This window comes from Streptomyces sp. NPDC005070, assembly GCF_053600395.1.
In genome coordinates this window covers 1-56,909 of sequence record NZ_JBSFZS010000027.1, presented here as the reverse complement: position 1 = coordinate 56,909, position 56,909 = coordinate 1, and the positions used below count along the sequence as shown (strand labels likewise).

At 71.4% G+C, this 56,909-nt stretch carries 48 protein-coding genes (1 of these 48 running past the window's edge); 24 read left to right on the top strand and 24 right to left on the bottom strand.

All coding sequences use genetic code 11. The annotated features are described in order from the left end of the window. On the bottom strand, positions 1 to 450 hold the start of the coding sequence (locus ACWEBX_RS12290; protein WP_451884795.1) for an MFS transporter. It extends 1,293 nt beyond the left edge of the window; 450 of the gene's 1,743 nt are visible here — the first part of the coding sequence; it begins with the start codon at positions 448 to 450; its stop codon lies beyond the left edge, outside the window. A gap of 178 nt (positions 451 to 628) precedes the next feature. Here ACWEBX_RS12290 and ACWEBX_RS12285 point away from each other — a divergent pair, with 178 nt between their 5' ends. Continuing rightward, complete coding sequence (locus ACWEBX_RS12285) at positions 629 to 1,246, top strand: TetR/AcrR family transcriptional regulator (protein WP_355769452.1); 618 nt, start codon at positions 629 to 631, stop codon at positions 1,244 to 1,246. 155 nt (positions 1,247 to 1,401) lie between these two features. Here ACWEBX_RS12285 and ACWEBX_RS12280 read toward each other — a convergent pair whose 3' ends face one another. Beyond that, positions 1,402 to 2,820: a cation:dicarboxylate symporter family transporter gene (locus tag ACWEBX_RS12280; RefSeq protein WP_451884811.1), complete on the bottom strand. Its 1,419-nt coding sequence runs from the start codon at positions 2,818 to 2,820 to the stop codon at positions 1,402 to 1,404. 356 nt (positions 2,821 to 3,176) lie between these two features. On the opposite strand from ACWEBX_RS12280, the gene ACWEBX_RS12275 reads away from it, so the two are divergent. The 3 genes from ACWEBX_RS12275 (at position 3,177) to ACWEBX_RS12265 (ending at position 6,467) form a co-directional block, all read left to right on the top strand. After that, positions 3,177 to 4,910, top strand: a complete 1,734-nt coding sequence (locus ACWEBX_RS12275) for an ATP-binding protein (RefSeq protein ID WP_451884794.1) — start codon at positions 3,177 to 3,179, stop codon at positions 4,908 to 4,910. Beyond that, positions 4,907 to 5,584, top strand: coding sequence for a response regulator (locus ACWEBX_RS12270; RefSeq protein ID WP_451884793.1), 678 nt, complete (start codon positions 4,907 to 4,909; stop codon positions 5,582 to 5,584). The genes ACWEBX_RS12275 and ACWEBX_RS12270 overlap by 4 nt, the downstream gene beginning before the upstream one ends. A 169-nt stretch (positions 5,585 to 5,753) precedes the next feature. Next, positions 5,754 to 6,467, top strand: coding sequence for a helix-turn-helix domain-containing protein (locus ACWEBX_RS12265; RefSeq protein WP_451884792.1), 714 nt, complete (start codon positions 5,754 to 5,756; stop codon positions 6,465 to 6,467). A 130-nt stretch (positions 6,468 to 6,597) separates the two neighbouring features. On the opposite strand, the gene ACWEBX_RS12260 is transcribed toward ACWEBX_RS12265, so the two are convergent. Then, on the bottom strand, positions 6,598 to 7,623 hold the full coding sequence (locus tag ACWEBX_RS12260; RefSeq protein WP_451884791.1) for an ATP-dependent 6-phosphofructokinase: 1,026 nt from the start codon (positions 7,621 to 7,623) through the stop codon (positions 6,598 to 6,600). A gap of 250 nt (positions 7,624 to 7,873) precedes the next feature. On the opposite strand from ACWEBX_RS12260, the gene pta reads away from it, so the two are divergent. From pta to pyk, 3 genes are all read left to right on the top strand, one after another. Beyond that, positions 7,874 to 9,964 carry a phosphate acetyltransferase gene (pta, locus tag ACWEBX_RS12255; protein ID WP_451884790.1) on the top strand — a complete coding sequence of 697 codons (2,091 nt, stop codon included), beginning with the start codon at positions 7,874 to 7,876 and terminating at the stop codon, positions 9,962 to 9,964. A 26-nt stretch (positions 9,965 to 9,990) separates the two neighbouring features. After that, entirely contained in the window at positions 9,991 to 11,223 is a 1,233-nt protein-coding gene (locus ACWEBX_RS12250; RefSeq protein ID WP_451884810.1) for an acetate kinase, read from the top strand. A 96-nt stretch (positions 11,224 to 11,319) separates the two neighbouring features. Beyond that, positions 11,320 to 12,750, top strand: a complete 1,431-nt coding sequence (pyk, locus tag ACWEBX_RS12245; protein WP_451884789.1) for a pyruvate kinase — start codon at positions 11,320 to 11,322, stop codon at positions 12,748 to 12,750. 89 nt (positions 12,751 to 12,839) lie between these two features. Here pyk and ACWEBX_RS12240 read toward each other — a convergent pair whose 3' ends face one another. From ACWEBX_RS12240 to ACWEBX_RS12225, 4 genes are all read right to left on the bottom strand, one after another. Beyond that, positions 12,840 to 14,147, bottom strand: coding sequence for a hypothetical protein (locus ACWEBX_RS12240; protein ID WP_451884788.1), 1,308 nt, complete (start codon positions 14,145 to 14,147; stop codon positions 12,840 to 12,842). Beyond that, positions 14,137 to 14,718, bottom strand: a complete 582-nt coding sequence (locus ACWEBX_RS12235) for a DUF6114 domain-containing protein (RefSeq protein ID WP_451884787.1) — start codon at positions 14,716 to 14,718, stop codon at positions 14,137 to 14,139. Before ACWEBX_RS12235 ends, ACWEBX_RS12240 begins: the two co-directional genes overlap by 11 nt. A gap of 121 nt (positions 14,719 to 14,839) precedes the next feature. Next, the gene (locus ACWEBX_RS12230) at positions 14,840 to 15,475 is read right to left on the bottom strand and encodes a DUF6230 family protein (RefSeq protein ID WP_451884809.1); all 636 of its coding nucleotides are present in this window, start codon (positions 15,473 to 15,475) and stop codon (positions 14,840 to 14,842) included. A gap of 618 nt (positions 15,476 to 16,093) precedes the next feature. Beyond that, a complete protein-coding gene (locus ACWEBX_RS12225; protein ID WP_451884786.1) occupies positions 16,094 to 17,068 on the bottom strand; it encodes a tetratricopeptide repeat protein in 975 nt (324 codons plus the stop codon). Positions 17,069 to 17,313: 245 nt separating this feature from the next. Between ACWEBX_RS12225 and ACWEBX_RS12220 the strand changes: the two genes are divergently transcribed. Further along, complete coding sequence (locus ACWEBX_RS12220; RefSeq protein WP_451884785.1) at positions 17,314 to 17,976, top strand: TetR/AcrR family transcriptional regulator; 663 nt, start codon at positions 17,314 to 17,316, stop codon at positions 17,974 to 17,976. Positions 17,977 to 18,548: 572 nt separating this feature from the next. Here the strand turns inward: ACWEBX_RS12220 and ACWEBX_RS12215 are convergent. The 4 genes from ACWEBX_RS12215 to ACWEBX_RS12200 form a co-directional block, all read right to left on the bottom strand. Next, entirely contained in the window at positions 18,549 to 20,249 is a 1,701-nt protein-coding gene (locus ACWEBX_RS12215; RefSeq protein WP_451884784.1) for an acyl-CoA mutase large subunit family protein, read from the bottom strand. Between the two features lie 74 nt (positions 20,250 to 20,323). After that, positions 20,324 to 20,662 (bottom strand): DUF3817 domain-containing protein, encoded by a 339-nt coding sequence (locus ACWEBX_RS12210; protein ID WP_451884783.1) that lies wholly within the window; start codon positions 20,660 to 20,662, stop codon positions 20,324 to 20,326. Between the two features lie 146 nt (positions 20,663 to 20,808). After that, entirely contained in the window at positions 20,809 to 21,318 is a 510-nt protein-coding gene (locus ACWEBX_RS12205) for a MarR family winged helix-turn-helix transcriptional regulator (protein WP_451884782.1), read from the bottom strand. A gap of 156 nt (positions 21,319 to 21,474) precedes the next feature. Next, positions 21,475 to 22,815: an MFS transporter gene (locus tag ACWEBX_RS12200; RefSeq protein ID WP_451884808.1), complete on the bottom strand. Its 1,341-nt coding sequence runs from the start codon at positions 22,813 to 22,815 to the stop codon at positions 21,475 to 21,477. Positions 22,816 to 22,953: 138 nt separating this feature from the next. Here ACWEBX_RS12200 and ACWEBX_RS12195 point away from each other — a divergent pair, with 138 nt between their 5' ends. After that, on the top strand, positions 22,954 to 23,937 hold the full coding sequence (locus ACWEBX_RS12195) for a DUF5937 family protein (protein ID WP_451884781.1): 984 nt from the start codon (positions 22,954 to 22,956) through the stop codon (positions 23,935 to 23,937). A 122-nt stretch (positions 23,938 to 24,059) separates the two neighbouring features. After that, positions 24,060 to 25,058 (top strand): glycoside hydrolase family 6 protein, encoded by a 999-nt coding sequence (locus tag ACWEBX_RS12190; protein ID WP_451884780.1) that lies wholly within the window; start codon positions 24,060 to 24,062, stop codon positions 25,056 to 25,058. A gap of 33 nt (positions 25,059 to 25,091) precedes the next feature. Here the strand turns inward: ACWEBX_RS12190 and ACWEBX_RS12185 are convergent, their stop codons facing one another. The 4 genes from ACWEBX_RS12185 to ACWEBX_RS12170 form a co-directional block, all read right to left on the bottom strand. Then, positions 25,092 to 27,047 carry a galactose oxidase-like domain-containing protein gene (locus tag ACWEBX_RS12185; protein ID WP_451884779.1) on the bottom strand — a complete coding sequence of 652 codons (1,956 nt, stop codon included), beginning with the start codon at positions 27,045 to 27,047 and terminating at the stop codon, positions 25,092 to 25,094. A 3-nt stretch (positions 27,048 to 27,050) separates the two neighbouring features. Next, the gene (locus tag ACWEBX_RS12180; protein ID WP_451884778.1) at positions 27,051 to 28,826 is read right to left on the bottom strand and encodes a glycosyltransferase family 2 protein; all 1,776 of its coding nucleotides are present in this window, start codon (positions 28,824 to 28,826) and stop codon (positions 27,051 to 27,053) included. Positions 28,827 to 29,056: 230 nt separating this feature from the next. Continuing rightward, positions 29,057 to 29,350, bottom strand: coding sequence for an MTH1187 family thiamine-binding protein (locus tag ACWEBX_RS12175; protein WP_389457623.1), 294 nt, complete (start codon positions 29,348 to 29,350; stop codon positions 29,057 to 29,059). Next, a complete protein-coding gene (locus ACWEBX_RS12170; RefSeq protein ID WP_451884777.1) occupies positions 29,347 to 29,691 on the bottom strand; it encodes a DUF3817 domain-containing protein in 345 nt (114 codons plus the stop codon). The genes ACWEBX_RS12175 and ACWEBX_RS12170 overlap by 4 nt, the downstream gene beginning before the upstream one ends. A gap of 391 nt (positions 29,692 to 30,082) precedes the next feature. Between ACWEBX_RS12170 and ACWEBX_RS12165 the strand changes: the two genes are divergently transcribed. The 4 genes from ACWEBX_RS12165 to ACWEBX_RS12150 all read left to right on the top strand — a co-directional run bounded on the left by ACWEBX_RS12165 (position 30,083) and on the right by ACWEBX_RS12150 (position 32,745). Continuing rightward, positions 30,083 to 30,715: an AIM24 family protein gene (locus ACWEBX_RS12165; protein ID WP_355760553.1), complete on the top strand. Its 633-nt coding sequence runs from the start codon at positions 30,083 to 30,085 to the stop codon at positions 30,713 to 30,715. Between the two features lies 1 nt (position 30,716). Further along, positions 30,717 to 31,367, top strand: a complete 651-nt coding sequence (locus tag ACWEBX_RS12160; protein WP_451884776.1) for an AIM24 family protein — start codon at positions 30,717 to 30,719, stop codon at positions 31,365 to 31,367. Further along, a complete protein-coding gene (locus ACWEBX_RS12155; protein ID WP_451884775.1) occupies positions 31,364 to 32,164 on the top strand; it encodes an AIM24 family protein in 801 nt (266 codons plus the stop codon). The genes ACWEBX_RS12160 and ACWEBX_RS12155 overlap by 4 nt, the downstream gene beginning before the upstream one ends. A 104-nt stretch (positions 32,165 to 32,268) precedes the next feature. Next, positions 32,269 to 32,745, top strand: coding sequence for a MarR family winged helix-turn-helix transcriptional regulator (locus tag ACWEBX_RS12150; RefSeq protein ID WP_355760395.1), 477 nt, complete (start codon positions 32,269 to 32,271; stop codon positions 32,743 to 32,745). Positions 32,746 to 32,786: 41 nt separating this feature from the next. Here the strand turns inward: ACWEBX_RS12150 and ACWEBX_RS12145 are convergent, their stop codons facing one another. The 3 genes from ACWEBX_RS12145 to ACWEBX_RS12135 all read right to left on the bottom strand — a co-directional run bounded on the left by ACWEBX_RS12145 (position 32,787) and on the right by ACWEBX_RS12135 (position 36,826). Next, positions 32,787 to 34,076, bottom strand: a complete 1,290-nt coding sequence (locus ACWEBX_RS12145; protein ID WP_451884774.1) for an MFS transporter — start codon at positions 34,074 to 34,076, stop codon at positions 32,787 to 32,789. 550 nt (positions 34,077 to 34,626) lie between these two features. After that, positions 34,627 to 35,583: a methylmalonyl Co-A mutase-associated GTPase MeaB gene (meaB, locus tag ACWEBX_RS12140; protein WP_355760557.1), complete on the bottom strand. Its 957-nt coding sequence runs from the start codon at positions 35,581 to 35,583 to the stop codon at positions 34,627 to 34,629. A 40-nt stretch (positions 35,584 to 35,623) separates the two neighbouring features. Further along, on the bottom strand, positions 35,624 to 36,826 hold the full coding sequence (locus ACWEBX_RS12135) for an acetyl-CoA C-acetyltransferase (protein WP_451884773.1): 1,203 nt from the start codon (positions 36,824 to 36,826) through the stop codon (positions 35,624 to 35,626). A 148-nt stretch (positions 36,827 to 36,974) separates the two neighbouring features. Here ACWEBX_RS12135 and mce point away from each other — a divergent pair, with 148 nt between their 5' ends. The 5 genes from mce (at position 36,975) to ACWEBX_RS12110 (ending at position 44,599) form a co-directional block, all read left to right on the top strand. Further along, a complete protein-coding gene (gene mce, locus ACWEBX_RS12130; RefSeq protein ID WP_382787320.1) occupies positions 36,975 to 37,415 on the top strand; it encodes a methylmalonyl-CoA epimerase in 441 nt (146 codons plus the stop codon). 243 nt (positions 37,416 to 37,658) lie between these two features. Then, the gene (gene scy / locus ACWEBX_RS12125) at positions 37,659 to 41,501 is read left to right on the top strand and encodes a polarized growth protein Scy (protein WP_451884772.1); all 3,843 of its coding nucleotides are present in this window, start codon (positions 37,659 to 37,661) and stop codon (positions 41,499 to 41,501) included. Positions 41,502 to 41,806: 305 nt separating this feature from the next. Next, entirely contained in the window at positions 41,807 to 42,742 is a 936-nt protein-coding gene (locus ACWEBX_RS12120) for a coiled-coil domain-containing protein (protein ID WP_355760410.1), read from the top strand. Positions 42,743 to 42,839: 97 nt separating this feature from the next. Then, positions 42,840 to 43,829 carry an ABC transporter ATP-binding protein gene (locus ACWEBX_RS12115; protein WP_451884771.1) on the top strand — a complete coding sequence of 330 codons (990 nt, stop codon included), beginning with the start codon at positions 42,840 to 42,842 and terminating at the stop codon, positions 43,827 to 43,829. Between the two features lie 2 nt (positions 43,830 to 43,831). After that, entirely contained in the window at positions 43,832 to 44,599 is a 768-nt protein-coding gene (locus ACWEBX_RS12110) for an ABC transporter permease (protein ID WP_451884770.1), read from the top strand. A gap of 103 nt (positions 44,600 to 44,702) precedes the next feature. On the opposite strand, the gene ACWEBX_RS12105 is transcribed toward ACWEBX_RS12110, so the two are convergent. Further along, positions 44,703 to 45,710, bottom strand: a complete 1,008-nt coding sequence (locus ACWEBX_RS12105) for a hypothetical protein (protein WP_451884769.1) — start codon at positions 45,708 to 45,710, stop codon at positions 44,703 to 44,705. A 173-nt stretch (positions 45,711 to 45,883) separates the two neighbouring features. Between ACWEBX_RS12105 and ACWEBX_RS12100 the strand changes: the two genes are divergently transcribed. From ACWEBX_RS12100 to ACWEBX_RS12090, 3 genes are all read left to right on the top strand, one after another. Then, positions 45,884 to 46,807 carry a hypothetical protein gene (locus tag ACWEBX_RS12100; RefSeq protein WP_451884768.1) on the top strand — a complete coding sequence of 308 codons (924 nt, stop codon included), beginning with the start codon at positions 45,884 to 45,886 and terminating at the stop codon, positions 46,805 to 46,807. A gap of 228 nt (positions 46,808 to 47,035) precedes the next feature. Beyond that, on the top strand, positions 47,036 to 48,322 hold the full coding sequence (locus ACWEBX_RS12095; RefSeq protein ID WP_451884767.1) for an ABC transporter ATP-binding protein: 1,287 nt from the start codon (positions 47,036 to 47,038) through the stop codon (positions 48,320 to 48,322). Continuing rightward, the gene (locus ACWEBX_RS12090; protein WP_451884766.1) at positions 48,319 to 49,164 is read left to right on the top strand and encodes an ABC transporter permease subunit; all 846 of its coding nucleotides are present in this window, start codon (positions 48,319 to 48,321) and stop codon (positions 49,162 to 49,164) included. The genes ACWEBX_RS12095 and ACWEBX_RS12090 overlap by 4 nt, the downstream gene beginning before the upstream one ends. Before the next feature lie 46 nt (positions 49,165 to 49,210). Here ACWEBX_RS12090 and ACWEBX_RS12085 read toward each other — a convergent pair whose 3' ends face one another. Further along, positions 49,211 to 49,543: an ATP/GTP-binding protein gene (locus ACWEBX_RS12085; RefSeq protein ID WP_355760430.1), complete on the bottom strand. Its 333-nt coding sequence runs from the start codon at positions 49,541 to 49,543 to the stop codon at positions 49,211 to 49,213. Between the two features lie 243 nt (positions 49,544 to 49,786). On the opposite strand from ACWEBX_RS12085, the gene ACWEBX_RS12080 reads away from it, so the two are divergent. Further along, entirely contained in the window at positions 49,787 to 50,815 is a 1,029-nt protein-coding gene (locus ACWEBX_RS12080) for an LLM class flavin-dependent oxidoreductase (protein ID WP_451884765.1), read from the top strand. A gap of 105 nt (positions 50,816 to 50,920) precedes the next feature. Here the strand turns inward: ACWEBX_RS12080 and ACWEBX_RS12075 are convergent, their stop codons facing one another. Then, positions 50,921 to 51,313, bottom strand: a complete 393-nt coding sequence (locus tag ACWEBX_RS12075; protein WP_103550954.1) for an SCO5389 family protein — start codon at positions 51,311 to 51,313, stop codon at positions 50,921 to 50,923. A 364-nt stretch (positions 51,314 to 51,677) separates the two neighbouring features. Here ACWEBX_RS12075 and nucS point away from each other — a divergent pair, with 364 nt between their 5' ends. After that, a complete protein-coding gene (nucS, locus tag ACWEBX_RS12070; protein ID WP_451884764.1) occupies positions 51,678 to 52,349 on the top strand; it encodes an endonuclease NucS in 672 nt (223 codons plus the stop codon). Between the two features lie 100 nt (positions 52,350 to 52,449). Here the strand turns inward: nucS and ACWEBX_RS12065 are convergent, their stop codons facing one another. From ACWEBX_RS12065 to ACWEBX_RS12055, 3 genes are all read right to left on the bottom strand, one after another. Then, positions 52,450 to 54,918, bottom strand: a complete 2,469-nt coding sequence (locus ACWEBX_RS12065; RefSeq protein WP_451884763.1) for an ATP-binding protein — start codon at positions 54,916 to 54,918, stop codon at positions 52,450 to 52,452. Positions 54,919 to 55,186: 268 nt separating this feature from the next. Continuing rightward, positions 55,187 to 55,510, bottom strand: a complete 324-nt coding sequence (locus ACWEBX_RS12060; RefSeq protein ID WP_355760442.1) for an STAS domain-containing protein — start codon at positions 55,508 to 55,510, stop codon at positions 55,187 to 55,189. A 216-nt stretch (positions 55,511 to 55,726) separates the two neighbouring features. Next, entirely contained in the window at positions 55,727 to 56,575 is an 849-nt protein-coding gene (locus ACWEBX_RS12055) for a 3-hydroxyacyl-CoA dehydrogenase family protein (protein ID WP_361683328.1), read from the bottom strand. Between the last annotated feature and the right edge of the window lie 334 nt (positions 56,576 to 56,909).

The following is a 56,909-nucleotide window of genomic DNA, read 5'->3' as shown; positions in this document are numbered from 1 at the left end:
CCACAGGACGATCGCCTTGGCCCGCTCGGCGCGCGGGAAGGTCGCGGCGAGGAGGGAGAGCGTGGCGGGCATGATCAGCGCGGCGCCGACCCCCATGACGGCACGGGCCGCGATGACCCCGGTGGAACTGCCGACGAGCGAGCCGGCGATCGCACCGCCGCCGAAGACGACGAGCCCGAGGACGAGCGCGCCACGACGGCTGTACTTGTCCCCGATCGCGCCGAGCAGCAGCATCAGGGCGGCGTACGGGACGGTGTAGCCGTCGATGACCCACTGCAGGTCGGCGCTGGACAGGCCGAGGTCCTGGGTCATGTCGGGAGCCGCGACCGTGAGGGCGGTGTTCGCCATCACGATGATCAGCAGGCTCAGGCAGAGCACCAGCAGCGCCCACCACCGCCTGGCGTAGGGCCGGTCCATCCCCTCGACCGGTTCGTTCATGACGAGACGCATGGCTACGGTCGCCCTTCCTTCGTCGACGGACACGGAGATCGTCCGTGCCAGAACTTGCACAGTGGAGTGCAACTGCACAACAGTGTGCAAGATACGAGATTGCACAGCGCTGTGCAAATGAAGGAGGTCGAGCCCTGTGATCACAGGACAGGCGGCCGCCCGGCGACGGGCGGGCAGAATGACAGCCATGACCACGGGTAACCCGAGCCGCGCCGATGTGAACCGCCGCCGCATCCTGGACGTCGCGCTCGCCGAACTGCTGCGTGACCCCGACGCGTCCATGGACCAGATCGCGCGGGCGGCGGGAGTCGTACGGCGTACGGTCTACGGGCATTTCCCGAGCCGCGAGGCGCTGGTCGGCACCCTCACCGACGAGGCCGTGGCGGCCGTCGCGGCGGCGCACGCGGCGGGCCGCGAAGGAGTCGCGGACCCGGCCGAGTCGCTGGCCCGCTCGACGCTGGCCGTCTGGGAGATCGCCGACCGGTACCGGCTGCTGGTCGCCCTCGCTCAGCGCAGCGTCACCATGCAGGGCATCCGCGAGCGTCTGACGCCGGTCCGCGAGGCCTGCGCGGAGATTCTCCGGCGCGGCCTGGAGCAGGGCGTGTTCGCCTCGCCGCTGCCTCCGTACGCGCTGGCGTACGTGCACGAGCAGACCCTGTTCGCCCTCATGGAGGCGGTGAACGACGGCCTCCTGGCAGCGGAGGAGGCGGGCGGCTCCGCCACGGTCACCATGCTGACCGCGGCGGGCGTACCCGCCTCGCGCGCCACCGAACTCGTGGCGAAGCTGAGCGGCTGAGCCCCCGGAGGTGGTCAGGGACCCCCGGGGGCCCGGCCGTTCCCAGCCCCGCGCCGGGCGGCCGGGCCCGTGGGGGGATGCCCGGCCGCCCGGCATCCCGGGGCCTGTCGGACGGGGAGTGCCGGACAGGCCCCGGGAGCCTTCCGGGCCACGACCTAGGCCGTGGCCGGCTCCTTCTCGCCGCCCTGCTCCGGCACGTCCGCGTGGACGTCGGCGGCGGCGCCGGAGTCGTCCAGCAGGGTGCTCTCGTCGAAGGGAAGCCGTCCGGCGAGGACCTGGGACACCCGCTCCCTGTCGATCTCCTTCGTCCAGGTTCCGATCAGGACCGTGGCCACGGCGTTGCCGGCGAAGTTCGTCAGCGCGCGGGCCTCGCTCATGAAACGGTCGATGCCGACGATGAGGCCGACGCCGTCCACCAGGGCGGGCTTGTGCGACTGGAGGCCGCCGGCCAGCGTGGCCAGGCCCGCCCCGCTGACGCCCGCCGCGCCCTTGGAGGCGACGAGGAGGAAGAGCAGGAGCGGGATCTGCTCCCCGACCGACATCGGCGTCCCCATCGCGTCGGCGATGTAGAGCGAGGCCATGGTCATGTAGATCATCGTGCCGTCGAGGTTGAAGGAGTAGCCGGTCGGGACGGTGATGCCGACCACCGATTTGCCGACGCCCAGGTGCTCCATCTTCGCGATGAGCCGCGGCAGGGCGGACTCGGAGGACGAGGTGGACAGGATCAGCAGGAACTCCCGGCCCAGATACCTCAGGAACGTCAGGATGTTCAGACCCGTCACCACGCGCAGCAGCGTCCCGAGCACGATGAAGACGAACAGGAAGCAGGTGACGTAGAAGCCGAGCATCAGCACGGCGAGACTCTTGAGCGCGTCCAGGCCCGCGGAACCGGTGACGGCGGCGATGGCGCCGAAGGCGCCGAGCGGGGCGGCCCACATGACCATGGCGAGGATGCGGAACACGAGCCGCTGGATGTGCTCCACCCCGCGCAGGACCGGCTGCCCGGCCGCCCCCATGGCCTGGAGGGCGAATCCGGTGAGCAGCGCGACGAGCAGGGTCTGCAGGACCTGGCCCTCGGTGAACGCCGAGACCATCGTGGTCGGGATGATCGAGAGCACGAAGTCGACCGGCGGCAGCGCCTCCGCCGACACCTGGCCCTGTCCCGCCTCCTTGACCGCGTCGGTCATCGCCAGGCTGCTGCCCGGCTCCAGGATGTTGCCGACGACCAGGCCGATGGCGAGCGCGACCAGCGACATGACCAGGAAGTAGCCGAGCGCGATGCCGCCGACGGCGCCGACCTTGGCGGCCTTGCGGACCGAGCCGATGCCCAGCACGATCGTGCAGAAGATGATCGGGGAGATCATCATCTTGATCAGGTTCACGAAGCCCGTACCGATGGGCTTGAGCTCGACGGCGAAGTCGGGGGCGATCAGGCCCACCGCGATCCCGAGGATCACGGCTCCGATCACGGCGATGTAGAGATAGTGCGTGCGGTCCCGTCTGGCGGCGGGTGCGGCAGGTGCGGTCTGCGGCGTGCTGGCCACGGCTGCCCTCCTTGACGACGTCGTCGGCATCATCCGGCGTGCGGCTCACGTCCGGCGGAAACCCGGCGTGCGGCTCACGTCCGGGGGATCCGGGAGGCGGGGCTCCCGGGGGATGAGGGGACTATCTCCCGGCGTGTGAGGCCGGTCACCCTTCCGTTCATTGAGTTCACGCGCCCGCCCGGAATCGGCCTACCCGACCGTCTCCGGGCACCCACGAACGCCCGCCTGAATCGGCCCACCCGACCGCCTCCGGGCACCCACGAAGCCGTCCTGCCCGACCGTCCGGACCGTCCGGACCGTCCCGACCGGCCCCCGGCGCCCCGCGAAGCCCCCCGGCCGCGGCTGTTCCGAATAGCACCCCCGCCGGGCGAGGCACACTGAACGGCATGCGTCTCCCCCGTGTCCCCCGACCGCGCAGCCTGGCCGGCCAGCTCTTCGCCATGCAGGCCGTGCTCATCGCGGTCCTCGTCGCCGGGTACGCGCTGTTCACCTACGTCAGCGACCGCGGCCAGGCCGAGGAGGCCGCGGGCCGCCAGGCGATGGCGGTCGCGCGGTCGGTCGCGGACGCCCCGTCCGTCCACGCGGCCATCGGCACGGCGGACCCCACCGCGCGGCTTCAGCCGTACTCCCTGCGCGTCCAGCGGGACACCGGCGTCGACTTCGTGACCATCATGGATCCGCGCGGCATCCGCTGGACGCACCCCGAGAAGAAGCAGATAGGCAAGCACTTCCTCGGGCACATCGCCCCGGCGCTCGCGGGCGGTTCCTTCACGGAGACGTACACGGGCAGCCTCGGCCCCTCCGTGCGCGCCGTCACCCCGATCCGGGACGGCGGACGGACCATCGGCCTGGTCAGCGCGGGCATCAAGGTCGAGGCGATCACCGAGCGCGTCCAGGACCAGGTGACGGCCCTGATCGGGGTCGCGGCGGGCGCGCTGCTACTGGGCGCCGTCGGCACGTACGTCATCAACGCCCGGCTGCGACGCTCCACCCACGGCATGAACGCGGCCGAGCTGAGCCGGATGCACGACTACCACCAGGCCGCGCTGCACGCCGTACGCGAGGGGCTGCTGATGCTGGACGGGCAGTTCCGGGTGGCGCTGATGAACGACGGCGGGCGGGAACTGCTCGGCGTCACGGACGACGTGGTCGGCCGCTCACCGGCCGACCTCGGGCTGCCCGCGGCGCTGACGGGCGCGCTGCTGTCGGCGGAGCCCCGCGTGGACGAGGTCCACCTGACGGACACACGCGTGCTGGTCGTGAACACCTCCCCGGTGTCCGGCGGCGAACGCCGCGGCACGGTGGTCACCCTGCGCGACGTGACCGAACTCCAGTCGCTGACGGGCGAGCTGGACTCGGAGCGCGGCTTCACCCAGGCGCTGCGCTCGCAGGCGCACGAGGCGGCGAACCGGCTGCACACGGTGGTCTCCCTCATCGAACTGGGCCGCGCCGAGGAGGCCGTCGAGTTCGCCACGGCCGAGCTGGAGCTGGCCCAGGCGCTCACCGACGAGGTGGTCTCCGCGGTCAGCGAACCCGTTCTCGCCGCGCTGCTGCTGGGCAAGGCGGCGCAGGCGAACGAGCGCGGGGTGGAGCTCGTGGTCTCCGAGGACAGCGGCATCGACGACGGACTGCTCCCGGCCTCGCTCACCCCGCGCGACCTGGTCACCGTGCTCGGCAACCTGATCGACAACGCGATGGACGCGGCGCAGGGGACGGTGGGCGCCCGTGTCACGGTGACGGCGTTCACCGAGGAGTCGGCCCTGGTACTGCGGGTCGCCGACACCGGCTCCGGGGTGGACCCCGCCCACACCGAGCGGGTCTTCCAGCACGGCTGGTCCACGAAGCCCTCGGGCCCCGGCGGCCGCGGTCTCGGCCTGGCCCTCGCCCGCCAGACGGTGAACCGGCACGCGGGCACGCTCGCGCTGCACGAAGGAGCCGACGGCGGAGCGGAGTTCGAGGTACGCCTGCCGCTCCCGGCCCCTGCCTCCGACGGAACCCCGGCCCCAGACCCGGCCCGGACCGCAGACCCGAACCCGGGCTCCACCCCGGACGCCGGAGCGGGTCCGGGTGTCCCGGCCGCCAGATCGTCCACGCCCGTTCTGCCGGGAGGCGTCTCATGACCGAGCCGATCCGTGTGCTCGTCGTCGAGGACGATCCGGTGGCCGCCGACGCGCACGTCCTGTACGTGGGCCGGGTGCCCGGATTCACGGCGGTGGGCAAGGTCCACACGGGTGCGCAGGCGCGCCGCGCGCTGGAGCGTACGCCCGTGGACCTGCTGCTGCTCGACCTGCACCTGCCGGACACGCACGGCCTCCAGCTCGCCCGGTCACTGCGGGCCGCCGGCCACCGCGCCGACGTCATCGCGGTCACCTCCGCACGGGACCTGGCGGTCGTACGGGAGGGCGTGTCGCTCGGGGTCGTCCAGTACGTGCTGAAGCCGTTCACCTTCGCCACCCTGCGCGACCGGCTCATCCGGTACGCGGAGTTCCGCGCGGCGGCCGGCGAGGCGAGCGGCCAGGCCGAGGTGGACCGGGCGCTGGCCGCCCTGCGGGCTCCCGGCCCCGCCGCGCTGCCCAAGGGCCTGAGCGCGCCGACCCTGGAACGCGTGACCGTCACCCTCAGGGACCACGCGGACGGACTGACGGCGGCCAAGGTCGCCGAGGCCGTCGGCATCTCCCGGATCACGGCCCGGCGCTATCTGGAACATCTGGTGGAGGCGGGCCGCGCGGCACGCGCCCCGCAGTACGGGACGGTCGGCCGGCCGGAGCTGCGGTACCGCTGGGTGACGAGCTGACCCGCCGGACGGGCCGCCCGGCCGATGCCGGCGGTCCGGACTGCCGTACGCACGACCGTATTGTCGTACGGGAGGGCGAATTCCGGACCACGACCGAAACCGTATGTTCCTACAATCTGTGATTGTGGCCGAACAGTCCGTAGTCATCGCCATCCTCGGCCCATAGCTTGTGCGCGTGCACCGACCGCAAGCCCAACAGCCCACCCCGCCCTTCAACGCCCCGGCCGCCCGAAGACTGCGGGCAGCACTCGGAATGGGGCCCGAGCATGTCGCGTACGGCCTGAGAGCCTCGTACGGGCTGCCGTACGCCACACCCGATCTGGTCATCGCCTGGGAACGCGGCATCGCCCGCCCGAGCAGCCCCGAACTCACCGCTCTCGCCGGCGTGTTGTGGTGTTCGGCGGGTGAACTCATAGGCGCGCCGCGCACGTTGCGCGAACACCGCGTCGCCCGCGATCTCGCCCCGGAGGACGTGGCACACGCCGTCGGTATCGAGCTCCTCGCCTACGAGCGCATGGAGGAGTCCGGCAACTGGCGCGGCACCGAACGGCAGTCGACCGCGCTCGCCAAGGCCCTCGACCTCTCGCTGCCCGACTTCGTCACCGTGACGGGCCGTGAGGGGCGGCTCGCCGACCTGCTGCGCAGCGCCGTGACGACGCGCTGGGGGGCCTACGTGCGCCCGGTCGGGAAGCTGGTGCCGCTGGACCGCGGTCTCCTGGAGACCGTGCTGGGGGAACTGCACACGGACTACCAGGGGCGGATGGCCGCCACGCTGAACTGGGGCGGCGGTCCGGCCGCGACCGGTGCCGGCGAGTCCGGCCAGGACTTCCTCGACCGGGTCGTCGACCATTTCTGGACGGCCGTCCGCGCCAGTACGTACTGAGGTCTCCGGCTCCGGCCGGGTGTCGGACCGCGGCCCCGGGCGGGGCCGTGGTCCGACACCCGCCAGGGCGTCGGACCGCCGTCCGCCCGCGGGGGTCCGTGGTCCGGTCTCCGCCCGCGGGCCTCAGGGTCTAGAAGACCGACTCGGCCTCGTCCATCCGGTCCTTCGGCACGGTCTTCAGTTCGGTGGTCGCGTCCGCGAGCGGCACCATCTCGATGTCCGTGCCGCGCAGCGCGGTCATCTTGCCGAAGTCGCCGCGGTGCGCGGCCTCGACGGCGTGCCAGCCGAAGCGGGTGGCGAGCACGCGGTCGTACGCGGTCGGCGAGCCGCCGCGCTGGACGTGGCCGAGGATGACCGGCTTGGCCTCCTTGCCGAGGCGGCGCTCCAGCTCGTACGCGAGAGCCGTACCGATGCCCTGGAAGCGCTCGTGACCGAACTGGTCGATCTCGCCGTGGCCGTAGTCCATGGAGCCCTCGGCGGGGTGGGCGCCCTCGGCGACGCAGATGACGGCGAACCGCTTGCCGCGCGAGAAGCGCTCCTCGACCATCGCGACCAGGTCGGCCGGGTCGAAGGGACGCTCCGGCAGGCAGATGCCGTGGGCGCCGGCCGCCATGCCGGACTCCAGCGCGATCCAGCCCGCGTGCCGGCCCATGACCTCGACGACCATCACACGCTGGTGGGACTCGGCCGTCGTCTTCAGCCGGTCCATGGCCTCCGTGGCGACGCCGACGGCGGTGTCGAAGCCGAAGGTGCGGTCCGTCGCGGAGATGTCGTTGTCGATGGTCTTCGGTACGCCGACCACCGGGAGACCCGCGTCCGACAGCATCCGGGCCGCCGTGAGCGTGCCCTCGCCGCCGATCGGGATGAGCACGTCGATGCCGAACTCGCGGGCCATGTCCTGGGCGTTGTCGCAGGCCTCGCGGAGCCGGTCGCGCTGCAGCCGGGAGGAGCCGAGGATGGTGCCGCCGCGGGCGAGGATGCCGCTGACGGCGTTGAGGTCGAGGGTGCGGTAGTGGCCGTCGAGGAGTCCGGCGTAGCCGTCCTCGAAGCCGATGACCTCGTCCCCGAAGTTGGTGACCGCTCGGTGCACGACCGACCGGATCACTGCGTTCAGGCCAGGGCAGTCGCCACCTGCGGTGAGAACTCCGATGCGCATCGTGCTGTGTCTCCTGCTCCCTGCTGGTCCGTGTGAGCCGTTTCGATTGTTTCACGGCCCGGGACGCCCCGCCGATTCCGTCCACCGCCGCACACGCGCCCCGGACGCCGCTCCCGCCTGACCGGCACGTTTCCCCTGGCGGGCGCCTTAGCCAGCGCCGGAGGTATTGTCAAGAGGGTTCTGCTCACGTTGGTGGGCCCTTTTTCCGAGCCCAGAAACCGCCTGGCGACGAAACGGATGGAGAGCACGCGTGACGCGCAGCGTGTACGTGACCGGGATCGACCGAGGTGACGGCCGACAGGTCGTCGAACTGGGGGTCATGGAGCTGCTGACCCGCCAGGTCGACCGGGTGGGGGTGTTCCGCCCGCTCGTGCACGACGGTCCGGACCGGCTCTTCGAGCTGCTGCGGGCCCGCTACCGGCTGGCGCAGGACCCGGCGACGGTGTACGGCATGGACTACCAGGAGGCGGCCGCGCTCCAGGCCGAGCAGGGTACCGACGAGCTGGTGTCCACGCTCGTCGACCGGTTCCACCTGGTCGCCCGCGACTACGACGTCGTCCTTGTCCTCGGCACCGACTTCGCCGGCACCCAGGTCCCGGACGAACTGGCGCTCAACGCCCGCTTGGCGAACGAGTTCGCCGCCTCCGTGATCCCGGTCGTCGGCGGCCGAGGCCAGAGCGCCGAGTCGGTGCGTGCCGAGACACGCAACGCCTACCGCGCGTACGACGGGCTGGGGTGCGACGTCCTGGCCATGGTGGTGAACCGGGTGGCCGCGGAGGACCGGGCGGAGATCGCCGAGCGGCTCGACTCCCGGCTGCCGGTGCCCAGTTACGTCCTCCCCGACGAGCCGGCGCTCTCCGCGCCCACGGTCGCGCAGATCACCCACGCGCTCGGCGGCACGGTGCTCCTCGGCGACGACGCGGGGCTCGCCCGCGACGCGCTCGGCTTCGTCTTCGGCGGCGCGATGCTGCCGAACTTCCTGGCGGCCCTGACCCCGGGATGCCTCGTGGTCACCCCGGGGGACCGGGCCGACCTGGTGATCGGCTCGCTGGCGGCGCACAGCGCGGGCACCCCGCCCATAGCCGGCATCCTGCTCACCCTGGACGAGAAGCCGACCACCGAGATCCTCACGCTCGCGGCCCGCCTCGCGCCCGGCACCCCGGTCGTCTCGGTGGCCGGGAACTCCTTCCCCACCGCGGAGGCGCTCTTCGCCCTGGAGGGCAAGCTGAACGCGGCCACACCCCGCAAGGCGGAGACCGCGCTCGGTCTGTTCGAACGGCATGTGGACACCGTCGACCTGCTGAAGCGGGTCTCCGCGCCCAGCAGCGACCGCCTCACCCCGATGATGTTCGAGCACCAGCTCCTGGAACAGGCCCGCTCCGACCGGCGCCGCGTCGTGCTGCCCGAGGGCACCGAGGAGCGCGTCCTGCACGCCGCCGAGGTGCTGCTGCGCCGGGGGGTGTGCGATCTGACGCTGCTCGGCCCGGTCGACCAGATCCGCAAGAAGGCCGCCGACCTCGGTATCGACATCAGCGCCACCCAGCTCGTCGACCCGCAGACGTCTCCGCTGCGGGACTCCTTCGCCGAGAAGTACGCCGAACTGCGCGCCCACAAGGGAGTCACGGTCGAACTGGCCTACGACGTCGTCGCGGACGTGAACTACTTCGGCACGCTCATGGTGCAGGAGGGCCTGGCCGACGGGATGGTGTCGGGCGCCGTGCACTCGACGGCGGCGACGATCCGGCCCGCCTTCGAGATCATCAAGCCGAAGCCGGAGTCGAGGATCGTCTCGTCCGTCTTCTTCATGTGCCTGGCCGACAAGGTCCTGGTCTACGGCGACTGCGCGGTGAACCCCGACCCGGACGCCGAGCAGCTCTGCGACATCGCCATCTCCTCGGCCGCCACCGCGCAGCAGTTCGGCGTCGAACCGCGGATCGCGATGCTCTCGTACTCCACGGGCACCTCGGGTTCGGGCGCCGACGTCGACAAGGTGCGCACGGCGACCGAGCTGGTACGCGCCCGCCGCGGCGACCTGCGGATCGAGGGGCCGATCCAGTACGACGCCGCCGTCGAGCCCTCGGTGGCGGCGACCAAGCTGCCGGAGTCGGAGGTCGCCGGGCAGGCGTCCGTACTGATCTTCCCCGACCTCAACACCGGCAACAACACGTACAAGGCCGTGCAGCGTTCGGCCGGCGCGATCGCCGTCGGTCCGGTGCTCCAGGGTCTGCGCAAGCCCGTCAACGACCTGTCCCGCGGCGCGCTCGTCCAGGACATCGTCAACACGGTCGCCATCACGGCGATCCAGTCCCAGACCTCCGACCAGAAGGCTGCCCGTCAGTGAGCGCCCACCCGTCCCCCGAGGCCGCCGTGCCCGAGGAGCCCGCCGCCCCGCCGGCCGTGCGGGTCCTCGTCCTCAACTCCGGCTCGTCGTCGGTGAAGTACCAGTTGCTCGATATGCGTGACGGCACCCGCCTGGCCGTCGGCCTGGTGGAGCGCATCGGCGAGGGAACCTCCCTGCTGCGGCACACCACCGGATCGACGGGCGAGACCCGCGAGAGGGCCGACACGTTCGCCGACCACGAGGCCGCGCTGAAGGCGATGGGCGAGGAACTGGCGGTGGACGGCCTCGGCCTGGACTCCCCCGAACTGGCCGCCATCGGCCACCGGGTGGTGCACGGCGGGCGGACGTTCACCGAGCCGACGGTCATCGACGCGGAGGTCCTCGCGGAGATCGAGCGGCTGATCCCGGTCGCTCCCCTGCACAACCCGGCGAACCTCACCGGCATCCGCACCGCGATGGCGCTGCGCCCCGACCTCCCCCAGGTCGCGATCTTCGACACCGCGTTCCACACGACGATGCCGGAGGCGGCCGCGCGGTACGCGATCGACGTGGCGACGGCGGACGAGCACCGCATCCGCCGGTACGGCTTCCACGGCACCTCGCACGCCTACGTCTCCCGGACGACCGCCGACCTCCTCGGCAAGGCACCCGAGGAGGTCAACGTCATCGTGCTGCACCTGGGCAACGGGGCCTCGGCGTCCGCGGTCAGGGGCGGGCGGTGCGTGGACACCTCGATGGGTCTGACCCCGCTGGAGGGGCTGGTGATGGGAACGCGGTCCGGCGACGTGGACCCGGCCGTCATCTTCCATTTGGAGCGCGTTGGCAACATGTCCACGGACGAGATCGACACTCTTCTCAACAAGAAGAGCGGTCTGATCGGTCTGTGCGGCGACAACGACATGCGGGAGATCCGCCGCCGTGTCGACGAAGGGGACGAAAAGGCCCGGCTCGCCTTCGACATCTACATCCACCGGCTGAAGAAATACATCGGCGCCTACTACGCGGTTCTCGGCCGCGTGGACGCCGTCGCCTTCACCGCCGGAGTGGGCGAGAACGCCGCCCCGGTGCGCGAGGCCGCGATCAGGGGCCTCGAGGAACTGGGCCTGGCGGTCGACGGCGAGCTGAACGCCGTGCGCGGCGGTGAGCCCCGGCTCATCTCACCGCCGTACGCGCGCGTCGCGGTGGCCGTCGTGCCGACGGACGAGGAACTGGAGATCGCCACACAGACGTACGCACTGGTCGGAAAGGGCAGCGCCTGAGCGGGCCGGAAAGCCACGCCTGAGCACCCGCCCGCCCATTTGTATCTTCCGCCAGACGGAATATTCCGTTGCGAAACAAACCGATAGGATCGCCCCATGCGCCGTTCGAAAATCGTCTGTACTCTCGGCCCCGCGGTCGACTCCCACGAAAAGCTTGTCGCGCTGATCCAGGCCGGCATGAACGTGGCCCGTTTCAATTTCAGCCACGGCTCGCACTCCGAGCACCAGGGCCGGTACGACCGTGTCCGGGCCGCCTCGGCCGAGACCGGCGTCGCCATCGGCGTCCTGGCCGACCTGCAGGGCCCCAAGATCCGCCTGGAGACCTTCGCCGAAGGCCCCGTCGAGCTGGAGCGTGGCGACGAGTTCGTCATCACGGCCGAGGACGTGCCGGGTGACAAGCACATCTGCGGCACGACCTACAAGGGTCTGCCCGGTGACGTCTCCAAGGGCGACCAGATCCTCATCAACGACGGCAACGTCGAGCTGCGCGTCGTCGAGATCGACGGCCCGCGGGTCAAGACGGTCGTCATCGAGGGCGGCGTGATCTCCGACCACAAGGGCATCAACCTGCCCGGCGCGGCCGTGAACGTGCCCGCGCTGTCGGAGAAGGACGTCGAGGACCTGCGCTTCGCGCTGCGGATGGGCTGCGACATGGTCGCCCTGTCCTTCGTGCGCGACGCCAACGACGTGAACGACGTCCACAAGGTGATGGACGAGGAGGGCCGCCGCGTCCCCGTCATCGCCAAGGTGGAGAAGCCGCAGGCGGTCGACAACATGGAGGGCGTCGTCGCGGCGTTCGACGCCGTCATGGTGGCCCGTGGCGACCTGGCCGTCGAGTACCCGCTGGAGCGGGTCCCGATGGTGCAGAAGCGCCTCGTGGAGCTGTGCCGCCGCAACGCCAAGCCGGTGATCGTGGCGACCCAGATGATGGAGTCGATGATCACCAACTCCCGTCCGACGCGCGCCGAGGCCTCCGACGTGGCCAACGCGATCCTCGACGGCGCGGACGCGGTCATGCTGTCGGCCGAGTCCAGCGTGGGCGCGTACCCGGTCGAGACCGTGAAGACGATGTCGAAGATCGTCACCGCGGCCGAGGAGGAGCTTCTCTCCAAGGGCCTGCAGCCGCTGGTCCCGGGCAAGAAGCCGCGCACGCAGGGTGGTTCGGTCGCCCGCGCCGCCTGCGAGATCGCCGACTTCCTCGGCGGCAAGGGCCTGGTGGCCTTCACCAAGTCCGGTGACACCGCCCGCCGCCTCTCGCGCTACCGCGCCGCCCAGCCGATCCTGGCCTTCACCACGGACGAGGGCACCCGCAACCAGCTCACGCTGAGCTGGGGCGTCGAGTCGCACGTCGTGCCGTTCGTCAACAGCACCGACGAGATGGTCGGCCTGGTCGACCGCGAGCTGCAGAAGCTCAAGCGGTTCAACGAGGGCGACGTCGTCGTGATGACCGCCGGTTCGCCCCCCGGTGTCCCCGGCACCACCAACATGGTCCGGGTGCACCACCTGGGCGAGGTCAACCACGCCTGACATCCGCCCGCCGAACGCCGCTGAGGGCGCCCCCTGTGATCAGGGGGCGCCCTCAGCGTTGTGCGGCTCCCGGACGGGCTCTGGACGACTCAGCCGGTCGTGTACTGGTGGAGTCCGGGTACGTGCAGGGTTCCGCCGAACTGGCCGGCCTGAACGACCTTCACCTTGGTGAAGTAGATCAGCGGGATGTTCAGCGGCGGAGGGTTGTCCGGATCGAACGTGACCGGGATGAGCCCGAGCAGGTTCCCGGAGATGCTCTCCGTGTACATGATCGTCTTGCCGTCGCGGATGGTGGACGTCGAACCCGACGCGGCCTGCACGTGGTAGGTCTTGCCGGACTGCTTGTCGTTCACCGTCTGGTGCAGGTCGCCGATGTCGGTGCCGTCGGATATGACGTACTTCAGCACCTTCTTGACGGTGCCGTCGGCGGTCTTCACCTTGACTATGCCCTGGTAGTCGGCGCCCTTGAGGAGCAGCGAACTGGCGTTGAGGTACCAGGGATCGGTCGGCAGGGCGACCTGGTTGTCCACGCCGCCCTCGTCGTCGGTGGCGACCGGGCAGTCCGCCGCGTCCGTGGTGGCGCTCGCGGAGGGGCTGGGCGACTCGGTGACCGCGGCGGCCGTGTCCTCGGCCTTCTCGGTGGCGTCCGAGGCGGCCTTCGACGCGGTGTCCGTGACCGTCTTCGCCGTGTCGTCCACCGTCTCGGTGACCTTGTCGGTCGTGTCCTTGACGGTGTCCGCGGTGCTCTTGCCGTCCGACGTGTCCGAGCCGGCGCTCGCGCTCGCCGAGGCGGACGGCGCCGGGGTGGAGCTCGCCGTCTCGTCGGGCGTGAGGAGGTCCTTGATGGCGTCGCCGACACCCAGCGGGTCGAGCGGGTTCTTGCTGCTCTCGGAAGCCGAGGGGGTCGGCGTGGACGCGCTGCTGTCCGCCGCCTTGTCCGCCGCCTTCTCCTGCGTGCTCGCGGAGGCCGACGGGGTCGCGGTGGGCTCGGCCTTGTCGTCGGAACCTGAATCCGACGAAGAGGACGTGTCCTTGTCCGGGACATCCGACGACGCGGAGGGGGACGGCGTGGCCTCGTCCGAGGACTCGCTCGCGCTCGCCGAGGCGGAGGGCGACGCCGTGTCCGACGCCTCCTCACCCGTGACGGCCTCGACGCACGCCTGGTACTCCTCGGCCGTGAGGCTCTTGGAGGTGGCGTGGTCGTCGGCCTGGGCGAGCGTCGGGGTGAAGCCCATGCCCATGAGGACCGCCGTCGGCATCGCCGCTATGGCTATCACCTTGCCGGCGGGCATCTGGAACCTGGTGAACAGCGGCTTCCTCGGGGCCGCGTGGCGCGGCCCGGTTCTCACACGGGACGCCTCCACGTCGGTCCCATGGGTCACCTCGTCAGCCGGCACTGTGCCTCCCGTTCGCCCCGTTGTTCGGGCTCGTTCCTGACAGATCGTTCGGGTCGCCCGCGCCGTCGCCGTCCGCCGCCTCGGGCCCGACGGGCTCGGCCGGCGAAGCGTCCGGCGTGTCCTGCTTGTCGAGGGACTTCGACACGGCGTAGCCCTCCTCGGGCTCCCCGGGAACCCAGGAGACCGCCATGGCGCCGCCGAGCAGGGCGAACAGGAAGCCGATCAGGAAGCCGCCCAGGTTGGCCACCGGGATGGACACCAGGGCGAGCAGGATCGCGGCGACTCCCGCGAACGTCCGCACGTGCTTCTGGAACCAGAGGCTGATCCCGAGCACGACGAGGAGTACGCCGATGATCAGGGATCCGGCGCCGGCGGTGGTGGACATCGCCAGCGTCAGGTGGCCGAGGTGCAGGTGCGCGTACGGGAAGTAGGCGATGGGGAAGCCGCCGAACACGATGTACAGACCGGCCCAGAACGGGCGATCGCCCCTCCAGCTACGGAAGTTCCGCCGGAACACCTGAAGGTAGTGCTCATCGTTCTGGCCGGGCGCGGCAGGAGTCTCGGCGCTCATGGAAACAGCTCCCTGGAACGGCATTGCTATGAGAAGTAAGCGTTGAGCGCTCCGCATACGAAGGGCGGAGCGGGCGGGGCGGGCGAAGCGGCCTGGGCCACCTCGCCCACCCCTGGAGTGCTCAGTAGCACTCGTGGGTGCCCGCGGACACCGACATCTTCAGACCGCTGAGCTTGAACGTGCCGGCGGTGGTCGCCCACGCCGTCTGCTTCACGTCGGTCAGCGTGGCCGAGTCGGCCTGCTGGGCGAACCCGTAGGGGTTGGCCTGCTCGCCGCCGCCCTTCATGCCCGGACCCTTGTTGGCGTCCTTGGCGGCAACACCGATGTCGATGTTCTTGAACGTCGCGTCGGCGCCGAGGTCCTCGACATCGATGTAGAGGTTGTCGGCGTGAGCCGGCGTACCGCCGCCGCCGGCCTTCAGCACGAGGCTGACGGAACCGAGCAGCGGGATGTTCGGAGTGACCACGGACTGGCACATGTTGGTGATGTCGGCGCTCTTGAACGCCGACACGGCGACGGGGTGAAGCGCCGCCTTGCCGTCGAGGCCCGTGCCCTGGTCGAGGGCTCCGTACTGCGAGAAGCCCGTGCCCTCAAGCTTGTCCGCGGACACCTTGAAGGACTGACCGGAGACACTGAACGAAGCGGCGAGAGCACCCTGCGCGAGGGCGACACCTATCGCTGCCGTGGCTGCCACGCTGGGCACCATGACGACGGCGAACCGCTTCCATCTGGTCCCGCCACGCACCTGGGACATAATTTTTCCTCCTTCTCGGACGTACATCTCCTGGCCCTGACTGCCACGTTGCGGCGGCTCAGCCGGGCAGGGATGGGAGAAGTGCTACGTCCTCGGGAAGGAGAGCGCCTGAACCCGATGGTGCGAATGCACCCGAATCACCGGCGATCACCCCCGAGCGACAACCACTGGTCGCGCCTGAACACATCACGCACAACCTGCTGGACAGGCTCCGCCGGACGGCGAAGACCCCCCTGCCCAAGAACCGATCGCACTGCTGTCGGTTCTACTCGGTGGGGACCCAGAAAGTCCGCCGGCCCGATTGGCTGTCGGGGTGCGGGAATGGACCGAGCGTCGCCGATCGTGGTGCATTCTCGCCGCGCGCACAAGGGGGTTCGTTACTGGCTAGTAACGGCGGGATAACCGAAGAACGACCCGTCGGTATCGGGTGGCGACTCAGGGTGGTCCCACCCGGGGTGACACAGTGGTCAAATTCCGGACGGAAACAGACAGTTCAACGCCCGCGACTTACTACGAGTAACAGCGGCCGCGTTTACCAAGTTTTGGTAAAGCGCGGCCACATCCGTACCTGTCGGCCAATCTTTCACCCGGGCATCACAAGCCCTGGCGTTTACGGACTGGTCAGAACAGCGCCCTGGCGAGGGCCCTGCGTGCCGCCACCACACGGGGGTCGTCGGCACCGACCACCTCGAAGAGCTCCAGCAGCCGCAGGCGTACGGCGTCCCGGTCGCCGCCCGCCGTGACGCGCACGGTGTCGATGAGCCGCCCGAAGGCGTCCTCCACATGGCCGCCGACGAGGTCCAGGTCGGCCCCCGCGATCTGCGCCGTCACGTCGCCGGGCTTCGCCGCGGCGTCACTGCGCACCTTCTGCGGGTCAAGGCCCTGCACCCGCTGGAGCAACTCGGCCTGGGCCAGGCCCAGTTTGGCCTCGGTGTTGCCCGGGTCGTCGGCCAGCACGTTCTTGTACGCCTGGACGGCACCGCCGAAGTCGCCCGCGTCCAGCGCCTGTACGGCGGCCTCGAGGAGCGCGTCGTACGGTCCGGCCGGCAGCTCCTGCGCCACCGACGCCGCGCCCGGCGCGGCGTCCGCGTCGACCGTCAGGCCGGTCAGACCGAAGCGCTGCTCGGCCACCTGGACGAGCTGGTCGAGGGTCCCGCGGATCTGCGCCTCGGCGGCGGCCCCCTGGAAGAGCGGCAGGGCCTGTCCGGCCACCACCGCGAAAACGGCCGGGATCCCCTGGACCCCGAACTGCTGCATCAGCATCTGGTTGGCGTCGACGTCGATCTTGGCGAGCACGAAGCGCCCGTTGTACTCGACGGCCAGCCGCTCCAGGAGCGGGCTGAGCTGCTTGCAGGGCTCACACCACTCGGCCCAGAAGTCGATGACGACGGGCACCTCGGTGGAGCGCTGCAGGACGTCCTGCTCGAATCCTGCCTCGTCTACGTCGATGACGAGGCTCGCGGGAGTCACGGCCCCGCCTCCGCCCTGCCTGGCCGCTTCGGCGCGCACCTGCTCCGCCTTCGACTTGGCCTCCTGGGCCGCCTTCACCGCGGCGAGGTCGACGACTCCGCTCATGGACATGTTCCGTGGCTGCATGAGTACATCCTCCCCCTTCCTCGCGCACGTGTGAAAAGCGTCCTGAAAGCCAGGCTGTGTCAGGCCTGTTCGGCACCCGGTCCCCACCGGTGCCTGTGCGGTTGTCGCCGCGGTCGAGCTTTCGCTACGAGTCGTAGCGTAACTGCACGGACGCATGCCTGTGCGCCGTCTTGCGGTGATCTCCCTCACGACTTCACAGAACCACCGGATATCGGCCTGCGCGGCGGCCGGATATGGTCAATGACATGCAATGTCGCTCCCACGCCGCCCGTACGGGCCGCCCCCGCAGCGCGGCCGCGGACGCCGCGATCCTGGAGGCGACGCGCACGGCCCTGGTCGAACTGGGCTGGTCCAAACTGACGTTGGGGTACGTGGCGACGCTCGCGGGGGTCGCCAAGACGACCCTCTACCGTCGCTGGGCGGGCAAGAACGAGCTGGTCGTCGACGCGGTGGCCGAGCTCTTCGACGAGCTGGAGCTCCCCGACCGGGGCAGTCTGGCCGCCGACATCGAGGGTGTGGTGCTCCAGTTCGCGGCGATCCTGGACCGCCCGGAGGCGAAGACGGCGCTGATGGCCGTGGTCGCGGAGTCCACCCGGGACGAGCCGCTGCGGGAGCGCATCCGCACGTCGATCGTCGACCGGCAGAAGCGCCTGGTCATGGAGGGCCGCGCCCGCGCCCAGGCGCGCGGTGAGCTGCCCCCGGAGTCGGACCCGGCCGCCGCCGACCGCACCGCGGCCCTGATCTTCGACGTGGTCGCCGGAGCGGTCGTCCATCGCACCCTCGTCAGCGCGGAACCCGCGGACGAGGAATGGGTACGTTCGTTCACCCGGGTCCTGCTGGTCGGCCTGACCGGCGCGACGGCCGACGAGGCGGTGTCTCCCTCGGCGGAGGGCCCGGCCGGGGTCTGACACGCGCGGTTCGGGTTCGGCCGGTGGGTAGGTCGGGGCCGTGCCGGTGCATCAGCCCGTCGCCGTTGGACAAAGATGTGACCGTCGGTGGCGACGGGCATCGATGTACCGGCACGTCCCCTCACGCCGGATCCCGCCTGCGGGTGCGCCGTGGTGCCCCCTTCGGCCCCCGCCCCCTGGCGCCGGATTCCGCTTGCGGGTGCGATGTTCATCCCCGGCCGGGAAAGCTTCACCCCCGGCCGGTGGAACTTTCAGCCCCGGCCGGTGGAACTTTCAGCCCCGGCCGGTGGAACTTTCAGCCCCGGCCGGTGGAACTTTCAGCCCCGGCCGGGGGAGGTTTCAGCCCCTCCGGCGTTTGAGGAGCGGGGTCTGGGGCGGAGCCCCAGGGGTGGGACGGGTAAGGGCGGAGGGGGCGAGAAAGGGCCTGTCCGGCCCCCACCGCAGCACGGGCCAGGCCCGGACCGCCGGGTGCCCGGCGGTCGCTGAGCCGCCGGGCCACCGGGCAGCACAGGGGCGCCGGGCTGCCGGGTGCCCGGGCTGCCGGGCCACCGGCCGGCCGGGCCGCCCGGGGGTCAGAAGCCTGCCGGCTCCACGTAGATGCCCCACTCGTCGCGCAGGACGCCACAGATCTCACCCAGCGTCGCCTCGGCACGCACCGCCTCCAGCATGGGGGCGATCATGTTCGAGCCGTCGCGCGCGGCGGCGAGCATGGCGTCGAGCGCACCCCGCACCGCGACCTCGTCGCGGTCCGACTTGCGTGAGGCCAGCACCCGCACCTGCTCGCGCTCCACCTCGTGGCTGACCCGGAGGATCTCCAGGTCGCCGGTCACGGACCCGTGGTGGACGTTGACGCCGACGACCCGCTTGTCGCCCTTCTCGACCGACCGCTGGTACTGGAACGCCGACTCGGCGATCTCGCCGGTGAACCAGCCGTCCTCGATCCCGCGCAGGATGCCGGAGGTGATGGGACCGATGGGGTGCTTGCCGTCCGGGTGCGCGCGCAGTCCGCGCTCCCTGATCTGCTCGAAGATCTTCTCCGCGTCGGCCTCGATCCGGTCGGTGAGCTGCTCGACGTACCAGGAACCGCCCAGCGGGTCGGCGACGTTGGCGACGCCGGTCTCCTCCATGAGCACCTGCTGCGTCCGCAGGGCGATCTCCGCGGCCTGCTCGGAGGGCAGCGCGAGCGTCTCGTCCAGCGCGTTGGTGTGCAGCGAGTTCGTACCGCCGAGGACCGCCGCGAGTGCCTCCACGGCGGTGCGCACCACGTTGTTGTACGGCTGCTGGGCCGTCAGCGAGACGCCGGCGGTCTGCGTGTGGAAGCGCAGCCACTGCGCCTTCTCGGAGGTGGCGCCGTACACGTCCCGCATCCAGCGCGCCCAGATCCGGCGGGCCGCGCGGAACTTGGCGATCTCCTCGAAGAAGTCGACGTGCGCGTCGAAGAAGAACGACAGACCGGGGGCGAAGACGTTGACGTCGAGCCCGCGGGACAGCCCCAGTTCCACGTAGCCGAAGCCGTCCGCCAGCGTGTAGGCGAGCTCCTGCGCGGCCGTGGAGCCGGCCTCCCGGATGTGGTACCCGGAGACGGACAGCGGCTTGTACGCGGGGATCTTCTCCGCGCAGTGCTCCATCAGGTCGCCGATGAGGCGCAGGTGCGGCTCGGGCTGGAAGAGCCACTCCTTCTGCGCGATGTACTCCTTGAAGATGTCGGTCTGGAGCGTGCCGTTCAGCACGGCGGGGTCGATGCCCTGGCGCTCGGCGGCGACCAGGTACATGCAGAAGACCGGCACGGCGGGACCGCTGATCGTCATCGACGTGGTGACGTCACCGAGCGGGATGTCCTGGAAGAGGACCTCCATGTCGGCGGCGGAGTCGATCGCGACACCGCAGTGCCCGACCTCGCCGAGCGAACGGGCGTCGTCCGAGTCACGGCCCATCAGCGTGGGCATGTCGAAGGCCACGGAGAGGCCCCCGCCGCCGTTGGCGAGGATCTTCTTGTAGCGCTCGTTGGTCTGCTCGGCGTTGCCGAACCCCGCGAACTGCCGGATGGTCCACGTACGGCCCCGGTAGCCGGTCGCGTACAGCCCGCGGGTGAACGGGTACTCCCCGGGCCAGCCGATCTGCTCGAAGCCCTCATAGTTGTCCCCGGGCCGGGGACCGTACACCGGCTCCACGGGATCACCCGAGAGCGTGGTGAAGTCGGCGTCGCGCTTGCGCGACGCGTCGTAACGGGCCTGCCAGCGTCGGCGGCCTTCCTCGATGGCGTGAGCGTCCATACCCTCGAATTTACTAGGACGTCCTAGTAAATGTCGATGGCAAACCGCCGTACGGTCCCGTACGGCGGTTTCGATCAGGCTTCGGCGACCGCGGGAGTGCTCTCCGCGACCTTGGACTCCAGCTCGTGGCTGATGCGGCGCTCCACGAAGAAGGCGGCCGTGGGGATCGTGCCCGCCAGCAGCACCCACAGCTGCTTGCCGACCGGCCACTTCGCCTTGGAGCCCAGGTCGAAGGCGAAGATCAGGTAGACGACGTACAGCCAGCCGTGCGCGATCGCGACGACACGGGTGAAGTCCGCGGCTCCGTCGAGGCCCATGGCGTACTTGGCGATCATGCTGAGGCACAGCAGAACCAGCAGCACACCGGTGACGTAGGCCATGACGCGGTACCGGGTCAACACGCTCTTCTTCATGGCACGAGGGTAACCACCCTTTTCGGCTGATCTTCACGCGCCCCCACGCCACGTCGCCCCGGGCTTCCCGCGCCCGTCACCGAGGCCGTCCTCCTCGCGGCCCGCCCGACGCCGATGCCGTGCCCCCGCGGCCGGCCCGCCGGTTGCTACGCCTCGTCGAAGTCGCGGGCGGCGACGCGCAGCGGCCGCAGCATCGCGAAGATCTCCCCGCACTCCTCGGCGTCGTAGACCCCGAGCCCGAAGTCCATCGCCATCAGATCCCGGGTGGCCGCGTCGCAGACCTCACGGCCCTTGTCCGTGATGGAGGCGAGGGTGCCCCGGCCGTCGTTCGGGTTCGGCCGCTTGTCGACGAGCCCGGACCGCACCAGCCGGTCCACCGTGTTCGTGACGGACGTCGGATGCACCATGAGCCGCTCGCCGATCTTGGACATCGGCAGCTCGCCCGCCTTGGAGAAGGTGAGGAGCACCAGCGCCTCGTAGCGCGCGAAGGTCAGCCCGTACGGCTTGACGACCCCGTCCACCTCGGCGAGCAGGATCTGGTGCGCGCGCATGATCGAGGTGATCGCGGACATGGACGGCACGGCACCCCAGCGCTCGCGCCAGTGTTCGTCGGCGCGGGCGATGGGATCGAAGGCAAGGCTGAGCGGCTTCGGCACGCCGACGACCTTACCGGCCGGTCACATCGTGGTCAGCCCTGTCTCGCTTTTCGGTATGGGCCCCCGCCGAGAAGGGGTGCGGGGCCCGTCCGGGACACCTTCCGGTGACGGTTCCCCGCGCCTTCCCCGCCCGGCCCCGCCGGTCGCCCCGGTGCTCTACTCGCTTCGCGCCGCGGTCTGTTCGGCACGCCGGGCCGCCATCGCCAGGGCCGTGCAGGCCGCGGTGCCCAGAACGCCCGCGCCCACGATCGTCGCCCGTACGCCGGCGAACTCCGCCACCACGCCCGACAGGGCCATCCCCACGCCCTGGAGGGTCATCAGCCCGGCCGTGTTCAACGTCATGGCCCGCCCGAGCAGTTCGTCCGGCACCGCCCGCACGAACCACTGGTCCAGGCCGAGGGTGTACGCGGATCCGGCGCCCGCGAGCACCAGCAGGACCAGCGTCCAGCCGAGACCGGGCCGCAGCGCGTACGCGGCGTAGGGCAGCAGCGTGACGCAGACCAGCGGGAGCGTGAGCCGGCCCCGCGTCGCCGGCCGCAGCCGCGAACCGGCGAACAGCTCCCCCGCGATCGTGCCGACGGGCAGCGCGCACATCAGCAGGCCCAGCCCGGCCGTACCGGCCCCGAGCCCCTCCGCGTACGGCGCCGCCAGTGCCTCCGGCGCGACCACGAACATCGACGGCACCCAGAACAGCAGGAGCAGCACGAGGATCCGCCGGTCGGCCAGCACCTGCCGGGCACCGCGCAGGGAGTCGCGCACGAGCGCCTGCCCCCGGTCCGCCCGTGCGGGCCGCCGGCGGGTGCCGAAGCGCAGCAGGACCGCCGAGGCGAGGAAGGTGCACACCGTGACGAGGAGCGCGTGGCGCGGGGAGACGACGGTGAGCAGCAGGCCGCCGGCCCCGAAGCCGGCGAGCAGCGCGCTCTGCGACAGGATCCGCAGCAGGGAGCGGCCGAGCACGAACAGTTCCCCGTCGCCGAGGACGTCCGCGAGGGTCGCCGTCCGCGTCCCCTGGAAGAGCGGGGCGACCAGGGCGAGCTCGGCCCGCATCACGAGCAGCACCGCGACGGGCGCGCCCGGCAGCACCATGACGGCCACGCAGCCCGCGCACACCAGATCGCACACGACCAGGACCCGGCGGGCCGGGAAGCGGTCCGCGACGCCCGCGAGCAGGGTCCCGCCGATCAGGTAGGGCAGAAAGCCGAGCGCGAAGGTCAGGGCGCTGAGCAGCGGGGAGCCCGTCAGCCCGTAGACGAGGACGGAGAGCGCGATCTCGCTGACGACGAGCCCGAGCAGCGAGAACGCGTGTGCCACGAAGACGGCGCGGAACTCGGGCACGGCGAACACGGGACCGTATCCGGTCCGCGCGGGTCCCGTCTCCGGGTCGCTCTCCGCCGGGGGCGTCACCGGCCCGGCGGCGCCCTCCGGGGCGGGCCCGGCGGACTTCTCCGCGGCGCCCTCCGTCGGTGTGGTGGGGTTCCCCGTGGCGGGCAGCGCCATGTTCCCCTCGGCGGCCCGCGCCGCGGTGGGCACGGTCGTCGTGCCCTTCGTCTCTGCTTCCGGCATGGGCGACAGCGTGCCCGGCCCCGCTCCGGCCGCGTAAAGTTTCGGCGTCAGCCGAATCTTCTGGGGTCGTTCATGCCGTCACTGCTGCACTTCGGGGAGGACGACCTCCTCAACTGCCGGTTCGCGGTGTCGCCGCTGTGGGAGACGCAGGAGGCGGTCCGCACGCTCAACCGGCCCGCGCGGCACGGCTATCACGCACCCTGGCTGCGCCGCATGCGCGCGGCGGCCGCCGGACTCGACCTCACCCCGCTGTGGCTGCTGATGCCGCAGCGCGGCTACTCCCCCGACTGGCTCGGACCGCCCCCGCTGGGCCCGGCGGCGAGTTTCGAGGAGGAGATCGCCGCCATCCGCGCGGCCGACCCGGACGTGGCCCGCGAGGAGAGCGCGCGGTCGCTCGCCGACACCCCGGGCGCCCTGGCCTCGCCGCGCGGCCGGGCCATGCTGGCCGACCCGGCCCGCATGGTGCGGGATCTGACGGACCTGCTGGAACGGGCCTGGCACACCCTCGTCGAACCGGACTGGCCGCGGCTGCGCGCCCTGCTGGACGCCGACGTCGCCTTCCACTCGCGGCGGCTCGCCGAGGTCGGCCTCGGCGGGCTCCTGCCGGAGATCGACCGGCGTTTCGGCTGGCGCTCGCACACGCTGACCGTCGAGGTCGGGGGCCGGCACGAACGGCACCTGGCCGGCCAGGGTCTGGTCCTCATGCCGAGCGTGTTCTCCTGGCCGGACGTGATCAGCGGCTTCGAGCCTCCGTGGCAGGCGACGCTCGTCTACCCCGCGCGCGGCATCGGCGGCCTGTGGACCGAGCCGGCGGACCGTACCCCCGAGGCGCTCGTACGACTCCTCGGGCGCGGCCGGGCCGGCGTGCTCAGCGCGCTCGACGAACCGGCCGGGACGACCTCGCTCGCGCACCGGCTGCGTCTCGCTCCGTCGTCGGTCTCCGCGCATCTCACCGCCCTGCGCGACGCGGGCCTGCTGGTCTCGCGCCGGTACGGGCACCAGGTGCTGTACGAGCGGACTCCGCTCGGGATCGCGCTGGCCTCGGGCGGCGACTGAGGGAAGGACCCCGGCAGGACCGGTGTCGTGGGTGTCCCACCGCGCCACGCGGCCTCCCCCGCCGTAATGACCCGTTGTGCCACGATTGGTGACCGGTCGTCACCTTCGCGCAAGGGAGCAGCATGCCCCGGCTGATCCACGCCCTCGCGGTCCTCGCGGTGCTCGCGCTCTCGGCGGGCTGCACGCCCGCGCCCGAGGCCGGCCGGGTCCCGGTCACCGGTGGCGCCTCGCAGCGGTCGGGCCCGGCCGCCCGCTCTCCCTTCTGGGTCGACCCGCGGGGCCCGGCGTCCCGGCAGATCGAGCTGTGGCGTCGGCAGGGCCGGGCCGAGGACGCCACGCTGCTGGAACGGATCGCGGACGAGCCCGTCGCCCTGTGGCCGGCGGGCGAGCTCGACCCGGGTCCGGCGGTCCGGTCGGCGACCGCGTCCGCGGCCCGGGAAGGGCGGACGGCGCTCTTCGTCGCGTACGACATCCCGCACCGGGACTGCGGCCAGCACTCGGCGGGCGGAGCGGCGGACGCGGACGCCTACCGCCGGTGGATCGGCGCGTTCGCCGACGCCCTCGGTGGCGGCCGGGCCCTGGTGGTCCTGGAGCCGGACGCGGTCGCCCACATCGTGGACGGCTGCACGCCCGCCGAGTACCACGACGAGCGCGAGCGGCTGCTGAGCGAGGCGGTCGTCCGGCTGAAGGGCCGGCCGCGCACCAAGGTGTACCTGGACGCCGGGAACCCGTCCTGGATCCCCGACGCCGAGAAGCTGGTCGGGCCGCTGGAACGCGCGGGCATCGCGCACGCCGACGGTTTCGCGCTCAACGTGTCCAACTTCCAGACGGACAAGGTCAGCAGGGAGTACGGCGTCCGTCTCTCCGCAAGGCTCGGCGGCAAGCACTTCGTCGTCGACACCAGCCGCAACGGCAACGGCCCGCTGGAGGGGGTGTGGTGCAACCCGCCGGGCCGGGCGCTGGGCACACCGCCGACCACGGTCACCGGCGAGCCCGTCCTCGACGCCTACCTGTGGATCAAGCGGCCCGGCGAGTCGGACGGGGAGTGCGGGGGCGGACCGGCGGCCGGCCGGTGGTGGCCGGAGTACGCCCTGGGGCTGACGCGCGGCTCCACCGGCTGACGGCCGCGACGGTCCCGCGCCGGGCGCACGGCGTCACCTGACGTGGATCCACTTCGCCTCGGACGGCGTGCCCCGCGCGTCCGTCACGAAGAGCATGTACCAGCCCGGCGGCACCAGCGCCGGGTCCGTCGGTACGTCGACGGTGACCGACTCCGCCGTCTTCGTCAGCCCCAGTTCGATGGACCGCTGTTCGACGTCCGTGGTGTGGGTGACGGCGCTCGGCCGCATCAGCCGGGCCTTGACGATCCGTTCGGGGTGGTTGGTGGCGAAGGTCGCCCGGTGGTGCGCGTCGAGTTCCTCGGGGCCGCGCCCCAGCACCGGGCGGATCGCGCCGTCGCGGTGCAGGGCCGGCGGCGTGAAGACCTCCATGCGCTGTTCGAAGTGGCCCAGCTTCGTGTTCCGCTGGTCGTCGAAGAGCGGGTCCGAGCCGAAGGTGGCGACACGGCCGTCGGGCAGGAGCAGCGCCTCGGAGTGGTAGTTGCGGCCCACGCGCGGGGACGCGGCCTCGCGGAAGGTGTTGGTGCGGGGATCGTAGAACTGCGCCTTGAGGATGTTGCTGGCGCCGCGGCCGCGGTAGTCCCGGGAGCCGTTGGTGGTGAAGACGGTGTCGTCCGGCATGATCACGCTGTTCAGATAGCGGGTGCCCTGGGGCAGGTCGGGGCCGTCCTCGAAGACCGGGCTGTCCTTCTTGAGGTCGACGACGGCGGTGCGGGCGGTGGACTTCCGGGACTCGCCGACGCCTCCGCCGCCGAGGATCATCACCTTCTGGTCCTGGGCGGGCGGGAGCAGGACCGACGCGGAGGTCTCCGTCCGGTCGGCGTCCCGCAGGCCGGGCACCTTCTGGAAGGTGTTGGTCCGCGGGTCCCACAGGCCCGGCTCGCGGCCCTGGTCGGCGGGTCCGTACCCGGCGTTGGAGGCCGGGTAGAACAGTTTGCCGCCCTGGGTGAGGAAGAGGGCCGGGTAGGTGGGGAAGTAGCGGTGGGGTCCGGGGCCCCACTTCTTCGTCACCGGGTCGTAGATCTCGGTGTCGCCCGGGTCGATGACCCCGACGTCGTCGAGGCCGGAGACGGCGAGGACGCGTCCGTCGTCGAGCCCCACGAGGGTCGGGTACCAGCGGGCCTTGTCCATCGGGTCGACGGGGACGTACCGCTCGGCCTTCGGGTCGAACTCGTAGGCGGCCCTGATGCCCTGGAAGTCCTGCTTCCGCAGAGTGATCCTCTCCGAGAGGCCGTACGTGTTGTACGCGTCCTCGCCGCGCAGGCCGACGATCTCGTACTGGGCCTGCCGGTCGGTGACGGACCCCGGTCCCTTCTCCTCGGCCTCGACGAAGACGCGGGCCTCTCCGGCGGTGACCTCGGTCCGCCAGGGCCGCATGGCGCCGTTGCGGTCGTAGGTGATGATCTGGTTCCGTCCGGCCCTGGGGACCGTCACGTCGAATCTGCTGGCGTAGTCGACACCGGCGGGTGAGCGGAAGACGGTGCCCTTCTTGAGGACGATCGTCTTGTCGGGGTTCTCGTTCTTCACGCGCATGCCGCCGCCGGCCCGTTCGACCTCGCCGTCCAGCTTCTCGTAGCGGGCGGTGCCGCCGGCCACGAGCAGCCTGCCGTCGGGGAGCTGGGCGTGTCCGGAGCAGAAGAAGTCGTCCGGCGTGGGGATCTTCTTGAAGGTGTCCGTCCTCGGATCCCACAGGACCGTGTCGAAGGTCCCCCGGTCGAACTTCTTCTGCTCGTTGCCCGACCCGGCGACGATGAGCACCTTCCCGGTGTGCAGCAGGGCCGCGTGGATCGCGTTGGTGCGGTACCGCGCGGGGATGTCGACACTGCTCCAGGAGCCGTACTTCGCCGTGTAGGCGGGCCGGGAGATCTTGTACTCGTGGTACGTCTCACCGGCGAAGCCGAGCGCGGCCGGGGCGTTGAGTGCCGCGAGGACGGCGATGCCCGTGACACCGAGCAGCGTCTTCCTCGTCTTCTTCGAGGGCCGGTGGGCCATGGCCTAGGTGCCTCCTGTCGTGGAGCCGGTGACCGTGACGGGCGTGGCCGCCGGCGATTCCCGGCTGTCGGGAACGCGGACGGGAGCGGGCGCCGGGGGCCGGGGGCGGCGTTCCCCGACGCGGGTGCGGATCCAGACCGCGACCGGGGCGAGGGAGATGCCCATGGCCAGCAGCGCCCAGGTCCGCATGGCCGTGTGGGTGTGGCCGAGGACGGCCGAGGCGCCGAGCGAGACGGCGAGCAGCGCGGCCCAGCCGAGGTGGACGCGGAAGGTCGCGAGCCGGTCGGGGCTCGCGTCCTGGCCCTTCGGGGTGACGACGAAGCGGCTGGGACGCCGGACGATCGCCTCGCCCAGCGCCTTCAGATAGACGGGGGCCGACAGGGCCGACATCGCCATGCCGGCCAGGCCGCCGGATCCCTCGGGTTCGTGCGGCGAGACGTTGTGCCGCCGGTTCCACAGGTAGAGACAGATCTGCAGGGCGGCGGCGTCGCCGTAGAGCATCAGCCACACGGACGCGGTGACCTGTGTCCCGGACGCCCCGAACCACAGGAACAGGAAGCAGCTCAGCATGCCCAGGAGCCAGTTGACGGCCGTCATCGGGTAGTAGAGGAGCATCAGCGTGTACGAGAGGAGCCGGCCGGGGGGCATGGTGAACAGCGCCGTCCCGTACTGCTTGATCAGGGTCTCGTAGGTGCCGCGGGACCAGCGCGCCTGCTGGGTGAAGAAGTCGGTCCAGGTGGAGGGGCCCTCGCCGACGGCGAGCACGTCCGGGGTGTAGACGGACCGCCAGTGCCGGCCCGTGCGGGGGTTGCGGTGCCGGTGCACCTCGAACCCGGTGGCCATGTCCTCGGTGATGGAGTCGTACAGCCCGCCGACCTGCTTGAGCGCGGCGATCCGGACGACGTTGTTGGTGCCGACGAACATGGGTGAGCCGTAGCGGTTCCCGGCGCGCTGGATGAGGGCGTGGAAGAGGAACTGCTGGGACTCGGCGGCCTTGGTGACGGGGTTCTCGTAGTTCCCGTACACCTGGGGGCCGACGACGAACGCGACGTCGGGGTCCCGGAAGTAGCCCATCATCCGCTCGAGGAATCCGGGCAGCGGGACATGGTCGGTGTCGACGGAGGCGAAGAAATCGTAGGCGTGCCCGTAGAGGTCGAGCCACGCGTTGTAGTTGCCGTGTTTGGTGCGGGCCTTGTGGCTGCCCTCGGGGCGGTTCCACTCGGGCACGCCGAACCGCGTGAAGTGCCGGACGCCGAGTTCGGCGCAGAGGGCTCTGGCCTGGTCGTCGTCGCCCTCGTCGAGCAGCCAGACGTCGAGGGGGCCGGTGTGGGTGAGCCCGGCGGCGGCTTCGAGGGTGGCGCGGACCGTGGCGAGGGGTTCCTTTCCCGGGACGTAGGTGGTGAGGAAGGCGACCCGGGTCCCGTGCGCGGGACGGACGGGCACGGGGTCGCGGGCGGCCATCGCCGCGTGGGCGATGCTCATGACGTTGACGACCATGAAGAGTTCGATCAGGCCGATGGCGACGAGCATCGTGGTGTCGAGGGCGGTCAGCCAGGGCGCGCCGCCCTCGCGTCCCGCCCAGTGGGTGGGCCACACGAGGTAGACGAGAAGCGCGCCGGTGAGGACCGGGGCGAGGATCGTCAGCAGGATGGCGCTTATTCGGCGCGGCTCGCGCGACAGGAGCTTGGTGTACTGCACCCGGTAGCCGGTGCCGGACGGCTCGGTCAGGGGTCCGGCGAGACGGCTGTAGGTGTCGTAGTCGTAGCCCGCGGGCCGCACATCGCCCTCCCGTGGTTCAACGCGTCCGGTGATCGTGGTGGCTGGTACCCACACATAAGTGGAGTTTTCGCGGCACGTCGAGCGGGGCGGGGCCGAAGGGGTGCGGCGGCGGGCGGGCGGGTGGTCTTCGGTCCCTGAGGTTCCGTCACCTCTCTCACCGTCACCGTCCGGGCATGAAAGAACCCCGGTCCGGTGGACCGGGGTTCCGGGTACGGGGCCGCGCCCCGGGGTCATGCCGACAGGTGCCGCTCCACCGTCTCCACCTTCGAGGTGAGGCCGTCCGTCACGCCGGGGCGGATGTCCGCCTTGAGGACGACCGAGACGCGGGGCGCGCGCTCCTCGACGACGGCGACGGCACGCTTGACGACGGCCATCACCTCGTCCCACTCGCCCTCGATCGAGGTGAACATCGCGTCGGTGCGGTGGGGCAGGCCCGACTCGCGGACCACGCGGACGGCGTCGGCGACGTACTCCCCCACGTCCTCGCCGACGCCCAGCGGTGTCACGGAGAAGGCGACGATCATGCCTTCACGGCCCCTTCCGCGAAGGCGCGGGAGGCGACGACCGCGTCCTCGGCCTCCCGCTTGAGCTTGCGCTCGGCGAAGAAGCCGCCGGCGGGCAGGACGGAGAGGGCGAAGTAGAGAGCCGCGGTGCCGACGCTCCACCGGGCGCGATACCAGGCGAACGCCCAGAAGACCACGTACAGAACGAAAAGAACAGCGTGGACCCTGCCCATCACGGGCACGGCGTCGAAGTCCGTGGTCCGCTTCAGCACCGAGCAGACGAGCAGCAGCAGGAAGGAAACGGCCTCGGGGGCCGAGACCAGGCGGAGCCGGCGGAGTGCGGTGGCGGTCTTTATGTCCACGGGTCACCTTCGGTGGGATTCGCTGTCGGGGGAACGCTTCCTTGTGAACGCAAGCACAAGCGTCCCGGCCATTGTGGCATCCGGCGGACGCGATCCCGGGTCCGGGGGCCCCGACGGCGCCGGACGGCTCACCCCTAGGGCGTGTCCGCAAAGTCGCGTCGTCCGCCCGGAGGGCGGGCCCGGCGGCGTCTGGTGCGTGCTCTCGGCGTGCCGGCCCCAGGCCTGCGTACTGGATGTACTCGGGTCTGGGGCCGGTGCGGCGAGAGTGCGTGCCAGGCGTCGCCGGGCAGACGGGACTTTGCGGACACGCCCTAGGGGGCGGATCAGGGACGGGATCCACCCGGGGGCTCTGTCGGTGCTCCGGCCGTGCGGCTACCTTCACAGCGTGGCGATGTTTCGACTTCAGGGCAGCAAGGTGCTGGCCGTCGACATGACCGGGGACGCCGTGAAGGCGAAGAACGGCTCCATGGTCGCGTACGACGGCCAGATGGCCTTCAAGAAGCTGAGCGGGGGCGGTGAGGGACTCCGGGGGATGGTGACCCGGCGCCTCACCGGCGAACAGATGACGGTGATGGAGGTGAAGGGGCACGGCACCTGCTGGTTCGCCGACCGGGCCTCGGAGATCAATCTGGTGGCCCTTCAGGGGGACAAGCTGTACGTGGAGTCGAGCAATCTGCTCGCCACGGACACGGGCCTGCGCACGGGCACGACGTTCACGGGGCTGCGCGGCGCCTCGCAGGGCAACGGTCTGTTCACGACCACCGTCGAGGGCCACGGCCAGGCGGCGATCACGTCGGACGGGCCCGCGGTGGTGCTGCGGGTCAGCGCGCAGTACCCGCTGACGGTCGACCCGGGGGCCTACATCGCGCACCAGGGCAATGTGCGGCAGTCGCTGCAGTCCGGTGTGACGTTCCGCACGTTCCTCGGCGAGGGCGGCGGCGAGGCGTTCCAGATGCGCTTCGAGGGCGACGGGCTGGTCTACGTCCAGCCCAGTGAACGCAACACGATCGCGGGGGATGTGTGAGATGGCGTTCCGCGAGGTGAACTCGAAGATGGTCGAGGCGACGGTCCTGCCGGGGCAGCGGCTGTTCAGCCAGCGCGGGGCGATGCTCGCATACAAGGGTGAGGTGTCGTTCACCCCGAACATCCAGGGCGGGCAGGGCGGGGTGATGTCGATGATCGGCCGCCGCCTGGCCAACGAGGCGACCCCCCTCATGACCGTGGAGGGTTCGGGCACGGTGCTCTTCGGGCACGGCGGCCACCACGTCCACGTGATCAGCCTCACGGGTGACACGTTGTACGTGGAGGCGGACCGGCTGCTGGCCTTCGACGGCACGTTGCAGCAGGGCACGATGTTCCTGGGCTCGCAGGGCGGCGTCATGGGCATGGTGCGGGGTCAGGTGACGGGTCAGGGGCTCTTCACGACCACGCTCAAGGGGCACGGGGCCGTGGCCGTCATGGCGCACGGCGGTGTCTTCGAGGTCCCGATCACCCCGCAGCGGACGGTGCACGTCGACCCGCAGGCGTACGTGGCGCACCACGGCGACGTGCGCAACAAACTGTCCACGGCGCTGGGCTGGCGCGACATGGTGGGACGCGGTTCGGGCGAGGCGTTCCAGCTGGAGTTGAGCGGCAGCGGTTCGGTGTACGTCCAGGCCTCGGAGGAGAAGTTGTGAGCGGGTACGGAGCCCCCGGCGGTCCGGTGATCCACGATCCGATGTCGCTGCCGGTCGACGACAACGTCAACAGCTACACCTTCTGCGTGGAACTCAAAGGGAGTGAGTGGTTCCTGCAGAAGGGCAAGATGATCGCCTACTACGGATCGATGGAGTTCAACGGCATCGGGCACGGCCGACTTGACCGTCTTGTCCGTACGTCGTTCCATTCGCCACTGCACGCGAGCGACTGGGTCGTGGCGCAGGGCTCGGGCAAGATGCTGCTCGCCGACCGGGCCTTCGACGTGAATTCGTACGACCTCGACGAAGGCAACCTGACCATTCGCTCCGGCAACTTGCTCGCTTTTCAGCCAAGTCTCGCGCTCAAGCAGTCGATCGTGCCGGGCTTTCTGACACTGATCGGAACCGGCAAGTTCGTGGCCGCGTCCAACGGTCCGGTGGTGTTCATGGAACCCCCGATCCGGGTGGACCCGCAGGCCCTCGTCGGCTGGGCCGACTGCCCCTCCCCCTGCCACCACTACGACCACGGGTACATGACAGGCGTGATGGGCGGTCTACGTGCGATGACGGGCCTCGGAGGGGCCTCCGGCGAGGAGCACCAGTTCGAGTTCGTGGGGGCGGGCACGGTGCTGCTCCAGTCCACCGAGATCCTGATGGCCGAGCAGGCCACGGGGGCGGTCCCGCACCAGGCCGGAGTGCCCGGCGCGGGAGGGGCGCCCGGTCAGCACGGGCAGCAGGCCGGGGCACCGCGCCTTCCCGGACAGCTCGGGGACCTCCAGCGTCGCTTCGGGCTGTGAGCGGTAGTCTGCGGAGTGTGACGTCGAACGCACGTCGAACACGTGCGCACGGTCACACAACCCCTCACTAGTTCGCATTTCAACATTTTAGGTAGACTTCATTTATGGAGACCGAGACGGCCACACGCTGGCTGACCGATGCGGAGCAGTGCGCCTGGCGCACCCACCTGGAGGTCAACAGGCTGTTGACGTACCAGCTTGAGAGGGACCTGCAGCCGTTCGGGCTGACGATGAACGACTACGAGATCCTGGTGAACCTCTCCGAGTCGGAGGGCGTACGCCTGCGGATGAGCGACCTGGCGTCCGCCACCCTCCAGTCCAAGAGCCGACTCTCGCACCAGATCACGCGTATGGAGAACGCGGACCTGGTGCGCCGGGAGAACTGCGAGTCCGACCGCCGGGGGCTGTACGCGGTCCTCACCGAGCACGGCATGGAGACCATGAAGAAGGTCTCGCCGCATCATGTGGCGTCCGTGCGGCGGCACTTCATCGACCTGCTGTCACCCGAGGCGCTCGAGGACCTGCACAAGTCGCTGCGCCCGATCGCCGAGCACCTGCTGGGGCAGCGCGGCAAGCCGTAGGACCGGGCGCCGCCTCCGCGGCCCGGTCCCGACGGAAGTCCTCAGCCGGGCAGTCGCGCGCCGTCCGTCACCTCGGGCCGCGCGCCGCCGGCCACACGGTTCCCCGCGTCCGCACCCGGACGCGGGGTCCGTGCGCTCCGCACCGAGGCCAGGGCCGCCGCCATCGCGGCCGCGCCCGAGACCGCGAAGCACAGCCCCAGCGGCAGCCGGCCCACCAGCAGGCCGGCACCGGCGGTGCCCACCGAACTCCCGGCGTTCACCGCGGTGTTGACCCACGCGCCGGCCTGAGTGCGAAAGCCCGGCGGGGCCGCCGCGTCGGCCATCAGATACGACGTCGTCAGGGCCGGGGCGACGAAGAAACCGGCACAGGCGACGGCCACGGCCAGCGCCCCGAGGCTCTGGGCGAACCCCGCGCCGAGCAGGGCGAGGCCGAGCGCGCCGGCCAGCAGCGGCAGCCGAACGCCCGGGGCCGCGCGCCAGTCGACCGCGCCGTTCAGCAGACCGCCCAGGGCGCTGCCCAGCGACAGCGCGGCGAGCACCCAGGCCGCCACACCCGCGCCGTGATGGTGCCGCTCGGCGAACGCCATGACCAGGAGGTCGACCGCGCCGAGGGAGAGACCGACGCCCGACGCCACGACGACGGGCCGGGCCAGGACCCGCCCCAGGGCCCGGCCGCTTCGCCCACCGTGCCCGCCGCGTGCCGTTCGCGCCGCGGGCGGACGGACGCCCGCCACGAGCGGGGACAGGACGAAGGCCAGGGTTCCCGACCACACCAGCAGGGCGCTGAGCGCGACCGCGGCGGCGGGCGGCGCCGTCCGCACGACCGCGCCGACGACCAGCGGACCGGAGACGAAGAGGATCTCCTCCACCACGCCGTCCAGGCTGTAGGCACGCTGCAACAGCCGTTCGTCCCGGACCACTTCGCCCCACACGGCGCGCATCGTGGGCCCGAGTGGCGGCGTGCAGGCACCCGCGGCGACCGCGAGCGCGCCGATCACCGGCACGGGAGCGCCGGGGCGCCAGGCGGTGACCGCGAAGGCCGTGAGCAGGCCCGCGTAGAGCGAGGCCATCGGAATCAGGGCACGGCGGGCGCCGTGCCGGTCGATCAGCGCCGCCCGCGCGGGCGACAGGAACACGCTCGTCGCGCCGAACAGCGCCATGACCGTGCCGGCCACGGCGTACGACCCGGTGGCGCGGGTCGTGGTGAGCATCATGGCCAGGGAGACGACGCCGTACGAGAGACGGCCGGTCATGGCCGCCGCGAAGGTGCGGCGGGCGTGGGGCAGGCGGAAGAGCGCGGCGTAGGACGGCCGCGAGGCTGACGCAGACATGGGTGGAGTTCCTCAACACCGAGGCGGGACAGGGGTCGCCGGAGTGCCGCGACGCCACAGCCACGGTGCCGTGTCCACGTCGCGGGCCCGAGCGGCCCTACGCCAAGAGGAGGAACATGCCCTCAACGTAACAGCGCCCACGACGACCCGGCCAGGCATTTCCCGACCGCACCGCCGGCTCCCGCGCCGCCGGTTCCCGCGCCACCGAAACGGAACCGCCCCGCCCGGGACGCTCGCCCCGGTCCCCGCGCGAGGCACCGGCCGCGGGCGCGCGTCGCGGCGCAGCGCGCCGGCCCGCCGTCCGACGGGCGCGCTCGGGCACGACCGCGCCCGAAAGCACCGCGATCACTCCGCTCCCCTGGCGCGCCACCTCCCGGGGCATCCCCCGGCGCACCGCGCCGAGTTGCCCGGAAAGGGGCGCGCTGTCCCGACGGGTGCACGCGGCGGTGTACGGCGCACCGCGCCGCACCTCAGCACGCCGGGGCGCGCCGCTCCACCCGGGTGCGGGGCGCACGCGCCCCGCACCCGGAGCGGTACCGCCCGGGGCCGGTCAGGCTTCCTTCAGGCCCTCGATCAGGGAGTCCGCCGCCGCGTACGGGTCGAGTTCGCCGGCGACGATGCGCTCCGCGAGGGTGCTCAGGCGGCGGTCGCCGTGGAGATCCCCGATGCGGCGGCGCAGCGCGGTGACGGCGATCGTCTCGACCTCCTGGGACGCCCGCGCGAGCCGGCGCTCGGCCAGGACGCCACGCTCCTCCATCCAGGCCCGGTGCTTCTCCAGGGCCTCGACGACCTCGTCGATGCCCTCGCCGCGCGCGGCGACCGTCTTGACGATCGGCGGGCGCCAGTCCCCCGGCCCGCGGGACTCGCCGAGGCTGAGCATGTGGTTGAGCTCGCGGGCGGTGGCGTCGGCCCCGTCACGGTCGGCCTTGTTGACGACGTACACGTCGCCGATCTCCAGGATTCCCGCCTTGGCGGCCTGGATGCCGTCGCCCATACCGGGGGCGAGGAGGACGACGGAGGTGTCGGCCTGGGAGGCGATCTCCACCTCCGACTGGCCGACGCCCACCGTCTCCACCAGGATCACGTCGCAGCCCGCCGCGTCCAGGACGCGGATCGCCTGGGGGGCCGACCAGGCCAGCCCGCCCAGGTGCCCGCGCGTGGCCATCGAGCGGATGTAGACGCCCGGGTCCGAGGCGTGGTCGGACATCCGGACGCGGTCGCCGAGGAGCGCGCCCCCGGAGAACGGCGAGGACGGGTCGACGGCCAGCACGCCGACCCGCTTGCCCTGCCGGCGGTAGGCCGTCACCAGCGCCGACGTCGAGGTCGACTTGCCGACACCGGGCGAGCCGGTGAGGCCCACCACGTACGCGTTGCCGGCCAGCGGGGCCAGCGCGGCCATGACCTCACGGAGCTGCGGTGCCGCGCCCTCCACGAGGGAGATCAGCCGGGCCACCGCCCGCGGCCGTCCTTCCCTGGCCTGGGTCACCAGCGAGGAGACGTCCTGCATCACAGCTCCGTTCACGAGAGGTCGGTCGTACGAACGCGGGTCAGGCCTTGGCAACCCGCACGATCAGGGCGTCGCCCTGACCGCCGCCGCCGCACAGGGCGGCCGCGCCGACGCCGCCGCCGCGCCGCTTCAGTTCGAGGGCCAGGTGCAGCACCAGGCGGGCGCCGGACATGCCGATCGGGTGGCCGAGGGCGATGGCGCCGCCGTTGACGTTCACCTTTTCCGTGGACACGCCGAGGTCCTTCATTGACTGGACCGCGACCGCCGCGAAGGCCTCGTTGATCTCGATCAGGTCGAGGTCCCCGACCTCCAGGCCCTCCTTCTTCAGGGCGTGCAGGATCGCGTTCGAGGGCTGCGACTGCAGGGAGTTGTCCGGGCCGGCCACGTTGCCGTGGGCGCCGATCTCCGCGATCCACTCCAGGCCGAGCTCCAGCGCCTTGGCCTTGCTCATCACGACCACGGCGGCCGCGCCGTCCGAGATCTGGGAGGCGCTGCCCGCGGTGATGGTGCCGTCCTTGGCGAAGGCGGGGCGCAGCCTGCCGAGCGACTCGGCGGTCGTCTCGGCGCGGATGCCCTCGTCCTTGCTGAAGACGACCGGCTCGCCCTTGCGCTGCGGGATCTCGATCGGTGTGATCTCCGCCTCGAAGAGGCCGTTCTTCTGGGCGGCGGCCGCGCGCTGGTGGGACAGGGCGGCGATCTCGTCCTGCACCGGACGCTGGATGCCGAGACGGGTGTTGTGCTTCTCCGTCGACTCGCCCATGGCGATGTTCTCGAAGGCGTCCGTCAGACCGTCGTACGCCATGGCGTCGAGCATCTCGATGGCGCCGTACTTGAAGCCCTCGCGGGACTTCGGGAGCAGGTGGGGCGCGTTCGTCATGGACTCCTGGCCGCCGGCGACCACGATGTCGAACTCGCCGGCGCGGATGAGCTGGTCCGCGAGGGCGATGGCGTCCAGGCCTGAGAGGCACACCTTGTTGATGGTGAGCGCCGGGACGTTCATGGGGATGCCCGCCTTGACGGCGGCCTGGCGCGCCGGGATCTGCCCTGCCCCGGCCTGGAGCACCTGGCCCATGATCACGTACTGCACCTGGTCGCCGCCGATGCCGGCGCGGTCGAGGGCGGCCTTGATCGCGAAGCCACCGAGGTCGGCCCCGGAGAAGGACTTCAGCGAGCCCAGCAGCCGTCCCATGGGCGTACGGGCGCCCGCGACGATCACCGAGGTGTTGCTGTTCGTTCCAGACATGAGGTGCGATCCCCTTACCGGCTTGCACAGCCGAGGAGTGAACGAGGGTTTACTGAGAATGTACTGAGCGGTAGGCCACCCGTCATCCGGCCCGCAGTGTGATCGCGCGCACGTTGCGTAACCACGCCGGGAGCGCTGCACTGACTCCATGCTGACGCGAATCGACCACATCGGGATCGCCTGTTTCGACCTCGACAAGACTGTCGAGTTCTACCGTGCGACGTACGGCTTCGAAGTCTTCCACTCCGAGGTCAACGAGGAGCAGGGCGTGCGAGAGGCCATGCTCAAGATCAACGAGACGTCCGACGGCGGCGCCTCCTACCTCCAGCTGCTGGAACCCACCCGCGAGGACTCGGCCGTGGGCAAGTGGCTGGCCAAGAACGGCGAGGGCGTGCACCACATCGCCTTCGGCACCGCGGACGTCGACGGTGACGCCGCCGACATCCGCTCCAAGGGCGTCCGGGTGCTCTACGACCAGCCCCGGACCGGATCCATGGGGTCCCGGATCACGTTCCTGCACCCCAAGGATTGCCACGGCGTACTGACAGAACTGGTCACTTCGGCGGCGGTTGAGTCACCTGAGCACTGACCTCCGTATATCTGGGCCGGTAGGGTTGGGGTCGGCCGTCGCCTTTCGCGGGGGACGGCCGTGGTCCTGGCACCTTCCGGTGAGCGGGACCAAGGGCCGGGGTCCAGGTTTCGGGGGGCGAGCGTCGGGGCGGCAGCCCTTGCTCCGCCGTTGATCTGACACCATTCCCCGGGGGCCCCGTTCGGCGGAAGAACGGTGCTCGTTCGGAATTACATGCGACCAGGGGACGGATGGGACCGCGCAGTGCGGGGCTACGAACGCCAGGAGCGAGAGCCGGCGGCTGACGTCGACCACCTCTCTCGGTTCGAGGCCGAGATGGAACGGCTGAAGACCGAGCGGGAGAAGGCCGTCCAGCACGCCGAGGACCGCGGCTATCAGGTCGAGGTGCTGCGCGCCAAGCTGCACGAGGCGCGCCGCAGTCTGGCGACCCGTCCTGCCTACGACGGGTCCGACATCGGCTATCAGGCCGAGCAGCTGCTCCGTAATGCCCAGATGCAGGCCGACCAGCTTCGCGTCGACGCCGAGCGCGAGATCAGCCAGGCACGGGCGCAGACCCAGCGTCTCCTCCAGGAACACGCCGAGCACTCCGCCCGGCTCCAGGCCGAGCTGCACCAGGAGGCCGTCACCCGGCGCCAGCAGCTCGACCAGGAGCTGGCGGAGCGCCGCCAGACCGTCGAGTCGCACGTCAACGAGAACGTGGCGTGGGCGGAGCAGCTCCGCGCCCGCTCCGAGTCCCAGGCCCGCAGGCTGCTGGACGAGTCGCGCGCCGAGGCCGAGCAGGCGCTCGCCGCCACCCGCGCGGAGGCCGAGCGGGTCGCCGCCGAGGCGCGCCAGCGGCTCACCACCGACGCCGAGGCGGCCCGCGCGGAGGCCGAGGCGCTGCTGCGCCGTGCCCGCACGGACGCCGAGCGGCTGCTGAACGCCGCCTCGACGCAGGCCCAGGAGGCCACCGACCACGCCGAGCAGCTCCGCAGCAGCACGGCGAGCGAGTCGGACAACGCCCGCCGTCAGGCCGGCGAGCTGAGCCGCGCCGCCGAGCAGCGGATGAGCGCCGCCGAGACGGCCCTGCGCGAGGCCCAGACCGAGGCGGACAAGGTCCTCACCGAGGCCAAGGACGCCGCGGCGAAGACGATCGCGAACGCCGAGTCGGTCAACGAACAGCGCACCCGGACCGCGAAGGAGCAGGTCGCCCGGCTGGTCGGCGAGGCCAACCAGGAGGCCGAGACCACCAAGTCCGAGGCCGAGCAGATCGTCGCGGACGCCCGCAGCAAGGCCGAGACGATCGTCGCGGAGGCCGAGGAGAGCGCCCGCAGCCTCACCGCCGAGGAGACCGCCTCCCAGCTCGCCAAGGCGGCCCGTACCGCCGAGGACGTCCTGGACAAGGCGTCCGAGGACGCCAAGCGGACCACGAAGGCGGCCTCCGAGGAGGCCGAGCGGATCCGCACCGAGGCCGAGACCGAGGCCGACCGGCTGCGCGCCGAGGCGCACGACATCGCCGAGCAGCTCAAGGGCACGGCGAAGGACGACACCAAGGAGTACCGCGCCAAGACCGTCGAGCTCCAGGAGGAGGCGCGGCGGCTGCGCGGGGACGCGGAGCAGCTTCGTTCGGACGCGGTCGCCGAGGGCGAGCGCATCCGCGCCGAGGCCCGGCGCGAGGCCGTCCAGCAGATCGAGGAAGGCGCCCGGACCGCCGAGGAGCTGCTCGGCAAGGCGAAGGCGGACGCGGACGAGCTGCGCCAGGCCGCCACCGCGGACAGCGAGAAGGTCCGCACCGAGGCCATCGAGCGCGCCACGACGCTGCGCCGGCAGGCCGAGGAGACGCTGGAGCGGACCCGCGCGGAGGTCGAGAAGCAGCGCGAGGACGCCGTCGAGCAGGCCGAGTCGATCGCGGCCGACGCGGAGCGGGCCGCCGAGCGGCAGCGCGAGGAGACCGAGCGGGCCATAGAGGCCCGTCAGGCCGAGGCCGCCGAGGGGCTGGTCCGGCAGCACACGGAGGCCGAGGAGCGTCTGGCCGCCGCCGAGCAGGCGCTGACCGACGCGCGGGCGGAGGCCGAACGGATCCGCCGCGAGGCTTCCGAGGAGATCGACCGGCTGCGTTCGGAGTCCGCCGAGCGGATCCGTACGCTCCAGGCCCAGGCCGAGACGGAGGCCGACCGGCGGCGCGACGAGGCCGCGGCGGACGCCGCGGCGTCCCGTGCCGAGGGCGAGGCCGTCGCCGTACGGCTGCGTTCGGACGCCGCGGCGGAGGCCGAGCGGCTCAAGTCGGAGGCCCAGGACAGCGCCGACCGGGTGCGCGGCGAGGCGCAGGCCGCCGCCGAGCGTCTGGCGGCCGAGGGTGCCGAGACGCTGGCCGCCGCCCAGGAGGAGGCCGCCCGGCGCCGCCGCGAGGCCGAGGAGACCCTCGGTTCGGCGCGCCAGGAGGCCGACCAGGAGCGCGAGCGGGCCCGCGAGCAGAGCGAGGAACTGCTGGCGTCCGCGCGCAAGCGGGTCGAGGAGGCCCAGACCGAGGCCGTACGGCTGGTCGAGGAGGCCGACCGGCGCGCGACCGAGATGGTCTCCAGCGCCGAGCAGACCGCGCAGCAGGTGCGGGACTCGGTGGCGGGGCTGCAGGAGCAGGCCCAGGAGGAGATCACCGGGCTGCGCTCGGCCGCCGAGCACGCGGCGGACCGTACGCGCACCGAGGCGCAGGAGGAGGCGGACCGGGTCCGCGCCGACGCGTACGCCGAGCGCGAGCGGGCCGGCGAGGACGCGGCGCGCATGCGGCGCGAGGCGAACGAGGAGCGGGAGGCCGCGAGCGCGCTCGCGGAGCGCACGGTCGCCGAGGCGATCGCGGAGGCGGAGCGGATGCGCTCGGACGCCTCCGACCACGCCCAGCGGGTGCGGACCGAGGTGTCGGACGCCATCGCGAACGCCGACCAGGACGCCGCGCGCACCCGTGCGGACGCCCGGGAGGACGCGAACCGGATCCGTTCGGACGCGGCCGCGCAGGTGGACACGCTCATCACCGAGGCAGCGGCGGAGGCCGAGCGGCTCGGGATCGAGACCGCGGCCGAGGCCGAGCGGGTACGCGCCGAGTCCGTGGCCAAGGCCGAGAAGCTCATCTCGGACGCGACCGGTGACGCGGAGCGGCTGCGCGCCGAGGCCTCCGAGGCGGTCGGTTCCGCTCAGCTGCACTCCGAGCGGATCCGTACCGAGGCCGAGCGCTTCAAGGTGCGGGCGACGGAGGAGGGCGAGCGGCGTACGACGGCGGCGCGCGAGGAGTCCGAGCGCCTGCTGGACGAGGCACGCCAGGAAGCCAACAAAAAGCGCTCCGAGGCGGCCGAGCAGGTCGACACGCTCATCTCCGAGACGGCGTCCGAGGCGGACAAGCTGCTCTCGGAAGCGCAGCAGAGCGCGCAGAAGACGACGGCGGACGCCGAGTCGCAGGCCGACACCATGGTCGGTGTGGCGCGTGGCGAGGCCGAGCGGCTCGTCTCGGAGGCGACCGTCGAGGGCAACACGGTGGTGGAGCGGTCCCGCGCGGACGCGGACGGGCTGCTGGTCGGCGCGCGCCGGGACGCCACGGCGATCCGGGAGCGCGCGGAGGAGCTGCGCGACCGTGTCACGTCCGAGATCGAGGATCTGCACGAGCGGGCTCGGCGTGAGTCGTCCGAGACGATGAAGAACGCGGGCGACCGGTGCGACGCGCTCATCAAGGCCGCCGAGGACCAGCTCGCGAAGGCCGAGGCGAAGGCCAAGGACCTGGTGGCGGAGGCGAACTCCGAGGCGAGCAAGGTCCGGATCGCGGCCGTGCGCAAGGCCGAGGGGCTCCTCAAGGAGGCCGAGCAGAAGAAGTCCTCGCTCGTCACCGAGGCGGAGAAGATCAGGTCCGAGGCCATTCAGGAGGCGAAGGCCGCCGTCGAGGAGGGCAAGCGCGACCTGGAGGTCCTGGTCCGCCGGCGCGAGGACATCAATACGGAGATCTCCCGTGTCCAGGACGTCCTTGAGGCGTTGGAGTCTTTCGAGGCCCCTGGGGGCGCCAAGGACGGCGGGGTGAAGGCGGCCGCGGGGGCGGCCCGTTCGGGCGGCAAGGCGTCGGAGAGCTAGGGCCTGTCGTCCGGATCAGGCGGCGGCGTCCAGGCCCTGTGTGCCGGACGCGTGGTGGCTTCGGGAGCCCGTGTGCCGGACACGCGGTGGCTCCGAGGGCCTGTCCGGCGGACAGGCCCTGGCGGGAAGCACGGATTCAGGTGCTTTCCGGGAGGTTTGTCACAGGTTCTGGCAAGCCTTCCGACAGCCCGCCACCCAAAAGGAGTGTCATTCTCCAGATCAAACACGTATCCGCTCGATGACACACCGCATTGCCCCCTAGGATTCCACCTATCACCTCACCGGTCTCATTCGACAGGAACCCCATGAGCGACACTTCCCCCTACGGCTTCGAGCTTGTGCGGCGTGGATACGACCGCGCTCAGGTGGACGAACGCATCTCGAAGCTCGTCTCCGACCGTGACAGCGCTCTGGCCCGTATCACCGCCCTCGAAAAGCGCATCGAGGAACTCCATCTCGAAACGCAGAACGCCCAGGCCCAGGTGAGCGACGCCGAGCCGTCGTACGCCGGTCTGGGCGCCCGCGTCGAGAAGATCCTCCGCCTCGCCGAGGAGGAGGCCAAGGACCTGCGCGAGGAGGCCCGTCGCGCGTCCGAGCAGCACCGTGAGCTCGCCGAGTCGGCCGCTCAGCAGGTGCGCAACGACGCCGAGTCGTTCGCCGCGGACCGCAAGTCCAAGGCGGAGGACGAGGGCGTCCGGATCGTCGAGAAGGCCAAGAGCGAAGCCTCCCAGCTCCGTTCCGAGGCGCAGAAGGACGCGGCTTCCAAGCGTGAGGAGGCGGACGCCCTCTTCGAGGAGACCCGCGCCAAGGCCGCCCAGGCCGCCGCCGACTTCGAGACGAACCTCGCCAAGCGCCGCGAGCAGTCCGAGCGCGACCTGGCCTCGCGTCAGGCCAAGGCCGAGAAGCGTCTCGCGGAGATCGAGCACCGCGCGGAGCAGCTCCGTCTGGAGGCGGAGAAGCTGCGCACGGACGCCGAGCGCCGCGCCCGCCAGACGGTGGAGACGGCTCAGCGCCAGGCCGAGGACATCGTGGCCGACGCGAACGCCAAGGCCGACCGCATCCGTTCGGAATCCGAGCGCGAGCTGGCCGCCCTCACCAACCGCCGCGACTCGATCAACGCGCAGCTCACGAACGTCCGCGAGATGCTCGCGACGCTCACGGGCGCCGCGGTGGCCGCCGCCACCGGTCCGGCCGAGGACGAGCCGATCTCCCGCGGGGTTCCGGCGCAGCAGTCCCGGTAACCGCACAGCACGACACCAGGGCCCGTTCCCTCTCCCGAGGGCGCGGGCCTTGTCATGTCAGGTGGCAGGCCCCTGGGGGCGGTCTTAGCGTGGCCGCATGATCGAGCTCGAGGGGCTGACGAAGCGGTACGGCGAGAAGGTGGCGGTCAACAACCTCACCTGCACCGTCAGACCGGGCATCGTGACCGGCTTCCTCGGCCCCAACGGCGCCGGGAAGTCCACGACGATGCGGATGCTGCTCGGGCTCGACCGTCCCACCGCGGGCGACGTACGGATCGACGGACAGCACTACGACCGGCTCAAGGACCCGCTGAAGTACATCGGCGCCCTGCTGGACGCGAAGGCGATGCACGGTGGCCGCAGCGCCTTCAACCACCTCCTGTGCCTCGCCCAGAGCAACGGCATCCCGAAGGCGCGGGTGCACGAGGTCCTCGACACCGTCGGCCTCACCGCGGTGGCCCGGAAGAAGGCGAAGGGGTTCTCCCTGGGCATGGGCCAGCGGCTCGGCATCGCGGGCGCGCTGCTGGGCGACCCGCGGATCCTGATGTTCGACGAGCCGGTCAACGGCCTCGACCCCGAGGGCATCCACTGGATCCGCAATCTGATGAAATCCCTCGCGTCCCAGGGCCGTACGGTCTTCGTGTCCTCGCACCTCATGAGCGAGATGGCGCTGACCGCCGAGCACCTCGTCGTCATCGGCCAGGGCAGACTGCTCGCCGACACCTCGATGGCCGACTTCATCCGGCAGAACTCGCGCTCGTACGTCCGGGTCCGCTCCCCGCAGCGCGAGCGGCTGCTCGACGTGCTGAAGAGCGCGGGGATCACGGTCGTCCGGACGAGCGGCGGGGCGCTCGAGGTGGACGACGGGAAACCGGAGCACCTCGGGGAACTGGCCGCGCAGCACCAGATCGTGCTGCACGAGCTGAGCCCTCAGCAGGCCTCGCTGGAGGAGGCCTTCATGCGGCTGACCGCGGAATCGGTGGAGTACCACGCGCACTCCACCGACACGCCGGAGCGGGAGCTCACGTCGAGCCCGCCGGACACGCCCCCCGCCCCTCAATGGGGCGGCGACTGGAGGAAGGGCTGACGATGGCGGCCACCCAGGTCCTCAGGTCCGAGTGGACCAAGATCCGTTCCGTTTCGTCCACGGTGTGGACGCTGAGCCTCGCGGCGGTCGTGACGATCGCGCTGGGCCTGCTCATCTCGCTCCTCTCCAACAACGAGTTCGACAACATGAGCCCGCAGGACCGGCTCACGTTCGACCCGACGTTCATCAGCTTCGCGGGCATGACCCTCGGGCAGCTCGCGATGATCGTGTTCGGGGTGCTCGTCGTCGGCAACGAGTACAGCACCGGCATGATCCGCACCTCGCTCGCGGCGGTCCCCCAGCGCGGCACGTTCCTGTTCAGCAAGGTCGCGGTGGCGGCCGGCCTCGCCCTGATCGTCGGAATGATCACCAGCTTCATCACGTTCTTCGTGGGCCAGGCGGCGCTCGGCACGCACAGGACGTCGATCGGCGATCCGGGGGTGCTGCGCGCGGTGATCGGCGGGGGGCTCTACATGACGCTCATCGCCGTCTTCTCGATGGGCGTCGCGGCGATGCTGCGCTCCCCGATGCTCTCGCTCGGCATCCTCATGCCGTTCTTCTTCCTGATCTCCAACATCCTGGGCGCCGTCTCCGCGACCAAGAAGGTCGGCCGCTACCTCCCCGACCAGGCCGGCAGCAGGATCCTGCGGGTGGTGACACCCATCGACGACACGCCCTACGGCCCCTGGGGCGGCCTCGGCATCATGGTGCTGTGGGTGGCCGTGGCCCTCGCCGGCGGCTACGCGCTGCTCAAGAAGCGGGACGCGTAGGCGGACCTGGCTCAAGAAGCGGGGCGCGTAGACGCACGCCGCTCAAGAAGCGGGGCGCGGGGACGGACGCCGCAAAGGAGCGCACGCGTCGGACGGACGCCGTTCAGGAAGGGTCGGGCGCGGGGCGGCCGGGAGGCTCGTCGCCGTCCGGACCGGGGTGGATCAGGCCGTCGAAGTCGGGCCAGCCGTCCCACTGCCACACGTCCTTGCCCAGGTCCGGCTGGAGCGGCACGAAGCGGCCGAGTTCGAAGTCCCCGGCCTCCAGGTCGAACCAGCGTTCGTCGGCGACCTCGGTGCCGAGCCCGACGGTCCGCGCGGTCAGCCGGACGAGGAGTTTCACCCCGGACGAGCGGGACAGGTCCTTGCCCTGGATCCGGCCGAACGGCAGTTCGGCCACCGGCGCCTCGACCGGTATCCAGACCGTGAAGGGCGCCCCCCGCTCGACCGCGAGCCAGCTCCGCTCGTCGGCCGGCTCGCCCTGCGCGTCCAGGACCTTCAGCCACTGCTTGTAGATGACGAGACTGCCGTCGTGCGGGGAGTGCTCCAGATAGCGCAGATGGGCGCGGGCCCGCAGGTCGACGACCGACAGATTGTCGAAGCGGTTGTAGAAGCGGACGGCGATGATGGCGTGGTCGCTGTCCGCGTGCCGCCGCGAGTAGCCCGGGAAGTCGGCGGTCCAGGCGTGCGAGATGCTGGCCCGCCGCCGCCAGACGAAGGGCCGCAGCGCGAACAGCTTGATCAGGGCGATGCCCAGCAGCACCGCCGGCACCAGCGCGCCGGTCACGGAGGCGAGCGTGGCGAGGAGCTGGTGGGCGGTGCTGTCCGGTTCGGGGTCGAGGCTGTCGGTGCCGACGCAGGCGCGCAGCACGCCGAGGCTGAGGTCCAGGAGCCGCTCCCCGTCGGAGAAACGGTCCGCCATCGAACGCGGCGAGTCCTCGGTCAGCGTCCAGGCCGCCGCCACGACGACCGAGAGGACGGCCAGCGCGCCCAGGGTCATCAGCAGCAGGGCGTGGACGGTGCGTCCGGCGATCCACCAGCGAACGGACATGCGATAGCGCGGATGCGCCGGTCCGCGGCCGGTCCGTCCCAGCCGTCCCAGGCTTTGCCTCATGAGCCCCAACTCGCTTCCCCCGTAACCGATTTCGCCCTCGCCCATACAATAGGGGCGACATCATTCCCGGTGCCGGTTCAGGCCAACCACGCCCAGCCGGGGAGACCGGGTCCCACGCCGGGTAGACCTCGGATGAAGGCCCAGGTTCCTCTCGCGTGAAAGGCTGTGCCCGCATGCGCGCGACACCACCCCCGGAGGGCGTCACCGTGACGACGAAGGACCGAAGCCTCGAGGCGCTGGGCCTGAGCGACGTGCCCGCGAAGAAGCCCCTCACCTATCCGGGCCGGCCCACCACCGAGCCGTCCCTGCTGACCGGCGGCGAGCTGCTCCAGCTCGACGTGCGGCCGCTGCGGCTGGGCGAGTGGTACGTGGAGGAGCGCCAGGCGCAGCAGCGGCTGGACGAGGCCCTCGCCGACCTGGGGCAGGTGGGTACGGGACTGCGCCACCCGGTCATCGCCGTCGGTTCGAACGCCTCCCCCGGGCAGGTCGCCCACAAGCTGACCCGGCTGGGCATCCCGGCGACGGTGCCGATGGTTCCGGTGCGGGTGCGCGGGATCGGCGTGGGCTGCTCGGGACACATCAGTCCGGCGGGTTACGTGGCCGGGACGCCGTACGTGGACCCGGACGCGGAGACGACGCTCGTGGTGACCTGGCTGGACTCGACGCAGCTCAAGGCCGTCGACGACACCGAGTTCCCCGACTACCGGCGGGCGATACTCCCCGGCGGCGCGTTCACGATGACGATGCCCTCCGGGGAACGGCTCGGCGGCGCGTACATCTACTTCAGCGCGCACGGCGTGCTCGCCGAGCCGGAGACCGGGCGGCCCCGCCCCGGCGGCGGCGACCAGTCCGAGCTGCTCGCGGCCCTGCTGGCGGGCTCCGGGCGCCTGCGCGACCTGCTCGGGCCCGACCCGGCTTCGTGGGTGCGCCGCGCGGGTGCCGACCGGTCGCTGCGCGAGGCGGGCACGCTGATCTTCGGCGAGGAGGGCTGGGTGCTGCCGCAGACCGACTTCCTGCCCTACCTCGACGAATCGGCCGAGCTGCGGCTGTACGACGATCTTCCGCCGCTGGACGATTCCCTGCCGGACCGCTCCTGAGATTTCCCTGCCGGAGGGGCCGGCGTGAATTCGCTTTCCCCTCCCTGCCAGGAGAGACGGGTACCTGACAGAACACCGGTACGAAACTTCGCGCTCTCCTGGATCTTTCACCGGCCGATGGGCGGGACTTTACCTGCCCTTGAGTGGAACCGCCGGGGCCCGGATATCCTCCTAACCCTTACGGGGGCGTGCGCCCCGACGTCCTGAACCTTTCGATGGGTGCGGAGAATGATCGAGGCAGTCGGCCTGACGAAGCGCTACGGCGCCAAGACAGCCGTGTACAACCTTTCCTTCCAGGTCCGGCCGGGTGCGGTCACCGGCTTCCTCGGGCCCAACGGCTCGGGCAAGTCGACGACGATGCGCATGATCCTCGGCCTCGACAATCCGACCTCCGGTCAGGTGACGATCGGCGGCTTCCCCTACCGCAGGCTGCCGAACGCGCCCCGCCAGGTCGGCGCGCTCCTCGACGCCAAGGCCGTCCACGGCGGCCGGAGCGCCCGCAACCACCTGCTGAGTCTGGCGCAGCTCTCGGGCATCCCGGCCCGCCGTGTGGACGAGGTGCTCGGCGTCGTCGGCCTCCAGGACGTGGCGAGGAAGCGCTCCAAGGGCTTCTCCCTCGGTATGGGCCAGCGCCTCGGCATCGCCGCCGCGCTCCTCGGCGACCCCCAGGTGCTGCTCTTCGACGAGCCGGTCAACGGCCTCGACCCCGAGGGCATCCTCTGGGTGCGCAACCTGATGAAGTCCCTCGCCGCGGAAGGCCGTACGGTCTTCGTCTCCTCTCACCTCATGAGCGAGATGGCGCTGACCGCCGACCACCTCATCGTGATCGGCCGCGGCCAGCTCCTCGCCGACCAGAGCATCAAGGAGTTCATCTCCCACAACTCGGCCGACTTCGCCCGGGTGCGCACCCCCGACACCGAGCCGCAGCAGCGCGAGAAGCTGACCGCCGCGCTGACCGAGGCCGGCGGCCAGGTGCTGCCCGAGCAGGACGGCGCGCTGCGCGTCACCGGCCTGCCGCTCCCCCGCATCAGCGACCTCGCGCACTCCGCCGACGTCCGCCTGTGGGAGCTGTCTCCGCACCAGGCCTCGCTGGAGGAGGCGTACATGCGGATGACGCAGGGCGCCGTCGACTACCGCTCGACCGCCGACCAGAAGGCCGGGCTCCAGCAGCCGCTGCCGCCGGGGGCCATGCCGCCGCCGCAGATGCCGGTGGCGGGCCAGGGCCAGCCCGGCTGGTACGCGCCGCTGCCGCCCCAGCAGGGCGGGCAGCCCTTCGCCATGCCGCAGGCCAGTCCCTACGGCGCCCCCGCGGCCCCCGCCGCCGGTGCTCCCGGCCCGTACGGCGCTCCGGCCGCCCCCGGCGCCCCGGACGCCAACCCGTACGCCCAGGCTCCCGCGAGCCCCCCGGCGCCCGCCGCCGCGCCCGCCGCCGCGCCCGCTCCGGCGCCCGCGCCCGAGGCCGCGCCCACGACCGCGCCCGCCGCCGACCTGACCAAGCCCGAGGACGCCCGATGAGCACGCCCCAGCCCCCGATGCCGCAGCAGGCCGCCGCTGCCCCCGCCTGGCAGGCGGCGCCCGGCACGTCGTACACCTCGCCGATCCCCGTCACCCGCACCCACCTCGGGCACGCGCTCCACTCCGAGTGGACGAAGATCAAGTCGGTGCGCTCCACGATGTGGACGCTCGGCACCTTCCTGCTCCTGGTGATCGGCATCGGCTTCCTGGTCGCCGTGCAGACCACGGACGAGGACTTCGGGGACGTCCCGTTCACGGTCCCCGCGTTCATCGGACTGCTGCTCGGCCAGCTCTGCCTGATCACGCTGGGCGTCCTGGTGGTCTCCTCCGAGTACGGCACGGGCATGATCCGTACGACGTTCACGGCCTCGCCGCAGCGGCACCGGGTGCTCGCCGCCAAGCTGATCATCTTCTTCGCGGTCGCGTTCACCGTCTCGGCGTTCGCGATCGGGCTCATCGGCCTGTTCACCGCGAGCCTGCACAGCGGCGGCTCCGACATCCCGTGGGTCGGCACCGTCTTCATGGGCGCGCTGTACGTCTCGCTGCTCGGCATGCTCTCGCTCGCCGTGGGTTCGATGCTGCGCCACTCGGCGGGCGCGATCACCACGATGCTCGGTGTCGTGCTGCTGCCCTCGATCCTGCCCGCGTTCCTGATGATGTCCGAGACCCTGCGGACGATCGGCGAGAAGATGCAGGAGTACGCCGCCATCAGCTCGCTGGCCCGGGTCTTCCGGCTGGACAACGAGAGCGGCAACGGCGCCGCCCAGCTCGGCCTGCTCGCCGGGGTCACGGCGGCGGCCATCGTCGCCGCCTTCGTCCTCCTGGAGCGCCGCGACGTCTGACGACCGCGCCCGTCCCGCCGTTTGAGGCCGGAGGGGCCGAAGTCGCCTAGAACCTGGGCGCGTTACGGGACCGCTGCACCCGCGAGGTGCGGCGGTCCTTCGCGTTCCAGCAGGCCTTGTGCCAGTGCCGCCGCTCGTCGACGCCCGAGTGCTCCGGCCAGGCCACCACGTGCGGCACCCCGGAGGGGATCAACTGGTCGCAGCCGGGGCAGCGGTAGGTCTTGCCCTGCGCGCTCGCGCCCGCCACATGACGCACGCTCCACTCGTCGCCCTGCCAGCTCTCCGTGGACTGCCAGCCGCCGTAACGGTCCGACGAGTCCTCCTCGGGGCTGCCGCCGGACGAGCCGGCATCCTTCGGACGGTTGCGACGCGGGGACAAGGGACACCTCACGGAGCTATACAGGGAGCAGGGGCCAACCCCAGCCTACGCGGGACACACACGGGTACGCGTACTCCGCCAACCCGCACAGATCCCCCTTCGGACCGTCCTCGGAAGGTCTTCGGACAGCCCAATTCCCAGACAATCCGCAAATCTCCCCGCAAGGCCGTGTCTTCGGCACGTGTCAGGCGGTTATGCCGGGTGGGGGAGCTCCGTGTCGGAGCCGAGGAAGCAGGAAGTTCGATGCACGTTGGAAGTTTTGTACTCGCCGCCCAGTTCCCTGGACAGGGCCAGGGAGAGGCCCTGCACCGCGCGGTGCGGTCCGCCGAGGTCGCCGAGGAGGCCGGGCTCGACGCGGTCTGGCTGGCCGAACACCACTTCGTGCCGTACGGGACATGCCCGTCGGCCGTCACACTCGCCGCGTATCTGCTCGGCCGCACCGACCGGATCCGGATCGGCACGGCGGTCAGCGTGCTGCCCACCGCGCACCCCGTGGCGCTCGGCGAACAGGCCGCCCTGCTGCACCTGACGTCCGGCGGGCGGTTCTCGCTGGGGGTCGGCCGCGGCGGCCCCTGGGTCGACCTGGAGGTCTTCGGAGCAGGCCTCGCGGCATACGAACACGGGTTCCCGGAGTCACTCGATCTGCTGATCCGCTGGCTGCGCGAGCCAACGGTCGCCGGCACCTCCGAGCGGTTCTCGTTCCGTGAAGTCCCCGTCGTACCACGCCCGTCGGAGGCGCTGAGCGGAGCTCCGGGCCCCGAGGTCGTCGTGGCGTGCACCTCGCCCGCGAGCGTGCGGCTCGCCGCCGAGCGTGGACTGCCGATGCTCCTGGGCATGCACGTCGGGGACGAGGAGAAGGCCGAAATGGTCGCGCTGTGGCGGCGCCACGCGCGCGCGGCGGGCCGCCCGTCGGACGAGATCCTCCCCGCCGCCCATGTCTCCGCCGGCGTCTGCCAGATCGCGGACCGCCGGACCGACGCCGTCGAGACGCTCGTCAAGGCCATGCCGGGCTGGCTGAGGCAGGGGCTGGACGCCCATGTGACGGTCGACGGCCGCCTCCGCTCGATGCGGGACCCGGTGGCGTACACCGAACTGCTCTGCGGACTGCACCCGGTGGGCACGCCGCGGCTGTGCGCCGACCGGCTCGCGGCGACCTCCGAGCGGACCGGCATCGGGCGCTTCGCGCTGCTCGTCGAGGGTTCGGGCGACCTGGCGGCGACCGAGGAGAACGTACGGCGGCTCGGGGCCGAGGTGCTGCCCCAGCTCAGGTGAGCGCACGGGGTCCGGCCCCGACGGGCCGGACATGCGGGGAGCTTGCCGCCCCAGTACCAATGCACCTCCCGCGTACGGAGCGGCAAGCAGTGCGGCATCAGTGCGTCAGCAGTCCCTGAACTCCGGGGACTGGTTGAGCAACTGACTGCGGACCGAGGTGAAGCGTGCCAGTGTGTCGTCCACCGAGTCGTCCAGTGGGAACACCGCCACCCGGTGGCAGTTCTGGAAGGCCAGCCGCACTCCGAAGTGCCGCTGCAGCGCGCCGCGTATCGCGTCACTCGCGAGCGCACGCAGCAGCTGGCCACGTGCCTGCTCGTCCGGCGGGGGCGTCTGGTTGTCGGCGAACGTGCCGCCGTCCACCTTCAGCTGGGCCACCAGGGAGCTGATCATCTCCCACGCGTAGGGCAGGGAGGTCCGGACGCAGTCGACGAATTCTGCTTCATCGACCTCGCCTCGCTCGGCCTGTTGGAGTAGGGCCGGTGAGACGTCGAGCGACATGGGTACTCCTCTCGCACCCCCACACCTCGGGGGTTGCCGGACAGGGATGGGGACCGCAGTATCGAACACGCTGAGTACATGTACCGCGACCTCCCGTTCATACGGTAAGCATCGGCAGGTAACGGCACCAGGAGAATGGGCACATAGCGAACACCCGGTAGGCCGACAATCGGCCACGGCGGAACAGGGAATCTTCAGGATCAATGGGGTGACCCGCGAAAACGCTGTCCGGGCCGGGCGGTGCCGACCCGTGGGACAAAGGGTGCGAACCGCCGGTTCCGCCTCGGGGCCGGGCGCGGGAGGCGGGTACGGGACGGGTACGGGAATCGCGTGCACCGCCGCCGGTCGAGTAGCGTTGCCGACCATGCGTCTCGTCATTGCCCGCTGTTCCGTGGACTACGCGGGCCGGCTCACCGCCCATCTCCCGTCGGCGCCCCGCCTGATCCTCGTGAAGGCGGACGGCAGCGTCTCGATCCACGCGGACGACCGGGCCTACAAGCCCCTCAACTGGATGTCGCCGCCCTGCACACTGAAGGAGGGGTCCGGCGACGACGAAGGCGTCTGGACCGTCATCAACAAGGCGGGCGAGAAGCTCATCATCACGATGGAGGAGATCCTCCACGACTCCTCGCACGAACTCGGCGTGGACCCCGGCCTGATCAAGGACGGCGTGGAAGCGCACCTCCAGGAGCTGCTCGCCGACCGCATCGACACCCTCGGCGAGGGCTACTCGCTCATCCGCCGCGAGTACATGACGGCCATCGGCCCGGTCGACATCCTGTGCCGGGACGCCGCGGGGCAGACCGTCGCCGTGGAGATCAAGCGGCGCGGCGAGATCGACGGCGTGGAGCAACTCACGCGCTATCTGGAGCTGTTGAACCGCGACCCGCACCTCGCGCCGGTCCGCGGCATCTTCGCCGCCCAGGAGATCAAGCCGCAGGCCCGCGTCCTCGCCACCGACCGCGGCATCGGCTGCGCGGTCCTGGACTACAACGCCCTGCGCGGCATCGAGGACGACAAACTGCGGCTGTTCTGAACCCCTCGGGTTCGTATACGACACAGAGGGCCGGGTCCGTTGTCGGATCCGGCCCTCTCGCGCTTCCCTCGGGGTCCGGCCGTACGTCCGGACCCCGCTGTCAGATCACCGTGCCGCTCGACGAGGTCGGCACCGGGCCGCTCGCGGAGTCGGAGGTGGCCGGGGTCGTCGACGTGCTGGCCGACGGCGACGTGGACGCCGATGGGCTCGCCGACTTCGTGGAGGACGTCGACGGCGAGGGGTTCCCGGTCCTCGTGGGGGACGGGGACGGCCGGTGCGTGGGCGGCTTCGTCGGCGTCGACGACGGCGACTTCGACGGCTTGCTCGTGCGCGTACCGCTCGGGTCGGCGGACGGCTGCCGGGTCGCCGTGGCCGTCGGTGTCGGGTCGTCCGAGGTGCCGTACGTGCCGTCGGGGCCCGGGTCGGTGGGCTTGGCCACGGTGGGGGAAGAGGAGTCGTCGCCCTTCTTCGGAGTGTCCGCCCCCAGGCTGTCGTCCTGGGCGTCCTGGGTGGCCGACGGGTTGACGCCGACCTTCTCGGACGGGGTGCCGTCGGGGTGGTCCGAGGTCGCGCCGAGGGTCACCACGGTCCCGAGGACGGCCACGAGGAGCGCGCCCGCGCCCGCGGCCACCAGGTTGCGCCGGGTGCCGCTGACGAGCCGGCCCGCGACGCTCCGCGGCTTGGCCGCGAGGAAGCCTTGGCCGCCCGGGTGGGCGAGCACCGTGATGGTGTCGTCCGACGGGTCGGTGCGCGGGGAGGCGGCCGGTACGCCGCCGGGGGGCGACATCGACTCGTCGTGACGCGCGTCGGGCACCTCTTCGCCCGACGGGGTGCCCCCGCCGGTGATCTGCGGGGTTCCGGAGCGGTCGGCGACCAGCGCGAGGGCGCGGCGGCCGGCGGTGATACCGCGCTTGTCGGCGAGTTCGCCGCGCATGGCGACCGAGGCCTCCAGCTCGGCGCGGGCCCGGTCGAGCTGGAGGCCGCACAGCGCGAGGACACCCAGCTCGTGGTGGAAGTAGGCCTGTTCGCCCAGGTCGTCGGCGAGCTCGGAGGCTTCGACGCCGAGACGCAGGACGCGCTCCCAGGCGCTCCAGTGCAGCCCGGCCTCGAAGGCGGGCGCGGCCGTGCGGGCGAGCCGGACGGAGTCGCTCTCCTCCTCGTCGTCCCGCGGGACGGTGGTGACGGGGACGAGCACGGCCAGGGCGGCGAGCACCGCGTCGGCCTCGGCGCAGACCCGCTCCGGGGTGACCGAGGGGTGCCCGGCCCACCAGGTGTAGTGGCGGGCGGCGGCCAGCGCGCTCTCCTGGAGGGTGTCCGCGTAGCCGGAGGCCTCGAGCTGGGCCTGCACACCGGCGGCGAGCCGGTAGCGGGTGCCGACCGGGGAGACCAGCGCGGAGGCCGCGAGTTCGGCTAGCGCGGCGTCGGCGTGGGTGTCGCCCACGAGCGCCGGCAGATGGGCCTGGTGGGGCACCTCGCCGCCGAGCGCGACGGCGAAGCGCAGGGTGGCGCGCGCCGACTCGCTGAGCCGGGAGGCGAGCAGCGCGGCGGGCGCGGCGCCCTCGGCGAGGGAGGGCAGCGGCACGTCGGCGCCGTCGCGGGCCTCGAAGGCCGCGTCGGCCGGGGCTTCCTGGAAGACGCCGTAGTCGTCGAAGGCCTCTTCGCTCGCCTGCATCCGGTCGCGCTGGCGCAGCAGTGCCCCGGCCTGGATGAAGCGCAGGGGCAGCCCCTCGGACTCGAACCAGAGGTCGCCCGCCCAGTTCGACTCGTCCTCGGTCAGGACGCGTCCGACGGCGCGCTCCAGCAGTTCGAGACCGCCGCTGCGGTCGAGGCCGCCGAGGAGGACCTCGTCGAGCTGGGCGCGGGCGGACGGGGCCGGTATGTCGGGGGTGGCGGCGATGACGAAGGCGCACTCGGGGGTGGCGTCGAGCAGCACGTCGAGGGCGCTGCCGCCGATCTCCGCGTCGTCGAGGACGACGACCGCGCCGATCTCGCGGACGAGCCGGAGCAGTTCGTCGTGGTCCGGGCGGTGCAGGGGGGCTTCGTAGACGACGGCGAAGAGGTCGTGCAGCACGTCGCTCGCGGTACGTCCGTGGCCGGAGAGACGGACGACACCGTCGGGGGCGAGGTCCGCGCAGTCTTCGCCGACGGCGTCCAGCAGGACGGTGCGGCCCGATCCCGAGGGGCCGGTGAGCCGTACCGAGCGGCCGCGTGCGAGAAGGCGGACGATCCGCTCGCGCTCCTCGTGGCGTTCCAGGAGCGGCAGCCGGGGCTGTGCCGGGCCGGGCGGAACGGGCGGCTGGGCCGTGCGGGCCAGTTCGGCGCGTTCGGCGGCGCCGCGCTTGGCCGGCGGGCGCGGGCGTTCGTGCGGCGGGCAGTTCTCCAGCTCGCTGCCGTCGACGGGGTTCACGGTGAGCGCGAACTCGCCCGTGACGAGCCTGACCGTGCGGACGAGTGCGGGCTTGTGCTGTCCGAGGTCCGTCGCGAGCGGGTCGCGCGCCGGGCGCGGGCGAGTCGCCTGACCGTCGTCCTCATGGCCGTACGCGCCGGATCCCCGGTTGATCGGGTCCATGTTCCAAGCCCCCCAAAAGCGTCGTGTGCCGATGCCCTCCCGGCCTGGCTGCACACCGCTCTGTCGCTTCTGGTCCGGTACCCGCTCGTAGGGTTTCGGTCGGCGGGCAGCCGAACCCTAAACCTTCGCACAGTATCTACGAACAGGCGGGGTACCGCGCCGTCCGAACCGTCACGGCTTCGTGAGGATTGTGCACGGGGTGCGGACCGGCGCACCGGTCGGGACGCGTACGCGGTCGCGCACGCGGAGCGGCAGGGGCGCGCTCAGGTCACACCCGGGGCAGGGACTCGACCCCGATACCACCCTCGATCGCCAGGATCCGGTGCAGCCGGGTGGCCACCAGCAGGCGCTGCATCTGCGGTGGTACGTCCCGCAGTACGAGCCGTCGGCCGCACCGCCCGGCACGCCGGTGGGCCCCCATGATGACCCCGAGCCCGGTGGCGTCCCAGGAGTCCAGCTCGGACAGGTCGAGCACCAGGTCGCCGGCTCCGTCGTCGACGGCCGTGTGCAGGACCGTGCGGGCGTCCGCCGCGCTGCGTACGTCGAGGCGGCCCCCGACGACCAGCTCGGCGTGGTCGCCCCTGATGTACATATGCGCTCCCCGAGAATGCGTCTCGTAACTCCGCGTGGTTCTGTTTCCGCGTCTTCGCGTCTGCATGTTGTGCATGGTCTGACTGCCTGAGAGCCCCGGAGGTTGCCGTCTGTAAGCGAACCGATACCGAATTCACCTCATGGAGTGACATCCGAGAGGCGTGCGCGGCGTCCGTGGCACATGCGGCGACCGGTGTCCCGGTCGCCGCATGATCGTTCAGTGCTTGTAGAAGCCCTGCCCGCTCTTGCGCCCGATGTCACCGGCGTCAACCATCCGGCGCATCAGCTCCGGCGGGGCGAACTTCTCGTCCTGGGTCTCGGTGTAGATGTTGCCGGTGGCGTGCAGCAGGATGTCGACGCCCGTGAGGTCGGCGGTGGCCAGGGGGCCCATGGCGTGGCCGAAGCCCAGCCGGCAGGCGAGGTCGATGTCCTCGGCGGTGGCCACGCCCGACTCGTACAGCTTCGTCGCCTCGACGACGAGGGCCGAGATGAGACGGGTGGTCACGAAACCGGCGACGTCGCGGTTGACGACGATGCAGGTCTTGCCGACGGACTCGCTGAACTCGCGCGCGGCGGCGAGCGTTTCGTCGCTGGTCTTGTAACCGCGGACCAGTTCGACGAGCTGCATCATCGGCACCGGCGAGAAGAAGTGCACGCCGACGACCCGCTCCGGTCGCTCCGTGGCCGCCGCGATCTTGGTGATCGGGATCGCGGAGGTGTTGGAGGCGAGCACGGTGTCGGGGCGGACGATCTTGTCCAGGGCCTGGAAGATCTCGTGCTTGACCTCGAGCTTCTCGAAGACCGCCTCGACGACGATGTCCGCGTCGGCGGCGGCGTCCAGGTCGGTGGTCGCCGTGATGCGCGCGAGGGCCGCGTCCGCGTCGGCGGCCTCCAGCTTGCCCTTGCTCACGAACTTGTCGTACGAGGCCTTGATGCCGTCGAGGCCGCGGTTCAGCGCCTCGTCGGTGACATCGCGCAGAACGACGTCCCAGCCCGCCTGCGCGGAGACCTGGGCAATACCGGACCCCATGAGTCCGGCTCCGATGACGGCGAGCTTCCCAGCCACTCAGACTCCCTTAACACGCTGCTTGTGTATGCCTCTTCGGCGGAGAGTAGCGTTCGGAGGGGGGCGGGAAACCCGTAAGTAACGCGTGTCACGGTCTCAGGGCGTGAGACACCCGTCACGTCCTGTCCGACGGAGCCGGCGAACCCTCACCGGCCGGGTCCGCGCCCTGTGATCCGCACCTCGCGGGCACGGCGCCTCCCGGGCCCGCGGGGACGTCTAGTGCCGCGGCAGGCAACGTTTGCCCGTCAAGGAGCGGCGCCCGGTGCGTGCTCTCGGTGTGCCGGCCGGAAGTCCTCGTACTGGATGTACTTGGGCTTTCGGCCGGTGCGGCGAG

Excerpts from the sequence above, each read along its gene's own strand:
- ACWEBX_RS12285 (WP_355769452.1), top strand. The coding sequence starts at position 629 with ATGACAGCCATGACCACGGGTAACCCGAGCCGCGCCGATGTGAACCGC.
- ACWEBX_RS12280 (WP_451884811.1), bottom strand. The coding sequence starts at position 2,820 with ATGCCGACGACGTCGTCAAGGAGGGCAGCCGTGGCCAGCACGCCGCAG.
- ACWEBX_RS12275 (WP_451884794.1), top strand. The coding sequence starts at position 3,177 with ATGCGTCTCCCCCGTGTCCCCCGACCGCGCAGCCTGGCCGGCCAGCTC.
- ACWEBX_RS12270 (WP_451884793.1), top strand. The coding sequence starts at position 4,907 with ATGACCGAGCCGATCCGTGTGCTCGTCGTCGAGGACGATCCGGTGGCC.
- ACWEBX_RS12260 (WP_451884791.1), bottom strand. The coding sequence starts at position 7,623 with ATGCGCATCGGAGTTCTCACCGCAGGTGGCGACTGCCCTGGCCTGAAC.
- pyk (WP_451884789.1), top strand. The coding sequence starts at position 11,320 with ATGCGCCGTTCGAAAATCGTCTGTACTCTCGGCCCCGCGGTCGACTCC.
- ACWEBX_RS12235 (WP_451884787.1), bottom strand. The coding sequence starts at position 14,718 with ATGAGCGCCGAGACTCCTGCCGCGCCCGGCCAGAACGATGAGCACTAC.
- ACWEBX_RS12225 (WP_451884786.1), bottom strand. The coding sequence starts at position 17,068 with ATGCAGCCACGGAACATGTCCATGAGCGGAGTCGTCGACCTCGCCGCG.
- ACWEBX_RS12220 (WP_451884785.1), top strand. The coding sequence starts at position 17,314 with ATGCAATGTCGCTCCCACGCCGCCCGTACGGGCCGCCCCCGCAGCGCG.
- ACWEBX_RS12215 (WP_451884784.1), bottom strand. The coding sequence starts at position 20,249 with ATGGACGCTCACGCCATCGAGGAAGGCCGCCGACGCTGGCAGGCCCGT.
- ACWEBX_RS12210 (WP_451884783.1), bottom strand. The coding sequence starts at position 20,662 with ATGAAGAAGAGCGTGTTGACCCGGTACCGCGTCATGGCCTACGTCACC.
- ACWEBX_RS12200 (WP_451884808.1), bottom strand. The coding sequence starts at position 22,815 with ATGGCGCTGCCCGCCACGGGGAACCCCACCACACCGACGGAGGGCGCC.
- ACWEBX_RS12195 (WP_451884781.1), top strand. The coding sequence starts at position 22,954 with ATGCCGTCACTGCTGCACTTCGGGGAGGACGACCTCCTCAACTGCCGG.
- ACWEBX_RS12190 (WP_451884780.1), top strand. The coding sequence starts at position 24,060 with ATGCCCCGGCTGATCCACGCCCTCGCGGTCCTCGCGGTGCTCGCGCTC.
- ACWEBX_RS12185 (WP_451884779.1), bottom strand. The coding sequence starts at position 27,047 with ATGGCCCACCGGCCCTCGAAGAAGACGAGGAAGACGCTGCTCGGTGTC.
- ACWEBX_RS12175 (WP_389457623.1), bottom strand. The coding sequence starts at position 29,350 with ATGATCGTCGCCTTCTCCGTGACACCGCTGGGCGTCGGCGAGGACGTG.
- ACWEBX_RS12165 (WP_355760553.1), top strand. The coding sequence starts at position 30,083 with ATGTTTCGACTTCAGGGCAGCAAGGTGCTGGCCGTCGACATGACCGGG.
- ACWEBX_RS12160 (WP_451884776.1), top strand. The coding sequence starts at position 30,717 with ATGGCGTTCCGCGAGGTGAACTCGAAGATGGTCGAGGCGACGGTCCTG.
- ACWEBX_RS12150 (WP_355760395.1), top strand. The coding sequence starts at position 32,269 with ATGGAGACCGAGACGGCCACACGCTGGCTGACCGATGCGGAGCAGTGC.
- ACWEBX_RS12145 (WP_451884774.1), bottom strand. The coding sequence starts at position 34,076 with ATGTCTGCGTCAGCCTCGCGGCCGTCCTACGCCGCGCTCTTCCGCCTG.
- meaB (WP_355760557.1), bottom strand. The coding sequence starts at position 35,583 with ATGCAGGACGTCTCCTCGCTGGTGACCCAGGCCAGGGAAGGACGGCCG.
- ACWEBX_RS12135 (WP_451884773.1), bottom strand. The coding sequence starts at position 36,826 with ATGTCTGGAACGAACAGCAACACCTCGGTGATCGTCGCGGGCGCCCGT.
- mce (WP_382787320.1), top strand. The coding sequence starts at position 36,975 with ATGCTGACGCGAATCGACCACATCGGGATCGCCTGTTTCGACCTCGAC.
- ACWEBX_RS12120 (WP_355760410.1), top strand. The coding sequence starts at position 41,807 with ATGAGCGACACTTCCCCCTACGGCTTCGAGCTTGTGCGGCGTGGATAC.
- ACWEBX_RS12115 (WP_451884771.1), top strand. The coding sequence starts at position 42,840 with ATGATCGAGCTCGAGGGGCTGACGAAGCGGTACGGCGAGAAGGTGGCG.
- ACWEBX_RS12110 (WP_451884770.1), top strand. The coding sequence starts at position 43,832 with ATGGCGGCCACCCAGGTCCTCAGGTCCGAGTGGACCAAGATCCGTTCC.
- ACWEBX_RS12105 (WP_451884769.1), bottom strand. The coding sequence starts at position 45,710 with ATGAGGCAAAGCCTGGGACGGCTGGGACGGACCGGCCGCGGACCGGCG.
- ACWEBX_RS12100 (WP_451884768.1), top strand. The coding sequence starts at position 45,884 with ATGCGCGCGACACCACCCCCGGAGGGCGTCACCGTGACGACGAAGGAC.
- ACWEBX_RS12095 (WP_451884767.1), top strand. The coding sequence starts at position 47,036 with ATGATCGAGGCAGTCGGCCTGACGAAGCGCTACGGCGCCAAGACAGCC.
- ACWEBX_RS12090 (WP_451884766.1), top strand. The coding sequence starts at position 48,319 with ATGAGCACGCCCCAGCCCCCGATGCCGCAGCAGGCCGCCGCTGCCCCC.
- ACWEBX_RS12080 (WP_451884765.1), top strand. The coding sequence starts at position 49,787 with ATGCACGTTGGAAGTTTTGTACTCGCCGCCCAGTTCCCTGGACAGGGC.
- ACWEBX_RS12075 (WP_103550954.1), bottom strand. The coding sequence starts at position 51,313 with ATGTCGCTCGACGTCTCACCGGCCCTACTCCAACAGGCCGAGCGAGGC.
- nucS (WP_451884764.1), top strand. The coding sequence starts at position 51,678 with ATGCGTCTCGTCATTGCCCGCTGTTCCGTGGACTACGCGGGCCGGCTC.
- ACWEBX_RS12065 (WP_451884763.1), bottom strand. The coding sequence starts at position 54,918 with ATGGACCCGATCAACCGGGGATCCGGCGCGTACGGCCATGAGGACGAC.
- ACWEBX_RS12060 (WP_355760442.1), bottom strand. The coding sequence starts at position 55,510 with ATGTACATCAGGGGCGACCACGCCGAGCTGGTCGTCGGGGGCCGCCTC.